At 70.7% G+C, this 57,671-nt stretch carries 46 protein-coding genes and 1 pseudogene (1 of these 47 running past the window's edge); 17 read left to right on the top strand and 30 right to left on the bottom strand.

Annotation, left to right across the window (positions count from 1 at the left end; all coding sequences use genetic code 11):
• The 3 genes from ABZU43_RS30550 to ABZU43_RS30540 form a co-directional block, all read right to left on the bottom strand.
• Positions 1-2,237 carry the 5' portion of an ABC transporter permease gene (locus tag ABZU43_RS30550; protein ID WP_355009860.1) on the bottom strand. The gene continues 238 nt to the left of window position 1, outside the view, so only the first 2,237 of its 2,475 coding nucleotides appear in the window; the start codon lies at positions 2,235-2,237; its stop codon lies off the left edge, out of view.
• Between the two features lie 147 nt (positions 2,238-2,384).
• Complete coding sequence (locus ABZU43_RS30545; RefSeq protein ID WP_355009859.1) at positions 2,385-3,050, bottom strand: response regulator transcription factor; 666 nt, start codon at positions 3,048-3,050, stop codon at positions 2,385-2,387.
• 76 nt (positions 3,051-3,126) lie between these two features.
• The gene (locus tag ABZU43_RS30540) at positions 3,127-4,329 is read right to left on the bottom strand and encodes a transposase (protein WP_355009858.1); all 1,203 of its coding nucleotides are present in this window, start codon (positions 4,327-4,329) and stop codon (positions 3,127-3,129) included.
• Positions 4,330-4,352: 23 nt separating this feature from the next.
• On the opposite strand from ABZU43_RS30540, the gene tnpA reads away from it, so the two are divergent.
• Positions 4,353-4,787 carry an IS200/IS605 family transposase gene (gene tnpA, locus ABZU43_RS30535; protein ID WP_355009857.1) on the top strand — a complete coding sequence of 145 codons (435 nt, stop codon included), beginning with the start codon at positions 4,353-4,355 and terminating at the stop codon, positions 4,785-4,787.
• A gap of 46 nt (positions 4,788-4,833) precedes the next feature.
• Here the strand turns inward: tnpA and ABZU43_RS30530 are convergent, their stop codons facing one another.
• Together ABZU43_RS30530 and ABZU43_RS30525 are read right to left on the bottom strand one after the other, a co-directional pair.
• A complete protein-coding gene (locus ABZU43_RS30530) occupies positions 4,834-6,033 on the bottom strand; it encodes a sensor histidine kinase (RefSeq protein ID WP_355009856.1) in 1,200 nt (399 codons plus the stop codon).
• Positions 6,034-6,060: 27 nt separating this feature from the next.
• Entirely contained in the window at positions 6,061-6,768 is a 708-nt protein-coding gene (locus ABZU43_RS30525; protein WP_355009855.1) for a DUF305 domain-containing protein, read from the bottom strand.
• Positions 6,769-6,906: 138 nt separating this feature from the next.
• Between ABZU43_RS30525 and ABZU43_RS30520 the strand changes: the two genes are divergently transcribed.
• Together ABZU43_RS30520 and ABZU43_RS30515 are read left to right on the top strand one after the other, a co-directional pair.
• Positions 6,907-8,352, top strand: coding sequence for a hypothetical protein (locus ABZU43_RS30520; protein ID WP_355009854.1), 1,446 nt, complete (start codon positions 6,907-6,909; stop codon positions 8,350-8,352).
• A gap of 146 nt (positions 8,353-8,498) precedes the next feature.
• Positions 8,499-9,710, top strand: a complete 1,212-nt coding sequence (locus ABZU43_RS30515) for an SLC13 family permease (RefSeq protein ID WP_355009853.1) — start codon at positions 8,499-8,501, stop codon at positions 9,708-9,710.
• 134 nt (positions 9,711-9,844) lie between these two features.
• On the opposite strand, the gene ABZU43_RS30510 is transcribed toward ABZU43_RS30515, so the two are convergent.
• Together ABZU43_RS30510 and ABZU43_RS30505 are read right to left on the bottom strand one after the other, a co-directional pair.
• Positions 9,845-10,540, bottom strand: a complete 696-nt coding sequence (locus ABZU43_RS30510) for a VOC family protein (RefSeq protein WP_355009852.1) — start codon at positions 10,538-10,540, stop codon at positions 9,845-9,847.
• Positions 10,541-10,672: 132 nt separating this feature from the next.
• Complete coding sequence (locus ABZU43_RS30505) at positions 10,673-11,449, bottom strand: GntR family transcriptional regulator (RefSeq protein ID WP_355009851.1); 777 nt, start codon at positions 11,447-11,449, stop codon at positions 10,673-10,675.
• A 500-nt stretch (positions 11,450-11,949) separates the two neighbouring features.
• Between ABZU43_RS30505 and ABZU43_RS30500 the strand changes: the two genes are divergently transcribed.
• A complete protein-coding gene (locus tag ABZU43_RS30500) occupies positions 11,950-12,282 on the top strand; it encodes a hypothetical protein (RefSeq protein ID WP_355009850.1) in 333 nt (110 codons plus the stop codon).
• Here the strand turns inward: ABZU43_RS30500 and ABZU43_RS30495 are convergent.
• The 8 genes from ABZU43_RS30495 to ABZU43_RS30460 all read right to left on the bottom strand — a co-directional run bounded on the left by ABZU43_RS30495 (position 12,248) and on the right by ABZU43_RS30460 (position 31,251).
• A complete protein-coding gene (locus ABZU43_RS30495; protein WP_355009849.1) occupies positions 12,248-13,078 on the bottom strand; it encodes a MerR family transcriptional regulator in 831 nt (276 codons plus the stop codon). The genes ABZU43_RS30500 and ABZU43_RS30495 overlap by 35 nt on opposite strands.
• A gap of 61 nt (positions 13,079-13,139) precedes the next feature.
• Entirely contained in the window at positions 13,140-14,729 is a 1,590-nt protein-coding gene (locus tag ABZU43_RS30490; protein WP_355009848.1) for an asparagine synthase-related protein, read from the bottom strand.
• A 4-nt stretch (positions 14,730-14,733) separates the two neighbouring features.
• Positions 14,734-15,702, bottom strand: a complete 969-nt coding sequence (locus ABZU43_RS30485; RefSeq protein ID WP_355009847.1) for a DUF5715 family protein — start codon at positions 15,700-15,702, stop codon at positions 14,734-14,736.
• A 153-nt stretch (positions 15,703-15,855) separates the two neighbouring features.
• Positions 15,856-16,653 (bottom strand): isocitrate lyase/phosphoenolpyruvate mutase family protein, encoded by a 798-nt coding sequence (locus ABZU43_RS30480; protein ID WP_355009846.1) that lies wholly within the window; start codon positions 16,651-16,653, stop codon positions 15,856-15,858.
• On the bottom strand, positions 16,650-17,675 hold the full coding sequence (locus ABZU43_RS30475; RefSeq protein ID WP_355009845.1) for a cytochrome P450: 1,026 nt from the start codon (positions 17,673-17,675) through the stop codon (positions 16,650-16,652). The genes ABZU43_RS30480 and ABZU43_RS30475 overlap by 4 nt, the downstream gene beginning before the upstream one ends.
• A 72-nt stretch (positions 17,676-17,747) precedes the next feature.
• A complete protein-coding gene (locus ABZU43_RS30470) occupies positions 17,748-18,491 on the bottom strand; it encodes a winged helix-turn-helix domain-containing protein (protein WP_355009844.1) in 744 nt (247 codons plus the stop codon).
• A gap of 95 nt (positions 18,492-18,586) precedes the next feature.
• Positions 18,587-20,956, bottom strand: a complete 2,370-nt coding sequence (locus tag ABZU43_RS30465; RefSeq protein ID WP_355009843.1) for a hypothetical protein — start codon at positions 20,954-20,956, stop codon at positions 18,587-18,589.
• A 368-nt stretch (positions 20,957-21,324) separates the two neighbouring features.
• Positions 21,325-31,251: a LamG-like jellyroll fold domain-containing protein gene (locus tag ABZU43_RS30460; RefSeq protein WP_355009842.1), complete on the bottom strand. Its 9,927-nt coding sequence runs from the start codon at positions 31,249-31,251 to the stop codon at positions 21,325-21,327.
• 719 nt (positions 31,252-31,970) lie between these two features.
• On the opposite strand from ABZU43_RS30460, the gene ABZU43_RS30455 reads away from it, so the two are divergent.
• Positions 31,971-33,941, top strand: a complete 1,971-nt coding sequence (locus tag ABZU43_RS30455; RefSeq protein ID WP_355009841.1) for a tachylectin-related carbohydrate-binding protein — start codon at positions 31,971-31,973, stop codon at positions 33,939-33,941.
• Positions 33,942-34,066: 125 nt separating this feature from the next.
• On the opposite strand, the gene ABZU43_RS30450 is transcribed toward ABZU43_RS30455, so the two are convergent.
• The 5 genes and pseudogenes from ABZU43_RS30450 to ABZU43_RS30430 form a co-directional block, all read right to left on the bottom strand.
• A complete protein-coding gene (locus tag ABZU43_RS30450; protein WP_355009840.1) occupies positions 34,067-34,585 on the bottom strand; it encodes a 2'-5' RNA ligase family protein in 519 nt (172 codons plus the stop codon).
• A 9-nt stretch (positions 34,586-34,594) separates the two neighbouring features.
• Positions 34,595-34,921, bottom strand: a complete 327-nt coding sequence (locus tag ABZU43_RS30445) for a hypothetical protein (protein ID WP_355009839.1) — start codon at positions 34,919-34,921, stop codon at positions 34,595-34,597.
• Between the two features lie 25 nt (positions 34,922-34,946).
• Positions 34,947-35,387, bottom strand: a pseudogene (locus ABZU43_RS30440) (low temperature requirement protein A); the annotation flags it as partial.
• 22 nt (positions 35,388-35,409) lie between these two features.
• Positions 35,410-36,015: a response regulator transcription factor gene (locus ABZU43_RS30435; protein ID WP_355009838.1), complete on the bottom strand. Its 606-nt coding sequence runs from the start codon at positions 36,013-36,015 to the stop codon at positions 35,410-35,412.
• Positions 36,012-37,166, bottom strand: coding sequence for a histidine kinase (locus ABZU43_RS30430; protein WP_355009837.1), 1,155 nt, complete (start codon positions 37,164-37,166; stop codon positions 36,012-36,014). Before ABZU43_RS30430 ends, ABZU43_RS30435 begins: the two co-directional genes overlap by 4 nt.
• 132 nt (positions 37,167-37,298) lie before the next feature.
• Here ABZU43_RS30430 and ABZU43_RS30425 point away from each other — a divergent pair, with 132 nt between their 5' ends.
• Positions 37,299-38,228, top strand: a complete 930-nt coding sequence (locus tag ABZU43_RS30425; protein WP_355009836.1) for a hypothetical protein — start codon at positions 37,299-37,301, stop codon at positions 38,226-38,228.
• A gap of 105 nt (positions 38,229-38,333) precedes the next feature.
• Positions 38,334-40,067 carry a DEAD/DEAH box helicase gene (locus tag ABZU43_RS30420; RefSeq protein ID WP_355009835.1) on the top strand — a complete coding sequence of 578 codons (1,734 nt, stop codon included), beginning with the start codon at positions 38,334-38,336 and terminating at the stop codon, positions 40,065-40,067.
• 95 nt (positions 40,068-40,162) lie between these two features.
• Here ABZU43_RS30420 and ABZU43_RS30415 read toward each other — a convergent pair whose 3' ends face one another.
• The 5 genes from ABZU43_RS30415 to ABZU43_RS30395 form a co-directional block, all read right to left on the bottom strand.
• Complete coding sequence (locus ABZU43_RS30415; RefSeq protein WP_355009834.1) at positions 40,163-41,362, bottom strand: right-handed parallel beta-helix repeat-containing protein; 1,200 nt, start codon at positions 41,360-41,362, stop codon at positions 40,163-40,165.
• 88 nt (positions 41,363-41,450) lie between these two features.
• Complete coding sequence (locus ABZU43_RS30410; protein WP_355009833.1) at positions 41,451-41,855, bottom strand: DoxX family protein; 405 nt, start codon at positions 41,853-41,855, stop codon at positions 41,451-41,453.
• A gap of 129 nt (positions 41,856-41,984) precedes the next feature.
• On the bottom strand, positions 41,985-44,315 hold the full coding sequence (gene lon, locus ABZU43_RS30405) for an endopeptidase La (RefSeq protein WP_355009832.1): 2,331 nt from the start codon (positions 44,313-44,315) through the stop codon (positions 41,985-41,987).
• A 134-nt stretch (positions 44,316-44,449) separates the two neighbouring features.
• The gene (locus tag ABZU43_RS30400) at positions 44,450-45,319 is read right to left on the bottom strand and encodes a manganese catalase family protein (protein WP_210784870.1); all 870 of its coding nucleotides are present in this window, start codon (positions 45,317-45,319) and stop codon (positions 44,450-44,452) included.
• An 83-nt stretch (positions 45,320-45,402) separates the two neighbouring features.
• Complete coding sequence (locus ABZU43_RS30395) at positions 45,403-46,134, bottom strand: HAMP domain-containing sensor histidine kinase (RefSeq protein WP_355009831.1); 732 nt, start codon at positions 46,132-46,134, stop codon at positions 45,403-45,405.
• 98 nt (positions 46,135-46,232) lie between these two features.
• On the opposite strand from ABZU43_RS30395, the gene ABZU43_RS30390 reads away from it, so the two are divergent.
• Positions 46,233-46,844 carry a response regulator transcription factor gene (locus ABZU43_RS30390; RefSeq protein ID WP_355009830.1) on the top strand — a complete coding sequence of 204 codons (612 nt, stop codon included), beginning with the start codon at positions 46,233-46,235 and terminating at the stop codon, positions 46,842-46,844.
• Between the two features lie 144 nt (positions 46,845-46,988).
• The gene (locus ABZU43_RS30385; protein WP_088989485.1) at positions 46,989-47,336 is read left to right on the top strand and encodes an Lsr2 family protein; all 348 of its coding nucleotides are present in this window, start codon (positions 46,989-46,991) and stop codon (positions 47,334-47,336) included.
• 120 nt (positions 47,337-47,456) lie between these two features.
• Here the strand turns inward: ABZU43_RS30385 and ABZU43_RS30380 are convergent, their stop codons facing one another.
• The gene (locus tag ABZU43_RS30380) at positions 47,457-48,746 is read right to left on the bottom strand and encodes a hypothetical protein (RefSeq protein WP_355009829.1); all 1,290 of its coding nucleotides are present in this window, start codon (positions 48,744-48,746) and stop codon (positions 47,457-47,459) included.
• Positions 48,747-49,041: 295 nt separating this feature from the next.
• Positions 49,042-49,917: a hypothetical protein gene (locus ABZU43_RS30375; RefSeq protein WP_355009828.1), complete on the bottom strand. Its 876-nt coding sequence runs from the start codon at positions 49,915-49,917 to the stop codon at positions 49,042-49,044.
• Positions 49,918-50,081: 164 nt separating this feature from the next.
• On the opposite strand from ABZU43_RS30375, the gene ABZU43_RS30370 reads away from it, so the two are divergent.
• The 5 genes from ABZU43_RS30370 to ABZU43_RS30350 are packed head-to-tail and all read left to right on the top strand — an operon-like array spanning position 50,082 to position 52,511.
• A complete protein-coding gene (locus ABZU43_RS30370; protein ID WP_355009827.1) occupies positions 50,082-50,273 on the top strand; it encodes a hypothetical protein in 192 nt (63 codons plus the stop codon).
• Positions 50,270-50,650, top strand: a complete 381-nt coding sequence (locus ABZU43_RS30365; protein ID WP_355009826.1) for an Asp23/Gls24 family envelope stress response protein — start codon at positions 50,270-50,272, stop codon at positions 50,648-50,650. The genes ABZU43_RS30370 and ABZU43_RS30365 overlap by 4 nt, the downstream gene beginning before the upstream one ends.
• Before the next feature lies 1 nt (position 50,651).
• Positions 50,652-51,173: a DUF6286 domain-containing protein gene (locus ABZU43_RS30360; protein ID WP_355009825.1), complete on the top strand. Its 522-nt coding sequence runs from the start codon at positions 50,652-50,654 to the stop codon at positions 51,171-51,173.
• On the top strand, positions 51,170-51,730 hold the full coding sequence (locus ABZU43_RS30355; RefSeq protein WP_355009824.1) for a hypothetical protein: 561 nt from the start codon (positions 51,170-51,172) through the stop codon (positions 51,728-51,730). The genes ABZU43_RS30360 and ABZU43_RS30355 overlap by 4 nt, the downstream gene beginning before the upstream one ends.
• Before the next feature lie 55 nt (positions 51,731-51,785).
• Entirely contained in the window at positions 51,786-52,511 is a 726-nt protein-coding gene (locus tag ABZU43_RS30350; protein ID WP_355009823.1) for a helical backbone metal receptor, read from the top strand.
• An 80-nt stretch (positions 52,512-52,591) separates the two neighbouring features.
• Here the strand turns inward: ABZU43_RS30350 and ABZU43_RS30345 are convergent, their stop codons facing one another.
• Together ABZU43_RS30345 and ABZU43_RS30340 are read right to left on the bottom strand one after the other, a co-directional pair.
• Positions 52,592-53,533 (bottom strand): TerC/Alx family metal homeostasis membrane protein, encoded by a 942-nt coding sequence (locus ABZU43_RS30345; RefSeq protein ID WP_355009822.1) that lies wholly within the window; start codon positions 53,531-53,533, stop codon positions 52,592-52,594.
• 171 nt (positions 53,534-53,704) lie between these two features.
• Positions 53,705-54,394, bottom strand: a complete 690-nt coding sequence (locus ABZU43_RS30340; RefSeq protein ID WP_355009821.1) for a CBS domain-containing protein — start codon at positions 54,392-54,394, stop codon at positions 53,705-53,707.
• Positions 54,395-54,583: 189 nt separating this feature from the next.
• On the opposite strand from ABZU43_RS30340, the gene ABZU43_RS30335 reads away from it, so the two are divergent.
• Positions 54,584-55,141, top strand: a complete 558-nt coding sequence (locus ABZU43_RS30335) for a hypothetical protein (protein ID WP_355009820.1) — start codon at positions 54,584-54,586, stop codon at positions 55,139-55,141.
• A 217-nt stretch (positions 55,142-55,358) separates the two neighbouring features.
• The gene (locus ABZU43_RS30330) at positions 55,359-55,751 is read left to right on the top strand and encodes an FKBP-type peptidyl-prolyl cis-trans isomerase (RefSeq protein WP_355009819.1); all 393 of its coding nucleotides are present in this window, start codon (positions 55,359-55,361) and stop codon (positions 55,749-55,751) included.
• Positions 55,752-55,830: 79 nt separating this feature from the next.
• Here ABZU43_RS30330 and ABZU43_RS30325 read toward each other — a convergent pair whose 3' ends face one another.
• A complete protein-coding gene (locus tag ABZU43_RS30325) occupies positions 55,831-56,217 on the bottom strand; it encodes an STAS domain-containing protein (protein ID WP_355009818.1) in 387 nt (128 codons plus the stop codon).
• A gap of 183 nt (positions 56,218-56,400) precedes the next feature.
• Here ABZU43_RS30325 and ABZU43_RS30320 point away from each other — a divergent pair, with 183 nt between their 5' ends.
• Positions 56,401-57,417, top strand: a complete 1,017-nt coding sequence (locus ABZU43_RS30320) for an SMP-30/gluconolactonase/LRE family protein (RefSeq protein WP_355009817.1) — start codon at positions 56,401-56,403, stop codon at positions 57,415-57,417.
• The last annotated feature ends 254 nt before the right edge of the window (positions 57,418-57,671 follow it).

Here is a 57,671-nt window from a genome sequence, read left to right as displayed (position 1 = left end):
ACGGCGAGCACCGCCCGCATCCGCCCTCGGGTGAGCCCGACCGCCCGCAGCACGGCGTTCTCCCTGGTCCGTTCGACCACCGACAGGCTCAGGGTGTTCGCCACGCCGACGAGGGCGATCACGACGGCCAGACCGAGCAGCGCGGTGACGAAGGCGAGCAGCATGTCCACAGTGCCGGTGAGCATCTTCTTGTAGGCGCCCTGGTCCATCAGGTTCACCGTGGGGTAGCGGCCCAGCACCGCGGTGATCGCGTCGCGGGCCCGCTCGGCGCTCACCCCCGCGGCGGGGTCGATCTCGGCCAGGTAGCCGCGTCGGGCGGGGAAGAGCGCGGCGAAGTCCTGGTCGGACAGGTCGATGACGTGACCCGCTGGCACCTCACCGTCCGGGGTGTCGTCGGTGACCACGGCGGCCACCCGGAACGGTTTCCCCCTGACGGTCACCGGGGAGCCCACCTCCCAGCCGCGGGCCCGCGCCAACTCGCGGTGCACCAGCACCTGCCCCGGCCCGACCCGCTCGGCGTCGCCGGCCAGCACCCCGCTCAGCGTCCGGCCCACCAGCGCCGGGTGGGCCGCGCGGATCTCGACGTCGTCGACGACAGTGCTGCGCTGCTCGTGCACCACACCCAGTTCGGGACGGGAGGCCAGCTCACCGACGAGCGCGGCCGGCAGGTCCTGACCGATTCCGCTGACCACGAAGTCCGTTCCGATCTGGGCGTCCACGCTGCGTTCGATGCCGTCCTTGGTGCTGCGCGCACCGACCATGAACGCCGAGACCAGTCCAATGCCGATCACCAGCGCGGTGGCGGTCGCGGCGACCCGCCGTGGATTGCGCACCGTGTTGCTGACCGCCAGTTCGCCGACGGCGCCGAGCACTCGTCGGACCGGCCAACCGAACACCCGGGCCAGCGCGGGGACGAGCACCGGCCCGAACAGCACGATCCCGAAGAAGGTGAGCACCCCACCGACGGCCACCAGGAGCAGCTGGCCGGCGCTGGCGGCGCCGGCCAGCGCGGCCACACCGACGGCGAGGACCACCGCGCCGATGCTCAGCCGCACCCGGCCGGCACCCCGGCTGGGCTGTATCGCGGCGTCGGTGAGCGCGGCCACCGGGGCGATCCGCGTCCCTCGCCAGGCCGGCAGGAGGGCGGCGCACACGGTGAGCCCGGTGCCCAGCAGCAGGCCGGTGAGCACTGTCGAACCGGTCACGGTCAGCCCACCGGTGACCGGCACGTCCAGGTGCGACAGCACCAGCCGCAGCCCGGCGGCGAGGGCCACCCCGAGCAGCACCCCGAGCGCGGAGGCCACCAACCCCAGCACCGCCGACTCCAGCAGTGTGGCCCGGAAGACCTGTCCCCGGGTGGCGCCGATCAGGCGCAGCAGCGCGGTCCGTCGGGTGCGCTGGGCCAGCACGATCGCGAAGGTGTTGGCGATCACGAAGCCGGCCACCACTATCGCGACCCCTACGAAGATCAACAGCAGCATGCGGAACTGGTCCACGCTGCGCACCGCGTCCTCCACTGCCTCGTCGAGGATCTGCTGGCGGCTCTTCACAGTGGCTTCGGCGCCGGACACGGCGCGTACCTTCTCGGTGAGCGCGGTGACGTCGGCGCCCGGTCGGGCCGCCACCATGATCCGGCCGTAGCCCCGCTCGCCGGTGAGGGTCAACGCGTCCGGCCCGACCAGGCCGACGAACGGACCGCCGATGTCGCGGGCGGTGCCGGCCACGTCGACGGTGCCCACCAGGGTGTAAGCGCGGGCCGCCCCACCGGTGGCGCCGATCCGGACCGCCGCGCCGAGCCCGAAGCCCTGCTCGGTCGCCGTCGGCGCGTCGAGCACCACCTCCCCGGCCCGGTCGGGCAACCGGCCGGCCGCCACGTCGTACGAGCGCAGAGCGTCCTCGGTGGGGATGGCGACGAGCATGGTGAAGCCGAGCACCGGCCGACCGTCGGCGCCGACGATCCCGGCGGTGTTGGTCAGCTCACCGGCGGCGGCGGCCACCCCGTCGACCGCCCGCACCCGGTCGACCAGCGCCGGGGGCAGCACCTCGCGGCCCGCCGAGTAGACCCCCAGGTCGGTGTGGCGGTCGAAGGTGCCGGCCCGCTCGTACGCCCCGGCCCGCATCCCGTCGACGAAGATCATCGTGCCGGCGACGAACGCGACGCCGAGCACGACGGCGAGCGCCGAGAGCAGCATGCGCAGCGCCTCGGCGCGCAGCGAACGCAGGGTCAGGCGGATCATGCGGGGCTCCCGGTGCAGGTGGCGGATCGGACCCCTCCGACGCTATGGCCGGCACCGGTCTGTCGATCTCCACCTGTGCGCTCGACCTGCGTGCGCCCCGGGTCGCGGTGCGAACGCCGGCCGCTACGACCCAGGTCGTACGCCGAGTCATCCGCCGGGCGTGACCAGCCCGCTTTCGTACGCCAGGACCACCGCCTGGACCCGGTCGCGCAGCTGGAGTTTGCCCAGGATCCGCCCGACGTGGGTCTTCACCGTGGCCTCGGCCACGTGCACCCGGGCGGCGATCTCCGCGTTGGACAGCCCTTGGGCGACCAGCAGCAGCACCTCCCGTTCCCGTTCGGTGAGCTGCGCGAGTCGAGGGTCGCCGCTCGGGGCGGCGCCGAGCTGCCCGGCGAACCGGTCCAGGAGGCGCCGGGTGATCGACGGAGCCACCACCGAGTCGCCCTGGGCCACCACCCGGATCGCGGCCAGCAGTTCCTCCGGCGGGACGTTCTTGAGCAGGAAGCCACTCGCCCCGGCCTGCAGGGCCGCGAACGCGTCCGCCTCGGTGTCGAAGGTGGTCAGCACCAGCACCCGGGGGCCACCCGCGGGCCGCTCGGCGCAGAGCCGACGGGTCGCCTCCACCCCGTCCATCGTGGGCATCCGGATGTCCATCACGACCACGTCGGCCTCGGTGCGGGCGAGCACCCGCAGGGCGTCCGCGCCGTCGATGGCCTCCCCTACGACCTCCAGGTCGGGCTGGGATTCCAGCACCATCCGGAACCCGGCGCGGACCAGCGCCTGGTCGTCCACGATCACTACCCGGACCGTCATGCCGCGATCACCTCCGTCCGTTGCCGGCTCTGACGTTGACGCCCTCTCCGCCCTGAAGGGCGGAGATTCCGGTCTGCTACGCCCCGGAAGGGACAAGCTCCCGGCGGGTTACCGCTTCCCTGCGCGGTGCCGGCACGGGTGCCGGTCTTACCTGCGCTCCACGGTCGTTGAGGTCCGCCCGTCCGGCGGCCCTGATGTTCCTGGCGGCGTTCACGTCCCGGTCATGCAGGCTGCCGCACGGGCAGCCCCACGTCCGGACGTCGAGCACCATCTTGTCGTTGACCCGGCCGCAGTCCGAACACATGCGCGTCGACGGAAAGAACCGATCTACCCGGGCGAAAGTACGCCCGTACCGGGCAGCCTTGTACTCCAGCATGGCCGTAAACTGCGACCACCCAGCGTCGTACACCGACTTCGCCAACCGAGTGCGGGCGAGACCACTCACGCACAGGTCCTCGACGAACACCGCTTGGTTGTCGCGAATGATCTGCGTCGAAAGCTTGTGCTGCCAGTCCCGCCGGGTGTCGGCCACCTTCGCATGCGCGCGGGCAACCTTCACCACGGCCTTCCTACGGTTGTTGCTGCCCCGCTGCTTGCGGGACAAACCCTGCTGCAACCGGCGCAGCTTGCGGGCCGCACGGCGCAGGAACCTCGGCGCGGTCACCTTCGACCCGTCCGACATCACGGCGAAGTGCGTCAACCCCAAATCGATGCCGACCTCCGACTCCAGCTCAGGCAACGGCTGGTCGGCGGTCTGCACCACGAACGAGGCGAAGTGCCGACCGGCGGCGTCCCGGACCACCGTCACCGACGTCGGCGCAGCCGGCAACTCCCGCGACCAACGGATTTCCAGATCGCCGATCTTCGGCAGCCGCAGTCGACCGTTGTCGAGGACCTTGAACCGGGCGTTGGCGGTGAACCGGACCGCCTGCCGGCTGTCCTTACGCGACCGGAACCGGGGAGCGGCGACCTTGCGACCCTTACGCTTGCCCGACAACGAGGCGAAGAAGGCGCGGTACGCGGTGTTCAGATCCGCCAGGGCCTGCTGCAACACCACCGACGACACCTCACCCAACCACACACGCTCCGGGGTGAGTTTCGCCGCCGTGACCTGCCGGGACAGTTCCGCGTCCGTCAGATACGGCAGACCAGCCTCCCGCGCCTGCTGACGCGCGCGCAGCCCATCGTTGAACACCACCCGCGCACACCCGAACGCCTTCGCCAGCGCCTCACGCTGGGCAGCATCCGGGTAGAGCCGGTAGTTGTACCGAAGCTGCACGGGGCCGAGCCTACCATTGGTCTATGGCCGATCTCGGAGACATCCGCACCGGTAGACACTGCACTTTCGCGTTACATGCCCACTTGGTCTTCGTCACCAAATACCGGCACCAAGTCTTCTCCGACCAACACCTCAAACGAATGCACGACATCATGCGGACGGTATGCGCCGACTTCGACACCGAGCTGATCGAGTTCAACGGCGAAGACAACCACGTCCACCTACTGGTGAACTTCCCACCCAAGATCGCCCTGGCGAAACTGGTCAACTCCCTCAAAGGCGTGTCCAGCCGGCGGCTACGCCAAGAGTTCCCCGACCTCGTCCGCCACTACTACCGCACCAACCGCCTGTGGTCAGCGTCATACTTCGCCGGGTCCGTTGGCGGGGCACCCCTGAGCGTCCTGCGGCAGTACATCGAACAACAGAACCGCGCGGTCCAGGGCACGCCAGGGCCTTGACGGCCCTCCCACGCGGGCTTTCACCACCGCCCTGAAGGGCGGTGCACTACCCGCATGTCGGTAGCGGCAGCCGAACTTCGACCTGCCAGCCCCCGGTCAGCCGGGGACCGGCGGTGAGGCTGCCGTCGTACACCGTCACCCGCTCCCGCATGCCGAGCAGGCCGTGACCGCCGGACGGCGCCGGGCTGACCAGCGGGCGGCCGCGACCGTCGTCGACCACCCGGACCAGGACGGCCTCGGCGGTGTACGACAGCACGACCTCGACGCCGGCGCCGACGCCGGCGTGCTTGAGGGCGTTGGTCAGCGCCTCCTGCACCACCCGGTAGACGGTCAGCTCCAGGCCTGGCGGCAGGGCCGGTGGCGCACCGGTGACGGTGCTGCGGACGTGCAGACCGGCGTCGTCGAACCGGGCCAGCAGGTCGGGCAGCTCGGCCAGCGCGAGGCGTCGGTGCTCGGGGTCGGCCGCCACCGCGAGCCCGTCGGTCCCGTCCGCGCCGGTCGGGCCGGCGTCGCGGAGAACGCCGACCAGGCGGCGCATCTCCTCGAGGGCCTGCCGGCCGGTGTCCGCGACCACCTTCACGGCGGTGCGCGCCTGGGCGGGGTCACGGTCGAGCATGAACCGGGCCCCGTCCGCCTGGACGATCATCACAGCCATGCTGTGGGCGACCACGTCGTGCAGCTCACGGGCGATCCGGGTGCGTTCCTCGGCGACCGCCGCCCGGGACTCGGCCTCCCGCTCGCGTTCCAGGGTGGTGGCCCGCTCCTCCAGGCTGAGCACGTAGAGCCGGCGGGTCCGCACGTTCAGCGCGACCAACCACACCGCGCCGGTGACCAGCGCGTACCACAGCGCGGTCACCCACCACTGGATGACGTTGGGGGTCTGCGCGGCGGCCAGCAGCACCCCGACGGCCGCGACAGCACCGGCCAACACGCCGTCGCGCAGCCGCCGGCCGTACTTCACCACGCTGTAGAGCGCGATCAGGACGGCCACGTCGTAGACGAGTGGACCCCAGCGGGCGATGACCTGGATCAGCGCGAGCGCCGCGACCGCCACCGTGACCGCGCTCGGGTGGGTGCGGCGGAACAGCAACGCCACCGCCATCCCCAGGCCGACCGCCGTGGCCGCCCAACCGCCCGGCTGGTTCACCGCCGCGGCCAGGGAGACGAGGACCACCAGCGCGGCGACGGCCACGTCGAAGGCGACGCCGCGCAGCGGGCGACCGAACAGGGTGCGTGTCACGGTCACCCAGCGTACGTGCCGGGGCGCTCGGGCTCAGCCGCCGAGGACCTCGCGCATGCGGTCGATCTCGACGGTCTGCTCGGTGGCGACGGAGTTGGCGAACTCGTTGAGCGTCAGGTCGGAGCCGACAGTGAGCAGGTTGGTGGCCATCTCGATGGCGCCCTGGTGGTGCTCGGTCATCATCCGGACGAAGAGCGTGTCGAAGTCGGCGCCACGGGCCGCGGCGAGCTGCCGCATCGACTCTGGCGACTGCATGCCGCGCATGGTGCCGTGGTCGTGCCCCTGCATCTCCGCCGGGAGGCCACGGGTCTGCAGCCAGCCGCGCATCATGCCCATCTCCGGCCCCTGGCTGGCCCGGATGCGCTCGGCGATCGCCCGGACGTCGGGGTCGGCGGCCCGGTCGGGGGCGAGCTCCGCCATCGCCAGGGCCTGCGCGTGGTGCGGGATCATCATCCGGACGAACCAGACGTCCAGCGAGTTGTGCGGGGCGGGACCGGCGTCGCGGACCTCGTGCGCCGGGCGGGTGGCCGCCGTCTCGCCCGGACGGCCGGGCGCGATGACGGTCAGGTCGGTGGGGACGGGGCTGGCCGGCGGCGACGCGGCGGACGTGGCGGGGGCGGAGACCGGCTGCGGTGCGCTCGTACCGGTGTCGCCGTCGAGGCGGATCACCATGAACACCACCAGCGGCAACACGAGAGCCAATGTGACGACGGCCAGGATGCGTGCGCGCCGGTTGGTCATGGGCCACTCCCTGCAGTCGAGGTCACCGCGATGCTATCCATTGAAGAACCCGCTTTCATGTGATCCAGCTCACATCGACGATCTTCGTCGGACGGTAACGTGTCAACCATCGTCTCCCCCTTGCGAAGGGCCCCGCCGATGATCAGATTCCACAAGCCACGGTTACGACAACTGCGTGTCGTGGCGCTCGCCACGACCGGCCTCCTCGTCGCCAGCGCCCTCGTCGCCCCGGCGAGCAGCGCCCAGACGGTGCCGCAGACGGCCCCGGCTCCCGCCCTCACCAACACGATCCCCGGCGTCGACGAGATCGTCAGCAGCCCCAACCTGCGCCAGATCGCCAACCTGCCCAAGGTCGCCCCACTGGACGCGACGAACAGCGACATCGCCTTCCAGGGCAAGTACGCGTTCGCCGGCAACTACAACGGCTTCGTCATCTACGACATCTCGCGGCCCAGCGCCCCGACCGTCAAGGCCCGGGTGCTCTGCCCGGGGTCGCAGAACGACATCTCCGTCCACGGTGACCTGCTCTTCCTCTCCACCGACTCGTCGCGCAGCGACGACTCCTGCAACAGCACCACGCAGGGAGCGGACGTGAAGGGCTCGTGGGAGGGCATCAAGGTCTTCGACATTAAGGACAAGGCCAACCCGCGCTACATCAAGTCCGTCGAGACCGCCTGTGGCTCCCACACCCACACCCTGGTGCCGGGCAAGGACCGCAAGGCCGTCTACCTGTACGTCTCGTCGTACAGCCCGCGGGCCGAATTCCCGGACTGCCAGCCGCCGCACGACTCCATCTCCATCGTCAAGGTGCCGCTGAAGAAGCCGACCGACGCGGCAGTGGTCGCGACGCCGAACCTCTTCCCGGACGGTGGCTTCCCCGGCAGCCCGACCGGCTCGGCGACCACCGGTTGCCACGACATCACCGCCTACCCGTCGAAGGACCTGGCCGCCGGCGCCTGCATGGGTGACGGCATCCTGCTCGACATCAAGAACCGCGAGGCCCCCCGGGTCATCAACAGGGTCCGGGACGAGACCAACTTCGCGTTCTGGCACTCGGCCACCTTCAACAACTCCGGCACCAAGGTGATCTTCACCGACGAGCTGGGTGGCGGCGGGGCGGCGACCTGCAACGAGGCCGTCGGCCCGAACCGCGGCGCGGACGCCATCTACGACATCGCCGGCCGCGGCAACGCCCGGACGATGACCTTCCGCAGCTACTACAAGATCCCCCGGGCGAACGCCGACACCGAGAACTGCGTGGCGCACAACGGCTCGCTGATCCCGGTGCTCGGCAAGGACATCATGGTCCAGGCGTGGTACCAGGGTGGCATCTCGGTGTTCGACTTCACCGACTCGGCCAACCCGAAGGAGATCGCCTTCTGGGAGCGCGGCCCGCTGTCGGCCGACACCTTCGTCGGCGGTGGCACCTGGTCCGCGTACTACTACAACGGCCACATCTACTCGAACGACATGGTGAAGGGCCTGGACGTCCTGGAGCTGAACGACTGGCGTACCTGGTCGGCCAAGCTGACCCGTTACCAGGAGCTCAACGTGCAGACCCAGCCCAGCTACCTGGGCTGGTAGGCACCGCGCACCACACCGGGCCCGGTCCCCGATCGTCGGGGGCCGGGCCCGGCCCGTGTCCGGCGGCAGGTCGGCACGGTGGGGCTGGTCACCAGGGCGTGGGGTTGCCGGGCACCTGGTCAGACCCTGTGTCAACGTGAACAGTTGTGACAGTCGCAGCCCCGCCCGAACCGACCACGCGCTGGCGGCCCCACCCGCTGGACCTGGTGGCGGCCGTCCTCGCCGTGGTCGGGGCGGCCTGCGCGCTGAGCGGGCTACTCCCCCGGGCGGAGACCACCGCCACCCTGCACCGGATCCTGCCGCTGCTGCTGTTCCTCGGCACCGTGATCGTGCTCGCCGAGCTGACCGCGGTGGCCGGTGTCTTCGACGTGCTGGCCAGCCGACTGGCCATCGCCTCCCGGGGCAGGTGGGCCGCGCTGTTCCTGCTCTGCGGCGGTCTCGCCACGCTGACCACCCTCGTACTCAACCTCGACACCACAGCCGTGCTGCTCACCCCGGTGCTGCTGGCGCTGGCCCGGAACCTGCGGGTCCCCGCCGCGCCGCTCGCCGTCACCACGGTCTGGCTGGCGAACACCGCGAGCCTGCTGCTGCCGGTGTCGAACCTGACCAACCTGCTCGCCGCCGACCGGGTCGGGCTGGCACCGCTGACGTACGCGGCTCGGATGGCGTTGCCACAGCTCGCCGCCGTGGTGGTCACCATGGCGCTGCTCTGGTTCGGGTGGTGGCGGCGGGAGCGGCCCGCCGGTGGGCGCTTCGTCCCGCCGACCCGGCACGTGCCGGCCGACCCGGTGCTGCACCGTACGGCGCTCGCCGGTTGCCTGATCTTCGTCGCCGGCATCCTCGCCGGCGTGGAGATCGAGATCGCCTCCACCGTCGGGCTCGCGCTGGTGCTGGTCGGGTTCCTGGTCCGCTCCCCCGCCACGCTGCGCCCGGGGCTGGTCCCGGTGCGCCTGCTGTTCTTCGTCACCGGCCTGTTCCTGGTGGTGCAGACCCTCGGCCGGCACGGGCTGGACGACCTGGTCGGCACCCTGGTGGGCACCGACGGTGGTGCCCTGGGCGCGCTGCGCGCCGGTGGCACCGGAGCGCTGCTCGCCAACGCGGTGAACAACCTGCCCGCCTACCTGGCCGGCGAGTCGGTGCTGCCGGCCGGTGACCACACCCGCCTGCTGGCCCTGCTGATCGGCACCAACGTCGGCCCGCTGGCCGCCCCCTGGGCGTCACTGGCCACCCTGCTGTGGTTCGAGCGCTGCCGGGCGGCCCGGGTCGCGGTGCCGGTGACCCGCTTCGTGCTGACCAGCACCCTGCTCGCGGTCACCGCGACGCTCGCCGCGGTCGGCGCGCTGCTGCTGGTGAGCTGAGCATCCGGGAGCGGGAGCGGCGTCAGTCGGGAGGGCTGGCGGTGATCGGACCTGACGGTGATCGGCCGATCGCCCTGGAGCGCGTTTCGCGATCCGTTGCCAGGTCCCGCCTTTGACTGGCCGGTCAGCCCGGTCTACGAATCGTCTCGGCCCTGCCAGGTCGTCACACAAGCCTCATTACCCTCGATATCGGTGAGAACCCAGAAGGCGGGAGCATAGGACGCGGATACAAGTCGGCCACCGGCCGTCAGCGCGGCTTCGATCCGCCTTGGTGCCTCGTCGTGCGGGACACAGATGTCGAAGTGGATGCGATTCCGGTCAGTGCGTAGCTGATCCATCTGCTGAAACCAGATCGCCGGCCCCTGCCCGACCGGGTCGACGATCGGATCCTTGGGACCGTCGGCTCCCGCCTCGTCCGTGTAGCCCAGCACGGCCTTCCAGAACGGCCGGACCGCTGCGATGTCGAGCGCGTCGATAGCGATCTCCACGAGCTGGACCGACCGCGGCGCTCCCGTACCGATCTCAGGCTCTGTCCGTAGCCCGATGTTCCGCGTGGCGGCGGAAATCCAATGCGCAAGGTCGACATCGCAAGCGGTAAGCGCCGCCTGATCCGACGACTGCAGGGTCAAGACGACCCGGTCTGGCCGGATATCAGCGCGTAGGTGCCCATCGGCGTCACTACCGCACGCCGTCACCACGCGCGCCGCCACCTCGGTTGCCTGGACCAGTGAGCCGACGGGAACCGACGTGCGCAACGCGCCCAGCAGATACCGCCATCCCTGGTCGCTGACCGCGTCCGAGGCCGCCCGCCGACCCAGCGTCTGGTCCATGTAGGCATCCTCACATGCGCCCGTAATGAGTTCCGCACGCTGGCAAGGTTCCAAAACGCGGTCGAGCTGCGTTTGCTCTTTCTGGTTGTGCTGTCTGGCTAAGGACCGATCGATCGACTGAGCAGCGCTAGCTCAAGTGAGATCAATCCAGTAGTCCAGGTTTACCAGGTCGGCACGTCTCACGATCTCTGCGACCTCAACCACCTGCTCACCGACGTACGTCTGGCGAGTAATCACGACTACGTGAACACCCCCAGGGACGCGCAGAGCTTCAGCCTCGTCCGGCGTCGGCATCCTCCATCTCGGGCGCTCACGGATGCCAGTGATGGTGTGCCCGAGGCTGTAAAGCTGAGATGTGTTGCCACCTGGCCATGGTTCGTTCTCAGGGTCGGCTACAGGGGTGCCGGCGACCATATCGAGCAGCAGGCATGAGACGGACATCTGCTGAGGTGCGCCGTGGGTACGGAAGAGGAAATGACGTTCCAGAAGCAACGTTCCTGGCTCCACTCCGAACAACTCAGCCACCGCCTCGGTGGCTGCCACCTCACGGAATTCTTTGTCCAGGCGGTAGGCAGACCAGCCGACTTGTTGATCAGCGGTGAAGGACGTGCCAAGCTCACCGCTGCGAACCTGCTCAAGCTCCTTGCGATACCTCTCGGAGGCAAGTCTCCGCACCGGTACGACGGGTCTGGCGTAGGTGCCGCGTCCAACCTCGGTCATGACCAAGCCCTCTGAGCGGAGCAGCGCCAGGGCTTCACGAACGGTCCCGCGTGCGACTGAGAACTCAGCCATCAAGGTCGATTCGCTGGGCAGCAGAGAGCCAGGCGGAATGACGCCAGCCTCTATCCGATGGCGTAGCTCGTCAGCAACCTGTCGGTAGCGCCGTGGCTGTGGGTGCGGGGTAGGCACGTTCGTCACCGTACTCCCGATCTTCCCAACTGCTTGCTCACCATGACACGAACGTTACCTGTCTGGACAGGTTGCATAGACAGGCTTACCGTTGCAGCGTGGCCGGCACACAGAGTGATCTAGGGGTAGGCGCTCCGTGCCGGCCACCCAAGGGCTCTCGGGAGGCAACCGTGCGGTGGAAATGGTTCCAGAGATCTGACGAACCGCTCGACGTTGTCGAGCGCTCCGCTTACCAGCCCGTCGATTGCGCCCCTCCTGCTTCGTCACAGAAGCCAGACGACCACACCGGCAAGCGGAAAGCCGTGAAGCCCTCTAACCAGCGGAGCGAGCGTCCCGATGCTTGAGGAGATCCGACCCGAACCACCATTCCCCGTGATCATGGCTGGGTTCATAGTCGACCTCCACATCCGTGGGAGATGCCCCGGTTGCCGCCCCGACGGCTGTCCAAGGCTCAGGGCAGCAGGTCTGACGCTGAAGCTCTGGCGGGCAAGGAAGCCGCGGTGAGGGCCGGTGACGTCCTCCGGCTAGATCGGGCCTGCAGCGTTCAATTCATCCACCCGATCACTGTGCGGGTAATCAGAAAGCTCGACTGGATCACCTACGACGGCTGGTGCTGGATCGACTGCTACCAGCTCGGCAGCAACGGTGAAGCTCTTGCACGACGGTCCCTGTTCCTGATGCCAGAGTACGTTCAGTACGTACCTCAGCCACCACCGAGGCCACCTGCCACCGGGCGGAAGCCAGTAGCTAAGCGCAGAGGCGCTCCGGCAGCGCCCCTCGGATCGACAGAGACAGCACCTAGTCGCGATACACGACGAGCTGGAGTTCGGTGACCCCCTTCTCCGGGGCGTCCGGGCAGTAGTCGAGGTACACCTCACGGGCGAAGCCGTCGGTGCAGTAGCCGTTGTCCTCGATCCACCGGGCGAGGACCTGCATGCTCTGCTCCACGTCGTCCATCGGACCGTGGTGGATGATCGTCGCGGCTGTGCGTACCGCGGGCAGGTCCACCACCGCGATGTCGGACGCAGCCTCCGCCCCGACCCCCACGGTCACCCCGGCATGCACCACCACCGCTTCGCCGTCGTCGCCAGGCGCCGGCTCGTACCAGGCGATGCTCGGCCCCGTCGGGGTGATCCCGGCGGCGGTCAGCCGACGGAACAACTCCGGGTAGAGCGGCTGGATCACCGGGCTGATGTCCTCACCCTGGTAACTGGGCGCGACGGCGGTCAGCTCCGCCACGCGGACCGGCGCGATCTCCTTGAGGACGACGTCCTGGGTGGTCATCCGACCCTCCGACTCGATCATTCGAAGCCTCGCCTCGACGGCCGTGAGCCGGGCCGTGTCGGCGGCCAACTGTTCCGCCAGCTGGCTCCGGCGCAGCCGCAGCATGCCGCGCAGCTCGGCCACGTCGACGGCGTCGTCGACGATGGAGCGCACCTGTTCGAGGGTGAGGCCCAGCTCCTTGAGGGCGATCACCCGGTTGAGCCGGCGCAGCTGGTCGGCGCGGTAGAAGCGGTAGCCGGTGTGCGGGTCGACGCTGGCGGGGGGCAGCAGGCCGATGCTGTCGTAGTGGCGCAGCATCCGCACCGACACCCGGCCGAGTCTGGCGAAGTCTCCGATGGTGAACATGGCCCCCTCACACTCGTCCCTGACACCGTGTCAGAGTCAAGCGTGGCGTGCGGGGCAGCGGTCAGTGGCGGGCGGGGCGCGGGCCGACCAGCCGACGGACCATCGGAGCGGCGTTCCACTTGGCCGCGCCGACCAGGTCGCGGGCGTGCTCCAGGACCGTGTAGTCGGGTCGGGTCAGCCCGTCGGCGATGGCCAGGTCCAGGTCGTTGCCACAGCGGCTCAGCACAGTGTCGAAGTCCCGACGGACCGGCTCCTGCAGGTCGTAGCCGAAGGAGCGGTGCAGCCGGGCGAAGAGCGGCTTGTACAGCCGGACCCGCTCGTGCAACCCCGACGAGTACGACATGGGGTTCTTCGGACGGCGGAGGATGTAGTCCGGCAGCACGTCGGCGAACGCCCGCCGGACGATCCACTTCTCCTGCCCGTGGCGCAGCTTCAGATCCACCGGCAACCGCATCGCCAGCTCCACCACGCTGAGGTCGAGGAACGGCACCCGGGCCTCCACGCCGTACGCCATCGCGGCCCGGTCGACGCGCTGCAACTCGGTGCGGCACAGGTTGCGGATCCGGTGCAGGAACAGTCGGCGGGCCGCCGCCGGGGCGACCTGGTGATACATCGCGTACCCGCCGAACAGCTCGTCGGAGCCGTCGCCGGTCAGCACCACCTTGATGCCCAGATCGCGGAGCCGCCGGAAGATCGGCACCGAGACGACCGCGTTGATGATGTCGCCGTACTCGGTCAGCTCGGAGATCCGGACGGCCTCGCGGACGTCGGCGAGCCGGATGTCGCGCGGGCGCAGCTCGACCACCACATGTGGCACGTCGAGGTCGGCGGCGAGCCGCCGGGCGTACGCCACGTCGGGGCTGTCCGCGACGCCTACTGTCACCGCGACGCAGTCCGGGTGAATGTCGCGGACCTGCCGCAGGGTCAACGAGCTGTCCAGGCCACCGGAGAGCACCACCCCGACGGTCAGGTCGGTCTCCACCCGCATCCGGATCGAGCCGCTGAGCGCGGCGCGGACGAGCAGCGCGGCCTCGTCCGGGTCGTCGATGACCGGCAGGCCGTCGGCGATGGTGAGCAGGTCGACGTACGGACTCAGTCGCACGTGCCCGTCCGCCTCCGCCCAGCCGTGGTGCCCGGGCGGCACCTCGGCGATCGGGGCACCGTGCCCGACGAGCGCCTTGACCTCGGAGGCGAGGTGCAGGCAGCCGGGTCGACGGGACCAGTACAGCGGCTTGACCCCGAGCGGGTCGCGGGCCAGGTACGCGCGGCCGGTGGCCCGTTCGACGACCGCGAAGGCGTACTCGCCGCGCAGTCGGGTCGCCGCCGCCTCGCCCCACTGCTGGAACGCGGCGAGCAGCACCTCGGTGTCGCTCTCGGTGCGGAAGGTCTGCCCCAGGCGGGTCAGCTGCGCCCGCAACTCCCGGTGGTTGAAGATTTCGCCGTTGAAGCAGAGCAGCCACCGCTCGTCGGTCGACGTCCACGGCTGCACCGCCCGGTCCCGGTCGACGATCCGCAGCCGCCGGGTGCCGGCGAGCAGTCCGTTCTCGGACCGGGTCTCGGTGACCTCACCACGCGGGGCCAGGGCGGCGAGCATCCGCCGGAAGGTCGCCGGGTCGGCCTCGGGGCCGATGCTCAACGCGATGCCGCACACCGGCTCAGACCCCCATCTCAGCCTCGTAGGACCGGCGTAGGCGACGCCGGGCGGTGGGCGCGAGACACAGGTGCCAGGCCTGCCCCTCGTCGATCACGTTCAGCTCACCGGCCTCCTGCCTGCTCAGCAGCAGTTCCGCCAGGGCCTCGCGCGCGCCGAAACGCTCGAACCAGGCCAACTCGACGTCGGCCGAGTAGCCGAGGCAGTGCCCGCTGGGCAGCATCGCCGCGTAGCCCAGACGGCGCAGCCGGTACTGGTGTTCGGCGCTGCGGACCAGGCTGGTCACCCAGAGCGGAGGGGTGGCCGGCGGCGCGACGGCGGAGAACTCCCGTCCGATGTCGTTGAGCAGCGCCACCACCTCGCGCCGGGCGCGGCGGAACAGCAGCCCCGCGGTGCGCGGGGTGGCGTCGGGTCGCAGCCGGCGACGCAGCCCGCGCGCGGCCCGGCCCAGCATCGTCGCGGGCTGCTCCTGGTAGCGGAAGCGCAGCAGGTCGCGGCGGCGCAGCCATTCCAGGTCGACCAGTTCGGGGCTGCCGTTGACCTGCTCGTCGGTGACGAAGGTCGGTGCGTCCTGCCACCACAGCACGTCGATGCGGGAGAGCAGGTAGATCCGGACCAGCGCGCTGAGGTCGGTCGCGGACGTGCGCTCGTTCGGTTGGTAGCGGGCCATCTCCAGCAGCAACGTCTCGCGCGCGCCGATCAGCCCCTGCGGGGTGGCGTCGAGGACGGCGGCGAGCGCCGGTTCCCGCAGCCGCTCGTCGATGAGCACCTGCCGGGCCCGGGTGCTCGCCGCGTCGGCCAGCGCGCCGACCTCGACCAGCAGTTCGGCGACGGCGGCCCGGTAAGCGGGCAGGTCGGGGGCGGGGGCGGAAACGCGGCGGGGGGTCGCACCGGAGGGTCGGCGGTGGGCCGGAGCGGTGGGCGACGGAGGCGAACCGGGCTGCTGTCCCGGGCTACGGCTGGGCACTCGCATGACGGGTCCCTCTCTCCGGTCACGGCACTGGGTAGGTTCGCCCTGAAACACACCGTAATCATCGGGACCGGAACGGACCGAACATTCCTCCTATCTCCCCTCGAAGGGTGCGCCCAGCCCACCACGCACCGTCGAGTGCCCAGGCCGCCGCTGTCAGTCGCCGCCCGCGGGCACCAGGGCCTGCACTTCGGCGTACGACGGCAGTCCCCCCGCAGCGGTCGACCCGCCGTCACGGACGGCGTCGGCGGCGGCGAGCGCGGCGCCCAGCGCGGCCCGGAACAGCAGCGAGCCGGTGCTGACCCGGGCCACCCCGGCCCCGCCCAACTCAGCCAGCCCTGGGCCGCCCGGCTGGTACAGCGCGTTCACCGGAGCGTCGATCCGCTCGGTGAGGACGCGCAGGGTGGCCAGGTCGACGGTCCCGGGCACGAAGATCCCGTCGGCACCGGCCATCCGGTAGGCACGTGCACGGGCGAGGGTGTGCGGCAGTGGTTCGTCCACCCCGAGCCACCAGGTGTCGGTGCGGGCGTTGACGAACAGCTCCGGCACCGCTGCCTTCACCGCCACAATCTTGGCAGCGGCGACCTCGGTGTCGGCGAGGGTGCCATCGGCGCGCCCGTCCTCCAGGTTGATCCCGACCACACCGAGCCCGGCCAACTCCCTGACATACTCGGCGACCTCGGCCGGGTCGTCGCTGAATCCGGCCTCCACGTCCACGCTGAGCAGCACCGGCAACCGAGCCAGCCGGCGGGCCAGGGCGAGGGTCTCCGCTGCGGTGGCAGCGACGCCGTCGGGAAGGCCGGCTGTCGCGGCGACCCCGAGGCTGGTGGTGCCGATGGCCGGATGTCCACGCGCGGCGAGCGCCGCCGCCGAGGCGTGGTCCCACGCGTTGGGCAACAGCAGGGGGCGGCCGGCGCGGTGCAGGGCGTGGAACGCGGCCCGACGTTCGATCATCTGCCGCTCACCTCCAGGGTTGTCGGCACCCGCAGTGTCGGGTGCGGCTCGTAACTCATCGGGGTGGGGCCGCGCCGGCAGCGTTCCCGCAGCACGTCGAGCACACCGGTGGCCAGCGCCAGGGCGTGCCGGTCGCCGGGGCAACCCCGCTCCCCCGTCCCGAAGGTCAACTGCCCGGCATCGGGCCGACCGGGCCGGAACGTCGCGGGTTCGGTGAACGCTTGCGGGTCACGGTTGGCCGCGTCGAAGCGCAGCAGCACCGGGCTTCCGGCCGGCAGTTCCCGCCCGCCCAGCCGTACCTCGTCGACGGTGACCCGTCGGGTGGCTCGGACCGGTGGGTCGAGGCGCAGCACCTCGGCCAGCAGGTCGGCGGTCCGTGCCGTGGTCGGCACACCCGGGGGCAGCAGATGATGGGCGGCGGCGCCGATCAGGCCGGCGGTGGCATCGCACGCCTGGACCAGCAGACCGATCAGGTTCGCCCGTACCTCCGGCGGACCCTGCGGCGCGAGCGCCAGCAGCGCCGTCACCGCCCGGTCGGCCCGCGCGGTCAGGGCCGGGTCCACCCCCGGGTGGTACGCCGCCGCGACGACCGCGACCGCCGTCCCGGCGGCTGCCGGATCAGCGAAACCGAGGCGACCAGCCAACGTCCGCAGCGGCACCGGCCGGGCCAGTTCCCGCATCACGTCGACGCGGTCGCCGGCGCGGTCGAGAACGGCCACGGTCAGCCGCACCGCATCCAGTCGCAGGTCGTCCGGGCCCAGCGGGGCCAGCGCGCGCACTGCGACCGCCCGACGGTCGGCGTGCCGTGGCGGTGGACTGAAGCGGCTGACCGTGGCGCGCAGCCAGGCGAGGGTGCCGGGCGGACCGGTGTCGACGGGCGGCACCTGGAACGCCGGGTCGGTCAGCGCGGCCCGCACGTCGGCGTGCCGGGTCACCCACCACCCGCGTTCCGGGTCGAACGAGGGCGGCCCACACGCCGGTGTTCCCGGGGCGGGCGCAATGTGCGGCCAGTTGTCAGTCACCGCCCGACCGTAGGGCGCGAACCGTTCGCCCCACACCGAACGATCCCGCCACTGTCACCCGTTGCTCGCCGGTCAGGCGCGACCGCTCGTGGGCGGCGGGACCACCGGCAGGTCGAGGGTGTGTTCGGGGATGGCCAGGGCCGCGGCCAGGCCGGGGCGGCCGGTGGGAGTGAGACGGACGGCGCGGCCGATGCCCTGGCTGATCCAGCCCAGCTCGCTGAAGCGGCGGCAGAGCGCCGCGCCGAGCGACCCGGCCAGGTGCGGGCGGCGTTCGGTCCAGTCAAGGCAGTCGCGGACCACCGGGCGGCGGGCGACGCGCAGCACGTCCACTGGTACGCCCAAGCCGGCCGCCCAGGCCCACCCGTCGGGCGTGAGCGCCAGCCCGCTGGCCCGGTCAAGTCGGCGCTCGCTGAGCAGCGCGTCGTACATCAGCACGCCCAGCCGCCCGGCGAGGTGGTCGTAGCAGGTCCTGGCGTACGCCAGGGAAGCGCTCGCGGTCGCCGCGCGCAGCGACCCGGTCGGTGTGGGCGTGGCCGGGGCGTGCCCGGCCAGGTCCTCGATGAGCTGGGCCACTGACGGCCCGGCCAGCCGCAGGTAACGGTGGCGGCCCTGCCGTTCCTCGACGAGGAGCCCACCGCGGACGAGTCGGGTGAGGTGGTCGCTGGCCGTCGACGGGGCGACGCCGGCGCGCCGGGCCAGCTCACCGGCGGTCCATGCCCGCCCGTCGAGCAGCGCCAGACACATCCCGGCGCGGGTGCCGTCGGCCAGCAGGGCCGCCAGCTCGGCCATCCCCCGACCGTCGGTGCCAACGCTCATCGCCCCAGTCTAGGAAGCAGGCGCCGAGCCGGTGAACAACGACCCGGGGGCCTCCGTCGCGTGGACGAAGGCCCCCGAGCTGGTGGTGCCGAAGCTCAGGACTTCGGCGTCGGGATCAGGTGTGCGGTGAAGCTGACCGCCGACGGGCCGGCCTTCGCTGCCGCCATCCCACCGGGGGCGGCGAACCGCCGGTCCAGCGCGATGGTGGTGTTGTTCCGGTTGCGGTAGACCACCACGAAGCCGGTTCCGCCGGAGTTCTGGATCGGCGCGATGGTGGGATCGGTGGCGGCGGTGGCGGCGGTCGGGTCGCTCGGGTTCTCGTACAGGCGCAGCCACTCACCAAAGGTGCTGGAGCCCTGCTCGGTCTCGTACACCCGGTACATCTCGTTGTCGGGCCCGCGGGCGACGACAGCGATCCGGCCCAACGCCGGGTCGAGGATCGCGGCCGGAGAACCGGCTGCGGTGAACGTACCCACCGTCTGCCAGGTCGTCGGCCAGGCCCCACCCAGTTCCTGCTTCTTCATGATCAGCGAACCGTCGGCGGCACGGGCCACCACGGCGGTGCGGTAGCCCTGGTTGATGAAGGCGGCCGGCACACCGGTCACGTTTCCGCCGAGGTCTACCCACGCACTGAGGGTGCCGTCGGTGGAGTAGAGCGCGGTCTTAATGGTGCCGGTCATGGTGGTGGCGACCAGTCGGACACCGGCGTCGACCTTCACCAGGGTGACGCCGCCGGTGAGGTCGACGTCACCGAGGCTCTTCCACGACGCAGCCGTCCCGGTCTGTCGGTAGTGCCAGAGGCGACCATCGACGTCCACGGCGAAGATCACGCTGGTGCCGTCGGCGAGGGTGACCGAGGCGGGCCGGCCCACCATGGTGCCGCCGAGGTTCCCGGTCGTCGCCCAGGTCGCCGCGTTCGCCGCCGTCTGCGCACCGGTCCACACGGTGCCGGCGGTGTGCAAGGCGCTGATCTGCACCTGCTTGGTACCACCCTGCACGTTCAAGGCGGGCTGCCCGGTGAACGCCTCCGCACCGAACTGGGGAATGTGCTGGACGCTGCTGAAATCGTCCGGGTTCTGCTGGTGGACGACCCGCACCTGCCCGGTGTTGTCGGTGTGCGCGTAGACGATGACCCCGAGCGAGCTGCCGTCGCTCGGCTCGCCCTGCAACGCCGCCGAGCGGGAGAAGGACTCAGTCGGCAGGAACGGCATCGGGTCGGCGTACCAGCCCTGCAGGTCGACCACGATGTGCACGGTCCCGCTGCTGGCGTTCCTGATTTGGACCTTCCCCTCGGTGCCCAGCTTGGTCACCACGATGCTGGACCGGGCGACGTGCGCGGCGGGGAAGTTCGTCGTCGACGCAACGTTCAAGGCGCTGCCCAGGGGCGTGACGTTGAAGAACCCGTCAACCGTCGGGGCAACCGCGTGCACATTGAGGACGGCTGCGGCGATGCCGCGGGTCGGCAGGCCGTTGGTGCCCGCGACCGCGACATCGACGGTGCCGTAGGCGGGCACCGGCTGGGCGCCACTGGGGAAGCGGCTGTCGTACAGGGTGGTCGCAGGAACCATGCGCAGGCCGGCACCGGTGGTCGGGCTGCCGGTCCAGTAGCCCTGGACGGTGATGGCGACGTGCACGGCCTGCCCGCGATTCTCCAACACCACTGCGCCGCCGGCGCCGGGGTTCAGTTTGACGACCATCCCCATCGAGGTGGCGCCCTTGGCGTAGTCGATGCCGGTCTCCGCGGCCGTGCTCGACCCGACGGTCATCCAACCGTTACCGGTCGCGCCGATCACCACGACGTCCAGCATGACAGCCGTCGCGGAACTGGGCACGAGCCCACCACCGGAGATGTTGGCGGTACGTGTGCCACGGGTGGGCATCGTGCCGGCGGTGATCCCCTGGCCGGTCCGGGTGTCGACCACCCGGGTGTGGTCCACCGGCACGAACCCGGAGCCGAGGCTGCCGGTGGCGGTGGTGAAGTAGCCCACCACGTCCACTCTGATGTGGACGTTGCCGCCCGCGTTGCGCACCGCGAGCCTGCCGTTCGTACCGGGCTTGACCACCGCCGAATTGGTCATCACCTCGCCGATCGAGGCGTTCATGGCCGAGGCCTTTGGGTCGGTCAAGTCCGGGTAGATGGTCAGGAACGTGTTGGCGGTCGGGTAGATCGCCGTCACGTCGACCATCAACGCGCTGACCCCGCTGGTCGGGATGCCGGCGATGCCGACGGCGTTGAACGTGGTGACGGACTTGGCGCCCCGAACACCGGTGGTGCCGCCGGTGCCGTCCCGGGTGTCCAGCAGGGGGACGCTGTCGATCGGTACGAAGTCACCGCCCCTGCCAGCTGCGTCCGCGTGTGCCGATGAATCCATTTTGACCAGCGACGTTCCGGTCGATAGAAGTGCAAGCAGCATTACCATGAAGGCCCGAACCATCGGCCGTTCAGTCAGTTTCAGCGAGAGCACGTCATTCCTCATTAACAAGCTAGTGCCTACATTATGTTTTTAAAGCGTCTTTGCGTCGTGCCGACAGGTCTCGAAAATCCAGGTGATAACACCCGCAGAGCTTCCTCGATCGATTGCCCATATACGCATTCAAGGTGCGTCATCGGGCAACTCCGCCGATGGTAAGTATTCCGTCGGACTATCTCCTTCTTCCCAGAAAACCCACAGCCTCTTGCACGTCGGACAATTTAGAACGATTCTCGCCAACCCGAACAGGTCTGCAGCGTCGGAATCCACATTGAATTCACGACGAGACAGCAAGAGTAAGCCGCTATCAGGATCATCGTCCCTGAGCGCCGTCCCGCACACGCAAATCATCTTAGACATTTCTACCCGCCTATGAATTCCAAACCACCAATGGGCTGCTTGCCCCAGCTGTTAATCATCCCATTGACTCGCCCTAACGCGTTGCCGAACTCGCTCATAGCAAGCCCTGTGCCTCCGAGGTCAACAACCACGCCGCCGCCATTTACCTGGGAGTGCTTCTTGGCAACGCTGGTCAGGATGTGTTTGACGGAATCACTTGTTGGTGAGTACACATCCCAAGCAACTCCATCCACCAACAAGTCGCTCGTCATTCCTCCGGACCTTCTGCCAATGGGATCACGAAGAAGAACCTTCGCCCCGCGAGCCGCCATATGCTGCGCCGCTGCAATCTCGGATGCGGATGGTTTCGCCGCCGAGACTCGGAGAGACCCCAAAATTGGACCAGCAATGAACTCCTCGCAGTTGTGCACCAACACGGAGGTGTCGCCTGTCGCGACAAAGTACGTATGGAGCGCGTCGACGGTAAGGTTGTGGACCTGGCGATATTCCGTCCACTTTCGGATGGCCACGACGGACGCCGGTCGGTGATCCGCAGTCTCGAAGACGTAGCCGTTCGCCAGGTCCTTCGCCTCGACCCAACGGCTCTGATCAGCAATCCAGAACGGGTGGCCGGCCGTAGCGGTCAGCTTCTCCGTCCGGTCGCCCTGCTTACCGTCACTGTCGACAGTAATCTCGACAAGGTCCTTGCTGCCCGCGCCCACGATGAGCGCGGTGACCGTGCGTTCCTCGGTGCGCCCAGTCGTCGGATCGGTGGCGAGCACCTTCTCGCCGACCTGCACCTCGTCGATTCGCTTGGAGCTGCCATCCGCCATCAGCACGCGGGTCTCGCCCGTGAAGCTATTGGGGCACCCTCCAAGGAGCTTCTTGCCGATGTTCTGCATACCGCTGCCGATCGCGCGGGCCTCGCCTATGCCCGCGCTCAGCGCCTTGCTGCCGGCCGACCGGAGTCCGCCGCTCAGCCCGCGAATTCCCGCACCCAGAGCCTGGCCGCCGATGGATCCAAGCGCGCCACCGAGGGCACCGGTAAGGCCGCCCATCGCGGTGGCTCCCGCGAGGTCCCAGCCGCGCTTGCCGTCCATGTAGCCGGTGACCGCCGAGCCGACCGCTCCCGCGAGCGCCCCGCAGGCCACCGCTCCGACACCGGTCCAGCCGATCGCCGCGCCGCAGCCCAGGCCGACGATGGCACCGACGGCGAAGCCGGCGATCTCGGCGGCGTGATCCTCGACGAACTGGGTCGCCTTGTCCCACATCTTCTCGGCGCCCTCGACGAGCGGCGTCAGCTTCTGCGCGGCCGCCAGCCATAGGTTCTGGCTGTACTTCTGTGGGTCCTGGATGGCCATTGTGGTGACCGCGACGACGCTCGCGGCCATCTTGAAGCCGGTGGAGACCACCTTGCCGAGCGAGATGAGTGGCTTCGTCAGGGCCTGGATTACTGGCAGCTTGGTGAACTTGACCGCTTGTTGGATGGCCGACTTCGCGGCGGCGGTCACCGCGACCTTGGCCTGATGGATGCGTTGGGCGACGAGTTGCTTCTGTTGCTTCGCCCAGTCGGCAACGCGGGAGAGCTGGAGTCCGGAAACGATTTTCGAGTTGACGTACCGAACCGCGTTAATCGTCTTCTCGCCGATCCACTTCGCCGTGCTGGAGATCACTCGGCCGACCGCTTTGATCCCGGACCAGGCGTAGTGAGCAACGGTGGACACGAAGTTCCTGGCGTAGTTGTACGCCATCGAAGCGCCACTGACGACGTTGGAGACGGTGTTGCTCACGACGCTCGCCGCGCGCTTCATCCAACGCGGCCAGTGGCCGTCCGGGTCGTCGAAGTCGAGCGGGGCGCCAGCACCGTAGGTGTAGCGGTTGGCCAGGATCGAGTCGCCGGTGGTGTAGTTGACGCTGTCCCGCGAGGTGAACGTGCCGGTGCCGGGCTGGTACCAGCGGGCGCCCATGTCGACCTGCCCGGTGGCCGGGTCGGTCCAGTCCCCCTGGAAGCCCAGCCGGCCGGTGCTGCCGGTGCTGGTCACCTTCTTGCCGAACGGGTCGTACGCGGTGGAGTCGTTCAGCGTGGACAGTTGGGTGTCGGCCGGGTTGATGGCCGCCACCACGTCACCGTGGGCGTCGGTCAACGACAGCCGCTTGTCGGCACCCTGGACGGTGGCGAGCAGCTCGTCGTTAGGGCCGCGACCGTAGTACTCGTAACCGTCGTGCACCACCTCGTCGCCCAGCCCGGCGTAGACGAAGGAGTTGCCGGTGCGAGACGCGACCCGGTCCAGACCGTCGTAGGTGTAGTTCTGGTTCTGCGCCCCGGTGAGCCGGTCGAAGGCGTCGAACGAGAACTGTTCGGCCAGACCCGAGCTGGTGCGGGTCCGCAGGGTGCCCCGCGGGGTGTACGCGTAGGTGTAGTCGCCGTCGGAGAGCAGCCGGTTACGTTCGTCGAAGGTCGCGGTCTTGGACCCGGCCCGGACCCGGTTGCCGCTGGCGTCCCAGGCGTACGTGACGGTCCCGGCCGGGCTGGTCCAGGAGATCAGCCGGCCGGCCTTGTCGTAGTCGTAGGTGTTGGCGCCGGCCCCGGCGGTGCCGGTGGTGTTCTTGCTGGTGAGGTGGCCGTTCAGGTCGAAACCGTAGGTGATTGAGGCCACCGTCTGGCCGCCCGCGTTGCGCAGCACGTCGCTGGCGACCCGCCCGTAGTCGTCGTACCCGAAGGTGCGGACGCGGCCGGCGCCGTAGTCGACGGTCTTGACGTCACCGGCGGCGTCGTAGCCAAGCTTCTGCTGCTGGCCGGTGATGCTGTCGGTGAGTGTGTCGAGGCGACCCTTGACGTAGCCGAAGCTGGCCGTGCCGGTCAGGTCCGTGCGGCTGGTCACCCGACCGTCGTCGTTGTAGTCGAAGCTCGCCGTGCCGGACGGGCCGGCGGTGGACAGCAGCCCACCCCTGTCGTTCCAGTTGTACGTGTTGCTGCCACCGGGAGCGTTGACGCTCTTCAGCCGACCGTCCTGGTCGTAGTCCAGGGTCCGGGTCGCGGTCGGGGTGTCACCCCCGGAACCGGTCTCCTGTGTCAGGCGGCCGGCCGCATCGTAGGTGCGCATGCGGCTCACCCCACCCGGGGCGCTGAGCCGCACCGCGTTGCCGTCGGCGTCGTACGCGACCGTCCACGTCCGGTCCGCGGCTGTCGGGTGGGTAGCCGTGGACGGCTCGATCGCCGACTCCGGCAGACCCAACGTGTTGTACGTGTAGATGGTGGAGTTGTTGCGGCCGTCGGTGTAGCGGGTCCGGTTGCCGGCGGCGTCGTACCCGAAGGTGGTGGTGATCGGGTCGGCGTCGGTCGGCTCGATCTGCTTGACGAGCTGGTCCGCCGCGTCGTACTCGTAGGTGGTGACGGTGTTGTAGGGGTCCTTCGACGAGGTCATGTTGCCGGCCACGTCGTAGCCGTAGCTCTGGGTGCGCAGGACCGTGCCGTCGGCCTTGAGGTTCACGGTGCTCGTCCGGTTACCCAACTGGTCGTACCCGACCCGGGTGGTGCGGCCGAGGCCGTCGGAGACCCGGACCTGGCGGCCGGCGAAGTCGTACCCGAAGATCATGGCCTCGCCGGTCGGGGCGGTACTGCGGGTGATGTCGCCGGCCCCGTTGAAGGTGTTGACAGTCGTCGCCCCGGTGGGGGACGACGACGAGGTCAGATTGCCCGCGTCGTCGTAGGCGAGCTTGCTGACCAGGTTGCGGGTGGTCGGCCGTCGCTCGACGACAGTCTGCGTGACCTGCCGGTCGAGATCGTCGTAGGTCGACTCGACCCGGGCGCCGGTCGGGCCGGTGACCGACAGGACCTCGCCCGTGCGGGTGTAGGTGTAGCGGGTGAGCGCCCTGTCGTCGTTGGTCTTCGACGGTTCGTCCCGGATGGTCAACCGGTTGAGCTGGTCGTACGTGTAGTTGGTGATGCCGGCCGGGTCGGTCTCCTCCAGCACGTTGCCCAGGGCGTCGTAGCGGCGCTTGTGCTCCGGGGTGACCGGCTGGGTCACACCGGGCGCGAGGTACATCGGCGCGAGGCTGCGCACCACCCGGCCGAGCTTGTCGTACTCCGAGGTGGAGACTCGCCCGAGCGGGTCCTTGACGGCGACCTGCTCGCCGAAGGTGTTGTAGCCGACCGAACTGGTCGGGTTGGTGGAGACGGCGGCGTTGCCGTCGCTCTCGGCCAGGACGGTCGGGCCGCTCTGCCCGACCTGGCGACCCAACTCGTCGTAGCGGAAGGTGCTGGTGAACTTCGCCTTGTCGGCGCCGCTCACATTGCCACGCGGGTCGGTGACGGAGGTGCGAAGGCCGCGCCTGTCGTACGTGTAGCTGGTCACCCGGGTGCTGCTGCCGGCGGTGACCTTCTCGGTGAGCACGTTGCCGGCATCGTCGTAGGTGTAGTCGACGACCTCGGAGGTGGCCAGTACCTCCCAGTTCAGGTTCGACGGATTTCCGGTCCGGACGGTCTGCTTGACGTTGCCGTTGTAGTCGTAGGTGAAGGTGTTGGTCCGACGCACCCCCGTCGGATCCAGCACGGTGCTCTTCACCTTGCCGGCCTCGTCCGGCGTGTGGTCGGTGATCTGGGTGCCGTTGGCCCCGACCTTGCGGGTCACGTTGCCGGCCCCGTCGTAGGTGTTCTCCTCCACGACGTAGTCCCGCTTGGAGCCGTCAGGGTTGCGGAAGTCCTTGAGGGTGATCTTCTCCAACAGGTCGTCGCGGTAGTACTTGTACTCCAGTCGCCGACCCATGGCGTCGGTGTCGCTGGCCAGCCGCCCGGCGAAGTCGTACGAGTAGGAGTGCAGGACCAGGTAGTCGCCGGTGCCGGTGCCGGGGGTGCCGGCCGGGTCGCTGCGCCAGTCCCGCAGCCGTACCTCGGCCACCTTGTTCTGGGCGGTGTACGCCCAGTCGTAGCGGTTTCCGTTGGCGTCGGTCATGGTCGTCTTGTTGCCGAACCTGTCGTACCCGTAGCTGGTTTCGTTGCCCTCCGGGTCGACGACCCGGACCGGCCGTCCCTCGTCGTCGTACTCGGTGCTGGTGACCCGCTCGGGGTCACCACCAAGCAGGTCGCTGACGGTGACCTTGGTGGGGTTGCCGTCGGCGTCGTACTCGTTGACGGTTCGGCTCTGGTGCTGCTTGCCGGTGACGGCGTCGGTGGTGACCGGGCCGGTGACGGTGGCGACCCGCGAGTGCCCGTCGTAGGTGATCGTAGTGGTGACGCCCGCGGGATAGGTGTCGGAGATTTCCTTCTCGGTGATCCGTCGGCCGAGCGCGTCGTAGGTGTACTCGGTCACCAGCCCGGACGGCTCGGTCACCCTGTACAGGTCACCGTTGGCGTAGTACGCGTAGGTGGTGGGCTTGGTCTGCCCGTTGGTGGTGCTGCTGGCCAGCAACCCGGGCGGGGGGATGCCGTTGACACCGGCCTCGCCGCCGCTGGTGTAGGTGTGGGTGACCAGGCTGCCGTCCGGGTTGGTCTGGGTGAGGGGCTGACCGGTGCGGTCCCGGTACGTGAAGGTGGTCCGGAACTTGTTGTCGGTCGGGCCGCTGGAACGGCCGTCGCGCTGCTCCACCGCCAGGTCGATGCGGGGGTCGAACGGGTCGGTGATCGAGGCCGGGTAGGTGTAGTAGTTCGTGAAGCACTGGGTGGACGTACGGCAGCTCTTGCGGGTGGCGAGGCGACCCCGGCTGTCGTACGTCATCTCCACCGTGTCACCGTTCTCGTTGGTGACCTTGCTCTGCTGGCCGTCCGCGTTGTAGGAGAACGAGCGGATGGCCATGCCGTCCAACGGGTGCCGCACGAAGATCGGCCCACCGGCGTCGCCGGGGATCACCGTGCAGAAGGCCGGGTCGTTCGGGTCGGGCTGGGTGCAGACCTCGGTGGGCGGCGGGCTCGGCGTCGGGCTGGTCTGCCCGGGGCGGTCCTCCTCGCGGGTCTCCAGTCCGAGCGGGGTGCCGGAGCGCAGCAGTCGACCGGCGAGCGCGTCGTACTCGTACAGGTAGGGGCGGTTGGCCGGGTCGAGGACCTGGACGCTGCGCCGCAGGTCGGTGTCGCCGCCGTAGACGGTGGGCTGACCCACCTTCCAGGTGCCACCGTTGTCGTCGGTGTACTCCTTGACCCGGTCGGTGGCCGTGTCGTACTCGACCTCGGTGGCGACCCGGCCGCTGGGCAGGGTGACCCGGGTCAGCTGCTGGGCGGCCGGCTTCGCGTACCGGTAGTGCGCCTTGGCCGTGTCCAGGCCAATGGGGTGGGAGTAGACGGCGACCTCGTCGATCGTGCCGGCAAAGTAGCGCTGGGCGGTGCTGCCCCAGCCGGACCACGACGTGGGTGAGGTCGCCGAGGCGAGGCCGACCTGGTTGAAGGTCAGCAGCGAGTGCTCGATCGGCTGCCCCGTCTGCCCGAGCGGGGTGGAGACCGGCTCACCGTCGAGGTACATGGTCTGGGTGTTGGCCATCGCGGACAGCACCACGTGGTGCCACTTGTTGTCGTTGACGGTGCCAGCCGAGGTGAACGGTGCGATCGTGCCGTTGGCGAACTGGCCGCGCAGCTTTCCGTCGGTGCCGGTGTAGAGCAGCGGGACGCCGCTGGTCGCCGTGGTGCCGACGGCCTTGTCCTGGTAGCCGATGAGCGGGCCACCGGTCTGCGTCAGACCGATCTTGAACCACAGCTCGACGGAGACGTCGCGGCTCTTCTTGACCAGCCCCTTGGGCAGTTCGAGGTAGGCCGAGGTGCCGTTGAAGGCGGCGGCGGTGCCGTTGGTGCCCTCCAGCACACCGGGCTGGCCCAGTGTGACGTTGTTGCGGTACGTGCCGGCGTCCTTGCCCAGGTTGATCGCCACGTCGCTGGCCGCGCCGGTGCCCTCGGTCTCGCCGAGGTGGTAGTACGAGTCGGGCTTGGCGTCGAGAACGGCGGTGCGGTAGTGCGAACCGGCCGCGTAGGCGTAGTTGGTGCAGGCCGACTCCGGGCCGCAGACCTTGGTCAGCAGGTCACCCTCGTAGGTGTAGTTCCAGACCAGCTTCGCGCCGTTGACCTGGTCGGTGCTGACCGTGGCGATGCGGTTGCCGTTCCAGGTGAAGGTCAGCGAACGGCCGGCGGTGTTGCTCTGGCTGTTGGAGACCTGGGCCCGGGCGAGCTTGCCGGTCATCGGGTCGAGGGTCAGGTTGACCGAGTGCCCGGAGTTGTCGGTGATCTTCTGGAGTTTGTAGAGCAGGGAGAACTGGTAGGTGCTGCCGGTACGGTCGACAAGCTTCCAGTTGCTGCTGTCGACGGTGAGCTTCGCGACCCGGCCCGGCGGCGGCGCGTACGTGCCGTCCGGGTTCTTGCCGAACCGCACCTCCTGGCCGTCCGGGTAGCGGACCACCACGTTGCCGGAGCCGTCGTTGTCGGGAACCAACGTCATGTCGTACCGGCTGGACCAGCCGGCGCCGAAGACGCCGGTCGTGCGGGGGTCGAGGCTGTTGTAGGTGCGGACCAGGTTCAGCTCCGGACCGACGGTCACCACAGTGGCGTCCACGGCGGAGGTGGCGAAGTTTCCGGTCTGGGCGTCGAACTCGCGACCCTGCTCGGCGTTGGGCGAGGTGGCGATCCGGGACAGCAGGTCCGGTTGTGGCACCGAACTGAGCATTGTCGAGTACGGCGAGATGACCTCGTTGGCGCTGTCCTTGACGAAGGAGCGCCACAGGTAGCTCTTGCCCCAGACCATCCGGCCGGCGGGCACCACCCAGGACTGCTTGGCCTGGTAGCCGGAGTTGGTGCAGTTGGTCGCCGCACCGGCGTCGGTCTGGTCGCAGATCTCGAACTTGAAGGACAAGGTGGCGCCGGGTGCGGCGTCGGTGTCCACGGCCCGCGCCCAGAGCAACGGGGTGAGCGTCGGGGCCTGGTACCCGTTCTCCGGGTAGAGCTCCTGCACGACTGGCGGAACGTCGAACACCTGGAGCACGATCCGACCGGGTGGCACCTGGTGGTCGGTGAAGACCGCTCCACCGGTACGCACCATGGTGAAGTCGAGGAAGTAGGAGCCGGGCTCCAACCGCTTGACTGTCGCGTCGAGGGTGACCTTCGCGCCACGGGCCAGGGTGGCGGGTAGGTTCGCCGCCCGCTGCTGGGTCACCGCGGCGCCGGTCTGCGCGTTGTAGACCCGGTACGCGAGGTAGTAGTTGGCCGGCGTCCACGCCTCGGCACCGAGGTTGGTGACCGTCACCTTCACCTTGCCGTCCTGGTTACGCAGGACGGCCGGCTCCGGAGTGGGCTTCGGGATCGCGTACCCGGCGTTGTACGGGCTGTGCGTGACGTAGAGCGCCGGCGGGTTCGCGGTGCCGGTGCCGGCGAACTTCTTCCACGCCGAGGTGTCCGTGGTGGACGCGCGCAGCGAGAGACCGTTGTTGGCCTGCTGGCCGTTGGCCCAGCGCTGCACGAGGTTACGGCCGCCGACGCCGAGGTCGAACATCTCCCCGGCTGCCGGGCAGGCGGACTGGGACTGGCCGAGAGCGACGTACCCGTGGGCGAACGAGCGGCTGACCAGCGCGCCACCCACCGCCGGCCCCGGGTACGAGTAGCCGGTGCCGGCCGACCACGACCCGGTGACCGGGTGGACGCTGACCGCGCGCGCCTTGCAGGAAGCGGCGTCGAAGTTGACAGCGGAGAGCGCCGCCCCGTGGATGGTGTGGTTCTGGAGTCGGCTGACCAGGTTGCCGAACTTGAGGTAGGCCGCCGCGTTGGACCCGCCGGAGCGACCGACGAGCAACTCGCTGCTGCCGGACGTGGAGCTGTCTCCGTGCACGTACATGCTGCTGTCGGCGTTGATCGCAGCGACCGGCGGGCCGACGGTCGGGTCGACCTCGACCGGGTACCGCCGGGCCGGGTCGGTCAGCCAGGCCCGGTCGGGGGTGACCTTCAGCGCCGTCTGCCCACCCGTGGTGACCAGTTCGTACGCCACCTTGGTGGAGGTGGCGGGACCGGCCGCGCCGGTGCCGGCGTCCACCATGTAACCCGCCGGGATCACGCCGCGTTCACGCCCGTCGCGGTCACTGAGGACGACCTGACCGTCGACCAGCTTCGCGGTGAGGTTGCGCAGGTTCAACGGGAACACGAACGAGGCGGGCGCCTTGGCCGAGCGCAGGACCAGGGTCTCCTTCACGCCGCCCGCCCGGGGCTCCAGACGCAGGTCGACGTCGGGGCGTACGCCGGGGTAGGTGACGGCGTTCCCGTTCACCCGGCCCGGCGCGTTGGCCGCCTCGGCCATACCGAAGCCGAACTCCGTGTCACCGTCGAAGCTCACCCGGGCCACCTGACTCGCGGCGCCGTTGCCGGCGAGGCGCAGACCGACCGAGTCGGCCGCGATCCCCCACCCGTCGGCGGTCGGCACCAGGGCGTGGTCGATGGGCGCCCAGGTGCCGTCCGGCTTGCGGTAGTTGATCGGGGAGGAGGAGAACTCGGTGGTCTGGGTGCCGTCGGCGTTGTCGAAGACCCGCTGGTTGACGTCGCGCTCGGCCGGTCGTTCCCGGCTGGTTCGCTTGTCGAAGCCTGGGGTGTCCTCGACGGGTGCCGTCGCGACGGACGCCTTGTTGCGCCCCGGGGCGGGCTTGTCGGCGAGCTTGTGCAACGGGTACTGCCCGCGCATGGACTTCGGCAGGTCACGGTTGGGGCGTCCGGGTGTCACGTGACCCTTGCCGGCCGCCGAACCCCATGCCTGGTTCGGCTTCGCGCCGCCGCCACCCCGACCGGCGGAGGCCACACCGTCCCGGTCGCGGGCACCGCCCGCCGGCAGCGCCGTCACCCCGCTGCCGCCCAGGTTGAGCATCAGCACGCCGGCCAGAGCGGCGGCCAGGACCGACCGGGTGGTGCCGGAGCCGAACATCGAACGTTGCCGGGGTAGCCGACCACGCAGATCGGTCAGCCGACCGCGCGGGTCGGGCAGACGGCGAATGCTGAAGGACATGGTCACCCCTGGATCGAGGACGGGCTAAGAGGCGGAGACAGGCACGTGCCGGCCGCGAGACCTGCTAAGGCCCCACGAAGCCGGGTGTCGATCGCCGCTACCTCTTCACGGGCACGGCGTTACGACGTCGACTCATCGGTCGACGAGAATGTCAGAAAAGAGAAAGAGACAACTTGGGTGGACGGAATTCACGCGGGAGCGGAGCGCCCAACAATATTCGTGTCGCCTCGGCACGGCAGAATGCCGCCAAGTCAGCGGTCACAGCTTCACACCCCCGTGTGCTGCTACTCATCGATATGCCGCTGTAGGTTGCAGCACGCTCGATCGGCTGTCAAGCCACAGTGGCGGCAACCTTCCTCATTTGCGCTACGACCTGGGGAGACTACTTTCCGTTAAGACTTCGACCATTTGGAGCCTTTAGTCCCTTTACTCCCTGCTCCGACCCGCCCCGAATGTCCATCGTGGATGTTTCCGGAGCCCACGAACCGGGCGGAGCTTCCGCCTTGGCAGGCGACCCACGGTCGTGCATGATGGGCCGCGACCGTGGCGGATGGATCACTCACCGCGCACAGTGGAGCGTCTGTGAATGTGGCGATCACCACAGACTTATCAATTCACTACGGTCATTCTTATTCTTCTCGGGGGAGGATCACACAAACGTGTCCCAGTCAACCAGAGAGTCCAAACCACGGACGTCTTCCCGGCGTCGGTCGCTGGCGTTGACCGCCGCAGCGCTCATCGGCGCCGCCGGCCTCGTGGCACCGCTGCCGGCGTCTCCCGCCCAGGCGGCCACCGACGCCTTCAGCTGCACCGGGGCCGCGGCGTTCTTCAACTCGACAACGGCCGGCACGCTCTCCCGCCGCCAGTACAGCACCCCGGGCCGCGACGGCGGCGTGTTCACCGCCGCCACCCCCATCGGCCCCAGTGGCTGGCAGACGTTCGGCCGCCTGCTGGGCGGGCCGGACGGCCGGGTCTACGGCATCAACTCGACCGGGCTGAACCGCTACCGATGGACAGGCAGCAACTGGGAGACCATCGATGGCAAGCAGAACCTGATCATCAGTTCGAGCTTCACGAACTATGCGACAGCCGCCTACCGCAACAAGATCACTGTGGACCAGATCGGCGACTTCTACGCCGTCGACGCCCAGGGCAAACTGCGCTGGTACCGGTTCGACGAGCCGACGCGGAAATGGACCATCGACGCACGCGTCATCGATTCCGGCTGGGACCGGTACAACCTGATCGTCGCCGGTGCCCCCGGAGTCCTCTACGGCCGCACGTCCGACGGCAAGCTCTACCGACACCGGTTCGACCCGGCGAGTCAGCGGTGGCTCCTGCGGGACCGTCAGGTCGGTTCGAGCGACTGGCAGGGGTTCACCAAGGGGCTCTTCTCCGCCGGCGGAGACACGCTCTTCGGCATTCAGGCCGACGGTGATCTGTTCCAGTACCGCTTCCGCGAGGACAACCTGTCCTGGGCACTGACCGCGGACCAGATCGGCAACGGCTGGGAGGGCTTCCCGAACGTCTTCACCACCACCAACACCTGCCGGCAGGGGGCGATCACCAGCCCCGCGCTGCCCGCCACCCCGGCACGGCAGAACGCCCCGTTGGCGGTCGTGCAGGCCCCGCCCGCCGGCACCGCGCTCGGCAGCCTGGAGATCGCCTACACCGACAACATCGGTCAACTGCGGCACGGACGCGCGAACCCGGACTCGCTGTATTCGATCCAGTGGTCACCGGCGCCCGGCACCGAGGCGTACACGGGCAAGCCGTCGCTGGTCTCGGACGCCCAGAACCGGGTCACCATCGTTGCCCACGAGACCACCAGCAACGTGGGTTCGTTGACCCAGAAGACGCCGGCCATGCCGGACTGGAACCCGTGGCTCGCCCTCGGTGGGGCGATGCGCTCGGAGCCGACCGCCGTCCGGCTCTCCGACGACACCCGCGTGGTCTTCGCCCTGGACGCCGAGGGCGCTCTGTGGCACCGGCGGCAGGACGGCACGGCCGGCGATCTGTTTCCGTGGACGCCGCTCGGTGGCACCGGCCTGACCGGGACGCCGGTCGCCGTGCCGGGCGCTGACGGCACCGCCACACTTCTGGTGGCCAACGCTGCCGGCACCCTGCAGGCCGCCACGTACAAGGGTGGCGCGCTGACCTCCGCCTGGACGGGGCTGGGTGGCACGGGCTTCGTGGACACGCCGAGCGTGGTGACACTGCCTGGCCGTCGCCTGATGGTGTTCGCCCGCCACACGGACGGAGTGGTCAAGAGCCAGTTGCAGAACATCGACGGCACCTGGCCCGGCACCTGGACCGCGGTGGGAGCCAGCGGGATCACGCCGGTCGGCTCCCCGACCGCCGTCCTGAGCCCCAACACCGGCCGCGTCTCGGTGTTCACCCGGACGACCGACGACACCATCCAGCACAGCCGACAGACCGCCGCAGGCTCCACCGCCTGGGGCGACTGGGCCACGGCGACGGTACCGGACGAGACCTATCCGACCGACCCGACGGCATTCGTCTTCCAGAACTCCAACGGCATCCGACTCGGTTTCGTGAGCCGGACCGCCAACGGCTCGGTTCGGCTCTACGACACCGACGAGTCGGCTGCGTCGCTCGCCACCCGGGCCGCCCCGGCGGCGGGCATCTCGTTCACCCGGCAGGAGATCCCGCAGCCGCGCGACAACTGACCAGGATGGGGCCGGCGGCCGTCGGGGCGACACGCTCCGACGGCCGCCTCGGCCTGACTGCTGCCCCTCCTTCAAAGCGGCCACGATGCCACTTCGGCACGTCGGGGCCTCAGCGGACGGCTGCCTCAGCGGAGCCGGGTCAGCGCGGTCACCGAGCGGTCCGTGCCGTCGTAACTGCGGGCGGCGTCGAAGTCGCCCGTCGGGCGCTGCCCACCGGCCACGGCACGCGCCAACCGCAGGTCGGCGTCGCGGAACCGCAGGGCCAGGCTCAGGTGCGGCACCCACGCGTCGGGCGAGTGCCACGGGCGGTGTCCGTCGGCATCGGCGAGAACCTCCCAGACGGCGGCGTGCAGCGCGGTCAGCGCCCGCGTGGGTCGGACGAGCCAGACCAGTGGCGCGCTGCCGTCCAGGACGACGACCCGGTCGAGCGTCACCGGCACCGGCAGGGCGGCGTCGAACAGCTCGGCCAGGCGGTGCTCGACCCCCGGCGGGAACTCGTCGACGGCGGCGAGAGTGAGGTGCGGCCGGTTGGTGGGGTGGATGTTGCGGGCCAGGCTGGGTAGCCCGGCGGCGGCCAGGCGGCCCCAGACCGCCCGGACCGCAACCTCCAGGCCGGGCGAGCAGACCAGTTCCACCGTACGCACGCGCCCACGCTAGCCGGACGGTTCGCGCCACCCCCACAGATTGGAACCGAGCCACACCCGTAAGGCAGGGTGACGGCGGGGAGCGTCCCCGGCCGACACCGGGTTGACCTCACCCGCGACCCGGGCACGGTGGGTCAGGTCGAAGATGGCGACGACGGTGATGGTGGCCGCGCCCAACAAGCCCACCGACAGCGGCGGGAGTCGCGCCGCGACCGGGCTCAGGATCAGGCGTGCCACCACGGCCGCGAGGCAGTGCCGCGTCAGGCGGCCGAACACCCAGATCTCGAAGATCATCTGCCCGATGAGGAAGGTCAGCGGCCCGACCAGGATCGCCACTGCGTTGCCGGCGCCGGTACCGCTCGTTGAGGTGTTCGCCCGAGAGGTGCCACTCGTTGGCCCGCGCCCGGCCGAGCCACGGCACCGGCCATCCCAGGAGCGGCGCCGAGTAGTCGATCGCCAGCGCGAATGCCCACAGCAGGACTCGTGCTTCGCCGCCGCTGACCGCCGCCCCGGCGAACCAGACCGTCGCGGACATCGAATACCAGACGAGTCCCCGTACCGGCCGACGCCAGGCCGGAGTGCCGCGCAGGTAGAGGGCCATGACCAGGGTCCGGCCGAGGTGGATCCCGAGGTACGCGCCCACGAAGACGAAGCCCTGGTCACCGAAGGCGTCCGGAACGTTGATGGACATCAGCAGACTGCCGAGCATCACGCAGATGATCAGAATCTGCACTGTGGGTCGTTCGCAGTCGAGGCTGTCGGTGGCCAGGTTGGTGTTGTACCAGATCCACCAGAAGGCCAGCGCACGCCGCCGGTGTCGCCGGTCAGAGCCAGCCGTTGTCCCGGGCGGTGCGGACGGCCTCGGCCCGGTCGGCGGCGCCGAGCTTCTGCACGGCGGCGGAGAGGTGGTTGCGCACGGTGCCAGTGGACAGGTGCACCCGACGGGCGATCACCGCGACCGGGGCGCCGACCTCCACCAGCCGCAGCGTCTCCAGTTCCCGAGGGGTCAGCGGGCACGGGGGCAGGGTCAACGCGTCGGCGGCCAGCGTCGGGTCGACGTAGCGCCCTCCGGCGTGCACCCGGCGGATCACGTCGGCGAGCGCCCCACCCGGCGAGCCCTTGGGCAGGAACCCACGGGCGCCGGCGGTCAGCGCCTGGCGCAGGTGCCCGGGACGACCGTGCCCGGTCAGCACGACCACCGCGCACTCCGGTCGGACCCGGGTCAGCTCGGCGGCTACCGCGATGCCGTCCAGGCCCGGCATCTCCAGGTCCACCACTGCCACGTCCGGGCGGTGCGCCAGCGCCGCGGTGACGGCTGTCTTCCCGTCGGCGGCGTGTGCCACCACCTCGATGTCCGGTTCCAGGGCGAGCAGCGCGGCGACGGCGACCCGGATCAGATCCTCGTCGTCGGCGAGCAGGACGCGGATCACGACGGCGCCGGCACTGTGGCTTCGAGGGTGAAGATCGCGTCCTCCCGGCGTACCCGCAACTCGCCCCCGGCGGCGGCGAGCCGGTCGGCCAGCCCGCGCAGGCCGTGGCTGTGCGCGTCCGGGCCGCGGTCGTCGGCGCCGTCGTTGGCCACCGTCATCCTGGCCACGTCATCCTCCCGATCGATGCGGATCCGGCACCAGTCGGCCCGGCTGTGCCGCAGCACGTTGGTGCTCGCCTCGCGCAGCACCGCCGCCAGCTCGATGGCGGCGGGCTGCGGCAGGTCCGCCGGCAGTGGCGCAACCGTGCACCGCACCCCGCAGGAACGCAGCACCCCCACCACCGCGGCGAGCTGTTCGTCGAGGTCGACGGCCCGATAGCCGTGCACGGTCTCGCGTACCTCGCCCAGCGCGGAGGCGGCCAACCGTTGCACCTCGGCGGCCTCCCGCCCGGCCCGTTCCGGGTCGACCGGTGCGAGCCGGGCGGCGAGTTCGGCCTTCAACGCGATCACCGTGAGGTGGTGCCCCAGGACGTCGTGCACGTCGCGGGCGAAGCGCAGCCGTTCCTCGGCGGCGGCAAGCCGGGCCTGGGCGGCCTGGCCCTGCCGGGCCTCCACGAGCAGGTCCCAGAACCAGACCTGGAACCCGTTGACGGCGGCGACCGCCGCGCCGATTGCGCCGGTCACGGCGAGGTGACGCGCAACGGACCCGCCGGTCCACCAGGCCACCGCGACCGACACCGCCAGGACGCCGACCGCGACCGCCAGCGCGGCCCGCCACCGCACCAGCAGCGGCGTCATGCCGATCAGCGCCGCGCCGAGCCAGGCCCAGGTCGGCCACCTGCCGGCCGCCACCGGGCCCACCAGCGGAACGGTCAGCACCGCCACCCCGATCAGGCTCAGCTCGGCCCGACGCCGCCAGCGCGGGTCGAGCCACGGCGTCACGGCCGCGTACAGGACGACGGTCTGGGCGATCACGAAGGCGAGGATGCCGACCGCGCCGAGCGTCACCCGGCCCCGGTCGGGCTCGCGGGTCAGGCCGACCGCCGGCAGCAGGACGCTCGCCCACACGCCGGTGGCCAGCGACACCAGCGTCGCCCGTCGGGCGCGACGCAGCCGCCGGTCCGCCCGGGTAGTCACCGCCTCGCTCGCCACGCACCGATCCTAGGACCGCCCGGCGCATGGTCCACCCATGCGAACTGTCACGGTCGGGCCGTGCGGTCCGCACGGTTTTTCCGTGACGAAGAGGTCTGCCGGCCGCACCGGGGACACCGGCAGGGTCGAGACATGGAAAACACCAGGATGTACGCGGACAGCGTCACCGCCGTACCGTCGCCCACGCCCCTGCCCACCGCCGACCCGGCGCCCTCGGACCCGACGCCGACCACCGCCGCCCCGACTACCTCGGCCCCGACCAGCAGCACGCGGCGGCTGCTGTGGCACCTGGGCGAGATGGCGCTGGCGATGGTCGCCGGGATGCTGCTGCTCGGGCCGTTGTGGGAGCTGCCCGGCGCCGCCCTGGGAGTCTCCGATGCGCTGGCCCGGCCGGACGTCGCCGCACTGGTGATGGCCACGAACATGACCGTCGGAATGACGGTGTGGATGCGCTACCGGGCGCACCACTGGCGTGGGGTCGCCGAGATGGCCGCCGCGATGTACGTGCCGTTCCTGCTGCTGCTCGTGCCGTGGTGGGCGGGCCTGCTGGATGCCGATGCCCTGATGCTCGGCGGTCACCTGCTGATGGTGCCGGCCATGGTTCTGGTGGCGGTGCGTCATCGGCACGAGGCGCCGGTGCCGATCCGCCGGCATCCGGCCGTGGTGGCGCTCGCCCGCCACTGGCCGAGCGGGCTGGCGCTGCTGCTGACGGTGGACATGTGGGTCGATCCGACCGTGCTCAGCCCGTGGACGATGCTGGTGCTGCCCGGCGGCTACCTGCTGATCGGCGCGGCCCGCCGCACGCTGGGCGGACGGGGCGTGCTCGCCACCCAACTCGCCGGTCTGGCCATCTGGGTCGCCCTGACGCTGGTCGCGGTGCTGGCCGGTGGGCGGACTGCCGCCTGGCTGGTGGCGCTCGGATGGTTGGCGCACGCCGGCTGGGACATCGTGCACCACCGCAACCGCCGGGTGGTGCCGCGCGGCTACGCCGAGTTCTGCGTGGTGCTCGACGTGGCCCTCGCCGCGGTGATGGTGCTGGCCATCCTGACCACCGACGCCTGATCGAGGCCGCCGGTGGGTTCGTGGAACAGCCGCAGCACGAGCCCTGAGACAGCTCTTGTGGCGGTCGCCGCAACGGCCCGGACGGCGTGATGAAAAGCTTGGCGCATGAGTTCCGCACCTGCACAGCACGAAGCACCGATCGACGCCACCCTCGACGGCACCGACGAGGTGAGCGCCTTCACCGACCTCGGCCTGCGCCCCGAACTGCTGGGCGCGCTCGCCGCCCTCGGGTACGAGGAGCCGACCCCCATCCAGCGGGAGGCTATCCCACCGCTGCTGGAGGGTCGGGACCTGCTCGGCCAGGCAGCCACCGGCACCGGCAAGACGGCCGCCTTCGCGCTGCCGCTGCTGAACCTCATGACGGCGCACCGCCAGGGCGGCGACCCGGTGGCGCTGGTGCTGGTGCCGACCCGGGAGCTGGCGGTGCAGGTCTCCGAGGCGTTCCACCGCTACGGCAAGGACCTCGGCGCGCGGGTGCTGCCGATCTACGGTGGGCAGCCGATCGGGCGGCAGCTGCGGGCCCTGGACATGGGGGTCGACGTGGTGGTGGCCACCCCGGGGCGGGCCCTCGACCACATCGCCCGGGGCACCCTGCGCCTCGGTGGCTTGGCCACGGTGGTGCTCGACGAGGCCGACGAGATGCTCGACATGGGCTTCGCCGAGGACATCGAGGCGATCCTGGAGCACGCTCCGGCGCAGCGTCAGACGGTGCTCTTCTCGGCCACCATGCCGTCGCGCATCGACGGGATGGCCCGCCAGCACCTGCGCGAACCGGTGCGGATCGAGATCGGCCGGGAGCAGCAGATCGCCGGTGAGGCGCCCCGGGTGCGGCAGAGCGCGTACATCGTGACCCGGGCGCACAAGCCGGCCGCGCTGGGTCGGGTGTTGGACGTGGAGTCCCCGACGGCGGCGATCGTGTTCTGCCGCAGCCGGGAAGAGGTCGACCGGTTGACCGAGACGATGAACGGCCGGGGCTACCGCTCCGAGGCGCTGCACGGTGGCATGAGCCAGGAGCAGCGCGACCGGGTCATGGGCCGGCTGCGGGCGGGCACCGCGGACCTGCTGGTGGCCACCGACGTGGCGGCGCGTGGGCTGGACGTCGAGCAGTTGACCCACGTGGTCAACTACGACGTGCCGTCCGCCCCGGAGTCGTACGTGCACCGGATCGGTCGGGTGGGTCGGGCTGGCCGCGAGGGCGTGGCGATCACCCTCGCCGAGCCACGTGAGCACCGGATGCTCAAGACCATCGAGCGGGTGACCGGCCAGCGGATCACCATCGACAAGATTCCCACCGTGGCCGACATGCGTACCCGGCGGCTGGAGCTGACCCAGGCGGCCATGCGGGAGAGCCTGCTGGAGGACGACCTCGACCCGTTCCGGGTGATCGTGGAGACGCTGACCGACGAGTTCGACCTGATGGAGGTCGCCCTCGCCGCCGTGAAGCTGGCCCACGAGGTGACGTCGCCGGGCTCCGACGACGAGGAGGAGATCCCGCAGGCTCCGGTCCGTGGGTCGCGCGAGGGCCGACCGGAGGCCGGCGGCCGGGGCGGCGACCGGCGCGGCGGGGGCCGGCCCCGCTCCGGCGGCGGCAACACCGTGCAGGTCTTCGTCGGCCTGGGTCGACGCGCCGGGGTGCGCCCGCAGGATCTGGTCGGCGCGATCACCGGGGAGACCGGCATCCGCGGCCGGGACATCGGCTCGATCGAGATCGCCGACCGCTTCTCACTGGTGGAGGTGCCGCAGGGGGTGGCCGACGAGGTCATCTCCGGCTTGCGCTCCAGCACGATCAAGGGCCGCAAGGCCACAGTGCGCCGCGACCGCGGCGGCGACGAGCGCTGAGAACGCGGTCGGCGACCGCCGGAGTACGACGGTCGCCGACGACCCGGCCCGGCGAGGCGGCGGGAGAAACATGGGCACCCGCCGCCCCGCCGCTGTCAGCCGATGTTGCCGTTTACGACGTTGTTGGCCCCGACCAGCGACGCGCCACCGGAGCGGTGGTCGTACGCCCGCATCACGTTGTTGGTGACGATCCAGTTGTTGCTGGTGCCGACCGTCACGATCGGTCGGTCCTGGCGGCGGGGCGTCGCGTCGTCGTAGAACTGGTTGCCGATCACCTGGCACAGGTCGGCGTCGCGGCCGAGAATCCCGTTCGCGCCGTTGTCGTGGATGTCGAGCCCCATGATCCGGGTACGTCCGGATGAGGAGACCTCGATGCCGTTGGTGGCGTTGCGCCACAACCGGCCGCCGATGAACTGGGTCCCCCAGACCTGCCGCAGGTCGGCGCCGCTGCCGGTGCCACTCGTGCCGTTCGACTCCAGGTAGACGTTCTGGAAGATGTTCCGGTGGGCGGGTTCGCGCAGTTCCACTCCGTTGCCCCGGCAACCCCACACATGCAGGTTGTCGAAGAAGCAGGCGCTGTCCAGCAGCCGTATCCCGGTCTGGCACTCACCGACCCAGACGTTGAGGAACTCGTTGTCGTACGCGACCTTGTTCACGAGGATGCCGACGCCGAGGCAGTCCTCGATGTTGATATCGGTGATCTTGTTGGCGTGGGCGCTGGTGTCCGCGTCCTTGCCGAGGAACTCGATCGCGTGGCTGCCCGAGTTGCCGAGGTGCAGGTGGTGGAAGGTCGACCGGGGGCCGCGGACGGTCAACAGCACGTTGGAGGTCCGCATGCCGTAGAAGTGCACGTTGGAGATCTGGTTGTACTTACCGCTCGAGACCAGACGACCGGTGTAGCCCGGGGCCGGCTGGATGATCGCGGCGCCGATGTTCTCGCCGGTCCAGGTCACACTCGTCGGAAAGCGGACCTCCGATCCGAGACCGAGCGCGCCCACCGGTTGGAAGATCTCCCCGCCACCGGCCGGCAGCAGGTTCAGCGCCGTGGTGACCTTGTCCGACTCGTCACTGCCGTCGAGCCGGCAACCGACCCGGGGGTCCCGGAGGCTGAGCGGGGCCTCCCGCACGGTCGTGACGGGCGGCGATCCCGCCTGTTCGGCACCGGCGAGGGTGGCCACCGTGGTCGCCACCGCGGCGCCCGCGCCCCCGGCGAAGAGCACCCGCCGTCCCAACCGTCGGCTCGGTGGATCTGACCGTTGTGGCGCTGCCGGCGGCACCGCACCAGGTGCGCTCACGATCGGTTCCATGCCTCTCCCCCGTTGAGTGCCACCTCGAGCGGCGGGCAGACTCTACTGTGCATTGTCGCGTGCTCGCCGACGCGGATCAGAGGGCGTACGGGCCGAAACGGCCCCAGGCCACCACGGCGGCGAGGACGAGCAGCACCGCGCAGGTGACCGCGCCCTGGATCTCGGTGCGACGCCCCTGCTGGGTGGTCTCCTGCTTGCCGGCGCGCAGGTGCACCAGGAGGCCGCCGATCATGACGATGACCAGCCCGACGGCGGCGAGCGGGGTGAGCACTGTGGCGATGCCGGTGGCAGCGGGCAGCACGAGCCCGACGGCGGCCAGCAGCTCGACCGCGCCGAGCGACTTGACCTGCGACGGTGGGACGGGGTCCACCCACCGCATCACGTCGCGCAACTTCTCCTTGGGCTGGCTCAGCTTGGCCAGCCCGGCGCCGGCGAAGACAGCGGCGAGCAGGAACTGAATGATCCAGAGCACCACGTTCACGGGGGGTTCCTCCAGGGGCCGCCTCGCGGCGGAGAGGTGGTTGACGGTGCAGACGAGACAGTAGACCTCCCCGCGTACCGAAAGGGCCCCCGCCGTCGCAAGACGGCGGGGGCCCGGATCGTCGGAGCGTCAGACCGCGAAGAGCGCCGGCCCGTCAAGCGTCTTCACGTCGGCCGGGCGCAGCGCCAGGGCGAGCACGTCGGCCACGTCGGCCAGGGTGTGCACGGTCAGCGCCTCGCGCACCTCGGTCGGCAGGTCGTCCAGGTCGGGCTCGTTGCGCGCCGGGATGATCACCTCGGTGAGGCCGGCCCGGTGCGCGGCGAGCAGCTTCTGCTTCACCCCACCGATCGGAAGCACCCGACCGGAGAGCGTCACCTCACCGGTCATCCCGAACTCGGGACGGACCGGGCGGCCGGTAACCAGCGACGCCAGGGCCGTGACCATGGTGATGCCGGCGCTCGGACCGTCCTTGGGCACCGCGCCCGCCGGGAAGTGGACGTGGATCCGGCGTCCCGCGAGAGCGTTCGGGTCGATGCCGAACCGCCGCCCGTTGGAGCGCAGGTAGGAGAGCGCGATCTGCGCCGACTCCTTCATCACGTCACCGAGCTGGCCGGTCAGGGTCAGCCCCGGCTCGCCCTCCATGCTGGTCGCCTCGATGAAGAGCACGTCCCCGCCGGCGCCGGTGACGGCGAGGCCGGTTGCCACGCCGGGCACCGCGGTGCGCTCGGCCGACTCCGGGGTGAACTTCGGCCGCCCCAGGTAGCGGGTGAGGTTGTCGGTGTCGACGCGTACCGGCGACGGGTCGGTCGCCAGCGTCACCGCCACCTTGCGCAGGATCTTGGCGAGGCCACGTTCGAGCTGCCGGACCCCGGCCTCTCGGGTGTACTCCCCCGCGATCAGCGCCAACGCCTCGTCGGCGATCTCCACCTCGTCGGCGGTCAGCCCGGCCCGCTCCCGCTGCCGGGGCAGCAGGTGGTCACGGGCGATGGAGACCTTCTCGTCCTCGGTGTACCCGTCCAGGGTGACCAGCTCCATCCGGTCCAGCAGGGGGCCGGGGATGGACTCCACCACGTTGGCGGTGGCCAGGAAGAGCACGTCGGACAGGTCGAGGTCGACCTCCAGGTAGTGGTCCCGGAAGGTGTGGTTCTGGGCCGGGTCGAGCACCTCCAGCAGGGCGGCGGCCGGGTCACCGGCGTAGCCGGCGGCCAGCTTGTCCACCTCGTCGAGGAGCACGACGGGGTTCATCGAACCAGCCTCGCGCAGCGCGCGGACGATCCGACCGGGCAGCGCCCCCACGTAGGTGCGCCGGTGCCCGCGGATCTCCGCCTCGTCGCGGACGCCACCGAGCGAGACCCGGACGAAGTTACGCCCGAGCGCCCGCGCCACGGACTCGCCGAGGCTGGTCTTACCCACTCCAGGAGGACCGGCGAGGGCGAGCACCGCGCCGGAGCCGCGACCGCCCACCACACCGAGGTTGCGCTCGGCGCGCCGGTTGCGCACGGCCAGGTACTCCAGGATGCGGTCCTTGACGTCGGCCAGGCCGGCGTGGTCGGCGTCGAGCACCGCGCGGGCCGCGGTCAGGTCGGTGTTGTCGTCGGTACGCGTTCCCCAGGGCATCTCGAGCACGGTGTCCAGCCAGGTACGGATCCAGCCTGCCTCCGGGGAGGCGTCGCTGGCCCGCTCCAGCTTGCCGACCTCGCGCATGGCCGCCTCGCGGACCTTCTCCGGCAGCTCGGCGGACTCGACGCGGGACCGGTAGTCGGCGGAGCCGTCCGGCTCGTCCTCGCCCAGCTCCTTGCGGATCGCGGCGAGCTGCTGGCGCAGCAGGAACTCGCGCTGGGACTTCTCCAGCCCCTCGCGGACGTCACTGTTGATCTGCTCGGTGACCTCCTGCTCGGCCAGGTAGTCCTTCACCCAGCCGACCAGCAGCTCCAGCCGGGCGGTGACGTCCGGCGCGGCGAGCAGCTCGGTCTTCTGCTCCAGCGTCAGCCAGGGCGCGTAACCGGCCGAGTCGGCCAGCTCGGAGAGGTCGGTCATCCGCTCCACCGCGTCGATGACCTGCCAGGCGCCCCGCTGCTGAAGCACGGAGGTCACCAGGGCGCGGTACTCACGGGCGAGTTCGCGGGCCCGACCGGCGTGGGCGGGTTCGTCGAGTTCGGTCGCCTCGACCCAGAGGGCGGCGCCGGGGCCGGGCACGCCGGAACCGATCCGGGCCCGGGACAGGCCACGGATGACGGCGGCGGGCTCGCCCTCGGGCAGGCGGCCGACCTTCTCGATGGTGGCGACCACGCCCACCGGGCCGTACTCGCCGTCGATGCGTGGCACGGCCAGCAGCTTGCGGTCGCCGGTCGCCCGCGCCGCGTCGATCGCGGCCTGGGTGGTGGGGTCGAGGGTCACCGGGATGACCATGCCGGGCAGCAGCACGGCGTCGGTCAGGGGCAGTACCGGAAGAGTTGCCATCGAACACCTCGCGTTAGTTGAGCGTGTCTCACTCAAGTAACAAAGCGTGCCCCTTGTTCCGACCTGTGACCCAGGCCACTTTCGTGCCCGGTCCGTCGAGTCGCCCGGGACCGGTGGGCGACCCGACGGGCACCTCAGGTGAGCTTGCTCTTCACAGTGTTCACCACCGAGCCGGCCACCCCCGGGTTGGTGCCGTACAGACGAGGGTCACCCGGGGGCAGCACCGGTTCCGGCGCGTTCGCCCGCGGGTTGTCGTCGTACCGGAACTCGCCCTTGCCGTCCGGCGAGGGCCCGGACGCCCAGCGCCCCTGGGCGGCGTCGGTGCCCGAGGAGAATCCCAGGTAGGTGTAGCCGTACTCCTCGGTGAACTCGCCCGAGTCAGGAAACGCCTCCGGCACCGGCATCTCCTCCAGGCCGTCCTCCTTGAGCTGCTCGATGGCCGCCAGCCACATGTTCTGGTGCATCGTGTCGCGGGCCAGCAGAAAGCGCAGCATCTGCTTGACGCCCGGATCGTCGGTCATGTGGAACAACCGGGCGACCTGGAGCCGACCCTGCGCCTCGGCGGTGACGTTGAGCTGGAAATCGGCCAACAGGTTGCCGCTGGCGGTGATGAACGCGCCGTTCCATGGCACCCCGTTGGAGTCGGTGGGCAGGGCGCCACCTCCGCCGTGGATGAAGTGCGCCGGATTCTCACCGGCGTAGGTCGCGGCACCTCCGGGATCCTCCGCGATCCCCTCGGTCAGTGACAGCGGCGCGTTGTCCAACAGCCGGGTGATCATCGTCACGATCATCTCGACGTGGCCCATCTCCTCCGTGCCGACGTCGAGCAGCAGGTCCTTGTACTTGCCGGGCAGTCGGCAGTTCCAACCCTGGAAGAGATACTGGTTGGCGACCGTCATCTCGCCCCACTTGCCGCCCAGCACCTCCTGCAACCGGCGGGCGAACGCCGCATCCGGGCCGTCCGGCTTGGCTTCGAACTGCAGATCCTTGACGTGGCTGAACATCCAACCTCCTCGGTACCGGAAACAGGTAGCGAGGCCGTTCCCGCCCCGATGACCCGAGCGGGCCAACCGGTGTCCCGGCCGGGTCAGCGCACCGGGCGGGCCATCGGCAGCAGCACCTCCAACGCCACTCCACGCGGCCGTAGCCGGTGCGCCCGCAACGCTCCCCCGTCCGTCGCGACGAGCTGCCGCGCGATCCACAGGCCCAGGCCGGACATCCCGACGGCCGGTGCCGGACGCCGCAGCGCGACCAGCAGCGCGTCGTCGACCCGACCCTCGTCGGTGACCAGGATGCTCAGGCTGGGGCCGCGCACCGTGGCGTAGAGCCCGACCTGCCCGTCCGGCGGCCCGTGCCGCAACGCGTTCTGCACCAGGTTGACCAGTACCTGTCGGGTTCGTCCGGCCGGCACCGGGCAGGAGGCCGCCTCCCGGGTGGCTCGCGCCCGCCGACGGGCGAGCGGCACCAGCGCCGCGGCCTCCCGCAGGATGCCCGCCAGCGCGACGGCCGGCTCCGGCTGCGGAGTCGGCGTCAGCACACCGGTCCCGGCGGTCGCGTCTCGCAGCAGGCTCTGCAGGTGGGCGGCCTGGTCGCGGGCCAGCGCAGTGAGTGCCCGCCGGTCGTCCCCGGTCAGCTCCCGACGCTCGTCGGCCAACGCGCGGGTCAGCGAGGTCAGGGTGCTGATCGGCGTCCGGAACTCGTGGCACAGCACCCGCAGCAGCAGCTCCGAATCGGCCGCCGTCGGTCGTTTCTCGCCCGGTGTCGGCGCAATGGGGCGCAACCCTCGCAGCAGGTCCCGCAAACCGTGCCGTACGCGCATCCACCCGAGTCCTCTCGTTCGGTGCGAACCCGCATGATCGGTACCCGCTGGGGAACGGCGCAGACATGCCGGGAGCCTCCACCTTGCGACTCGTCGTCGTGGACGATCACCCCCTTTTCGTCCGCGGCCTGGAGTTGCTGCTCCCGATCACCACCGACGGCCGCGTCGAGGTGGCCGCCTCGACCGGCGACGCCGCCGCGGCGGCGGCCCTGGTCAGCAGGTGCCGCCCCGACCTGGCCCTGGTCGACCTGCACATGCCACCGCCCGGCGGCATCCGGGCGGTGGCCGCGATCCGGCGGACCACCCCACGGGTACGGGTGGTCGCGATGTCCGGTTCAGCCGACGCCGGGCCAGCGGTGGAGGCCCTGCGGGCAGGTGCCGAGGGGTTCCTGCCCAAGACCAGCGAACCGGAGGAGCTGCTGCCCCCACTGCTGGCGATCCTCGACGGCTGGGCGGTGCTGCCGGCCGAACTGCTGCGGGCCATGCTGCTGGGGCCCACCCGCCCCGCGCCCGTCGACCTGGACGGCGAGGAACGGCGGCTGCTGCGGGCGATCGCCGCCGGCCGCAACACCGTCGACATCGCCGAAGAACTGCACGTCTCCGAACGGACGGTGAAACGGATGACCGCCGCGCTGCTGCGCAAGTTGCGGGTCTCGAACCGGGCCGAGGCGGCTGCCATCGCCGGTCACAGCGGCATCCTCGGGGAATGAAGCCTCGCGACCGAAGCGATTCATGGTTTTGCTCGGTAACGGAATCGCGACGCGCCGAATGAATGGAAGGCATATTGTTGCGGATTACCGGGGTGATAGGTCAGACTTTGGACACATCCCGCCGCACACAGGGAGTAATCGGCAATGGCGAGAAAAGTAATCACGGTCCTGACCGACGACCTCGACGGTGGGAAGGCCGACCGGACGGTTGAGTTCAGTCTCGACGGCGTGGCCTACACGATCGACGTCTCCGACGAGAATGCCGGCGTCCTGCGCAAGGCGCTCGATCCGTACATCAATGCGGGTCGGCGGATCGGGCGCGGCCCGGTGGAGAGCGCCCGTTCGGTCCGGCGGCCGGGGCGACCCGCCGGCGCGGGAATGGATCGGGAGCAGAACCGGGCCATCCGGGAATGGGCCGTCAAGAACGGCTACAAGATTTCCGAGCGCGGCCGGATCCCGGTTGAGGTCGTCGAGGCGTACAAGAGCCGCTGACGCGACTCGACGGGGCCCCGCCGGAAACGGCGGGGCCCCGTCGTTTGTCCGGGCACTCGAAGCGGCGGCCGGCCACCCGGGTCGTCGCCCCGGGTGGCCGGCCGCCGCCGGTACATCAGGTCAGTTGACGTCGATGCGCACCGAGTCGAAGGCGGGGGTCTGGTTGGCCCGCTCCATCATCGGCAGGCGGTGCGAGCCGTCACCGGCCCAGACGGAGCACTGGGCGGTACCGGACTCCGGCAGGCCCGGAATCTGGATCGTCACCTCGTCGGGCTGGGCGCCGCCGCGGCCGTCCTCGGTCGCGACGAAGAACGCGGGCACCTCCTGCGGCTCCGGCGGAGCGGTCAGGCTGTCCAGCATCCGGCACGCGGTGTGGAAGTGACCGCGGACCAGGCCCTGGTCGTTGAGGAGCGAGCTCTCCACGTAGTAACCACCCTGACCGGCGGCCAGGAAGCGGTCCCGGACCAGGTTGCGGGTGCTGACCCGCAGGGTGAAGGGCTGGTTCTGGCCGACCTGGTCGGGGAACTGGGTGATCAGCAGCGACGGGTTGTTGGCCGCCGCGCCGACCTCACCGAATTCGGTGCTCACGCAGCGGTTGCCGTTCTGGAAACCGTCGTGCGGCTGGAGCCGGCTCTCGTCGCAGTCGTTGGCGAGCACGCCGAGCCCGGCGCCGGGCTCGGTGCCACCGCCGTTGTTCCCGCCGCCGTTGTTGCCACCGCCGTTGTTCCCGCCACCGTTGTTGCCACCGCCGGGGGTGGTGGTGGGAGTGGTGCCGCCGCCGTTGTTGCCGCCCGTTCCACCGGTGGGCTGCACCTGGCACTCGGCGAGCTGCGCGAGGCCCTGCGGCCGGGGTCCGGCCCGGTCGATGGCGGTCGTGATCCGGTCCAGCACGGCGCGGCGCTTGCCGGCCAACGGCTGGAGGATCGCGTTGCGGATGAACGCCTCACCCTTGTTGCCCTCGGCGGCGAGCCGCCGGTCCGCCTCGGCGATCTGGGCCTGCAACTGGGCGAGGTTGCGGTCCACCTCGGCCCGAGCCCGGTTCGGGACCTGCGGCAGTTTCGCCGCCACGTCCGGACAGGCGATGGCCGTGCCGGTGCCCACGGTGCCGTCCTTGCCGTCCTCGCACTCGGGGACCGACTGCTGTCCGTCACCCCAGTGATTACGCACCCACCGACCGTTCTGCCAGGTTCGGCTGGTCGAGCCGCCACCGGTCGGCGCGGTCGCGCCAGGGCTCGGCTCCACGCACTGCCCGGAAGCCGGACGCGGCTTATTTGTCCGCCGGTCCTGGGCCGACGAAATCTGAGTCACGGCGACAACTCCGCCGAAGACCGCGAGCGTGCCGACAACTGCCAGCAGACGCTTGCTCCGTGCGTTGCCGGAAGGCCGGCGCGCCCGAGTGGACCTGCGCATCGAATTGCTCTCCTTCTCGATCCGGTAGTGGATTTCTGCCCTCGGCGGACCGACGGATGTGAGGTGGCACGCCGCGGTGGCGACCCACCGTGACCTACCCGGTAATGCGTCGATGGCCGACGATGCCCTTTCCGCACCGTCTCCCGCGCCCGGTGGACGCGGATGGGGAGATCCTGTTCATTCGCGCAGGAGTACGGGGCGGCGGCCGGGAAGGTTCAACAGACGCACAGGAAATTGCCGCGACCCGACACGGAGCCGGTGCGGAGCAGGGATCAGCAGGTGAAACGGGCGCTGGTCAGTCGGCGCAGAGGTGGTCGAAGGCGAACCCGCCGACCAGTTCGTGGCGGCGCTGGCTCAGCGCGGCGATCTGGGCGGTCCACTCGGCGCGCGACAGCAGGTCGGCGACGGCGTTCTCTCGCAGTCGTTCCCCCACGGCGACGGCGGCGAGATCCTCGGCCAGCCGGGCTGCGTCGATGCCGCAGGAGAAACGGTGTTCGGTCACCGAGACCTGCTCGATGAGGCACGCGTCGGGGCGTACCTGCACCCAACTCCACCCCTGTGCCGGCCCGTCCACCCAGCGGACGTGCAGCCCTCGCACGATCGGGTCGGCCACCTGCCCGGCCACGTACGCCTCGACCGCCGCCACACGGGTCAGCGCGCCGAGGTCGTTCACGGGCCCCGTACGCCCGTCCGGCAGCCGGCCCAGGATGTCCCGGAAGCCCACCGGCGCCGGTTCGGTCCCGGCGGCGGTGGCCCCGCCCGCGGCGTAGGCGCGCGCGTCGATCACGTACTCGACCAGGCGGCGGCCATGCTCGACGGCGCTCAAGGTGGGCGACCCGATCCGCAGAGTGGGCAGGCCGGCGGCCGCGCCCACCGCGTCCGTGAGGCGCTCCACGCGCTGCTGCGCCGAGCCGGGAGACGGAACGGGGCCGATCTGTACGGCGACGACCAGATGGCCGGTGTCGGCGGCGTAGACCACGAAGTCGAGGCTGGCGCGGCTCGCCGAGGTCCACTGGCTGCCCGTGACGCCGGGCGGGCGGCCCTGGAGCAGGTCAGTGAGCCGGCGTGCCGCCAGGACCCGATGGCCGGCGCGACTGGGCAGCGCGTCGCGCCCCGCCTCGGCGGGCATCGCCCGCAGCCAACCGCGGTCGTCGCTCCCGATGCTCGTCATCTGCCTGATCCATCCGCCGGTCGGTCGAGCCGGGCCGAGTCTAGGTGGTCGATCATGGACCACCGACTTCTCATGTGACGCGGATCACAGCAGCGTTGACGTTCCAGGGATGGCCGCCGGGTGTATCCAGCGACCGCCGGTACCGGACCGGCCCGGAGGTGAGCATGTCGCGACAGCAGTTCGGCTTCCTCGCCGGGTTCCTCGCCGTGGCGGTCTGGGCGCTCGCCGGCATCGGCGTGACCGCCCTCGCCGTGCTCGCCGGTCTACTCGGCTGGCTGGTCGTCCGGGTGCTCGACGGCGACCTCGCGATGACCGGTCTCGGCGACCGCCGCGCCGACACTCGGCGGCGGCGATGACCACCCGCCCGTCCGCGGGGACGAACCCCAACACCGGACTGGCCGCCGGGACGGCCGGTCCGGAACGCCGCCCTGGCGACACGGCGGACGTCGCACGGATCGCGGTGCAGGCGGCCAGCCTCGTGCCGGGCGTGTCCGTCGTCCGCCCGGCGGCGGTCCGTCTGGATGACCGGTCCGTCGGACTCGACCTGCACCTGATCACCTGGTACGGGCACAGCGTGCCGACGATCGCCGAAACGGTCCGGGCGGTGGTCACCGACCGGGTGACCGCCCAGACCGGGCTCAGCGTGGCGGTGGTGACAGTCACCGTTGACGACCTGCTCGTCCCCGGCGTCGACTCCTCCGGCGTCGGCACCGCCACACCGGAGGACGGCTGAGATGCGCACCGCCAACCGGGTCGCCTCGTTGCTGCTGGCCACCGCGCTGCTTCTCGGTGGCGCGGCGGCGGCCGTCCAGGCGTTGCTGCTCACCCTGCACCGACCGACACCGCTCGACACCAGCGGCTGGCTCGACGCGCTGAGCGGCACCCGGTGGCGCGACCCCACCGTCCGGGCCGTGGCCGGCGGGGCTCTCCTGCTGGGCCTGGCCATTCTCGTCGCCCAACTGCGCCGCTGGACACCGGCCCGCCTGCGCGCCGACGAGCACGACTGCTGGTACCTGCACCGGCGCTGCGTGGAACGGCGGCTCGCTGACGCCGCCAGCGCGGTGCCGGGCGTCCGCCGTGCCCGCGTCCGGGTCCGACGGCGCGGCGGTCAGTGGCGCCCCCGGGTCCGCGCGACCGGCGACCCGGCGGCCCGGGCGGAGATCGAGTTCGCCGTGCACCAGGAGTTGCGTCACCTCACCGCACCCCGCCCCGCCCGGATCGACGTCCGGCTGCTGCCCCGGCGACGGCCGGCGTGACCAACGCCGGGCACCGGCTGCTGTGGACCATCATCGCGCTGCTGCTGGTCGCGGGCGGCGCGGCGGCGCTGACGGCCAGCCTCGGCACGTTGCCCGGCGCCGACCCGGCGGCGGCGCTGCTCAGCGCCGAGCTGGTCGAGCGGTTGCGGAGGGCCGCGCCGTGGAGCGGCCTGGCCGCGGCCGCCGCCGCAGCCCTGCTCGCACTGGCCGGGCAGCGCCTGCTGACCCGTGAGTTGCGGGGCCCGGACGGCACGCTGCGCGGCACCCTGAGCCACCCTGGACGCCGGCCGGGCCGGACCCGGCTGGCCACCGACGTCCTCGCCGACGCGCTGGTACGCGACCTGACCGGCAACCCCGGCGTACGCCGGGCCCGGGTGGTGCTCACCGGCGCGCCACCGCACCCCGACGTGTGGATCCGGGTGGACCTCACCGCCGACGCGCCGACCGCCGGCGTACGCGAGCACGTTCGCGCGGCGGTCCGCCGATTCGCGGCGACGACCGACTGCCAGCCCGCGCACCTCGACGTGACCGCCCGCATCGAGCCCGGCCACCCCTAACCCGACGTCGGCCGAGGGGGCATGATCGGTGTCGGCGGCGAACGGAGGTACGCGGGTGCGGGTGGTGTCGCTGGTGCCGTCCCTGACCGAGGCGGTGGCGCTGACCCTGCCGGGAGCACTGGTCGGGGCCACCGACTGGTGCAGCCACCCGGTCGGGCTCGACGTGGCCCGGGTCGGTGGCAGCAAGTACCCCGATCTGGACCGGGTGCGCGCGCTGCGGCCGGACCTGGTGCTGCTCAACGTCGAGGAGAACCGCCGGGCCGACGCGGAGGCGCTACGGGCGGCCGGCGTGCCGGTACGGGTCACCTATCCACGGACCGTTCCTGGCGCGTTGACGGAGCTGGGCGACCTGCTGACCGAGCTGGGTGCGCCGACGGAGCCGGACTGGCTGCGGGCCGCCCGGCGGGCGTGGGCCACTCCACCCCCGCTGACGGCGACCCGCAGCGCTGTGGTGCCGGTCTGGCGTCGACCGTGGGTGGTGCTCGGCGGCGACACGTTCGCCGGTGACGTGCTGCGCCGCCTCGGCGTGTCGAACGCCTACGAGGAGCACCCCGAGCGCTATCCCCGCCCGACCCTCACCGAGCTACGCGAGCGGGAGCCCGACCTGGTGGTGCTGCCCGACGAGCCGTACCGGTTCACCGCCGACGACGGGCCCGAGGCGTTCCCCGGCGTACCGTGCGCTCTGCTCTCCGGGCGGCACCTCACCTGGTACGGCCCGTCCCTGGCCGAGGCGCCCGCGCTGCTCGCCGACCAGCTGTCCCGGCCGGTGCTGGCCGGCTGACCTCCGCCGCCACCGGGCGGTCGGGGCACTACCCGTCGGCTCAGCCAGCGGCCCGGCGGCTCAGGCGTCGGTTCGGCGGCTCAGGCGTCGGTTCGGCGGCGGGCGGCCAGGGTGCTGGCGCCGATGGAAACCGCCAGGGTCAGCAGCACCACGGCGAGGGTCAACCAGACCGGCAGCTTGCCCACCGGCGTCTCGGCGAGGATCAGCTTCAGCCCGGCGAAGGCCAGTAGCAGCGCCAACCCGTACCGCAGGTAGCCGAAGTGTCGCAGCAGGCCGGCGAGGCAGAAGTAGAGGCTGCGCAGCCCCAGTACGGCGAACGCGGTGGCCGTCCAGACCAGGAAGGTGTTCGTGGTGATGGCAAGGATCGCCGCCACCGAGTCGATGGCGAAGACCACGTCGGTGGCCTCGATGGCGACGAGCGCGACCAGCAGCAACGTCGCCACCCGTCGGCCGGCAACCCGGGCGGTGAACCGGTCGCCGTGGTAGTGGGCGTCGGTGGGCACCAGCCGCCGGAACAGCCGGACCACCACGTTGCGTTCCGGGTTGACGTCCGGCTTTCCGCGTACGGCCAGCCGCCAGCCGGTCCAGATCAGGAACGCGCCCAGCACGAACCCGGCCCAGGCGAGCCGGTCCAGCAACTCGGCACCGGCGAAGATGAACAGCAGCCGGAAGACGAGCGCCCCCACGACACCCCAGAACAGCACCTTGTGCTGGTAGCCCGACGGCACCTGGAAGTAGCCGAAGAGCAGCGCGAAGACGAACACGTTGTCCACCGAGAGCGCCTTCTCCAGCAGGTAGCCGGAGAAGTACGCGATGGCCGGGTCGCCGCCGAGGCCCCACCACACGACCAACCCGAACAGCAGACCCGCGCCGATCCAGACTGCGCTCCACAGCAACGCCTCGCGGAGCTCGATGACGTGGTTGTCCCGGTGCAGGAACACATCCACGGCGAGCAGCACCGCGATCACCGTGCCGACCGCCGCCCAGGCCCACAGCGGGACCGCGACCGTCGCCTCAGCCACCGACGCCCTCCGCATCGACCACCGCGCACCGCCCGTCGACCAGGCCGGCCGGCCCTTTTCGAGCCTAGGTGAACGCCCGACCCGGCATCGGGCGGTCGAACGAAGTCGGGTCGGGCCCATACGATGCAGTGCGGGCGGCGGCTGAGGCTCCGGGCGGTCGGGGAGCCGCCCTCAGGCGACCGGCATCACCTGGCCAGGGTCGGTGACCGTGTCGTCGGCGTCGTAGGCGATCGCGTTTGTCACGCGCACCACGCCACTGACCTGCGCCGCGAGCCGACCGGCGAGGTCGACGGCGGAGCGGCGGTCCAGCCGACCGGCAAGCGTCACGTCACCGTGGCGGACCTCGACCGTGACCAGTCCGTCCCGCACGGCGAGCACCCGGCGAAGCACCTCCTGCACCACGTCCTCACGAATCTCGGCGTCCGACCGCAGGTGCACCCGCAGCAGGTCGGCACGACCGACGATGCCGATCAACCGGCCGAGGTCGTCCACCACGGGCAGCCGCTTGATCTGCTCTCGGTCCATCACGCGGGCTGCGGCGGACAGCGGCGCATCCGGATCGGTGGTGACCGCCGGCGCGGTCATCAGGTCGCCGGCCAGCAGGGCCGCACCCTTGCTCCGCGCGCCACGCCGACGGCGGCTCTCGAAGACCCGTCGCAGCGCCGGCTCACCGGCGCGTTCGACCCGGTGCAGCAGATCGGCCTCGGACACCACCCCCAGCACTCGGCGGAAATCGTCGATCACCGGCACCGCGCTGACCCCGCGGCGCAACAGCACATCGACGATCTCCCGGTACGGGGTCTCGGCCACCACGGTCTCGACCTCCCGGGTCATCACGTCCCCCACCTGCCAGGTCCTCATCACGGCCTCCCTCTCGTGGTCCATCTCGGACGCTACGACCGAGCGCCGATGGTCGTCAGGGCCGCCGGACCGGACCGGAGGGGGTCGAACGTCCCGAGCAGGTGCGGTCTGTCGGCCCTGCCGCCGGGAACGCCGTGGGCGTCCACTGGAGATGCCACCGGGAAGCGCGGTGCGAAGCTGAGAAGGGACGTGGAGACCATGGTCGCGACGACCGAGCGGGTCACCGCCGAGAACACCGTTGCGAAGGCCGGCACCGCTCACGAGCGGGCCGTCCGGTACATCCTGGCCGGCACCCGGCTGGCACTGGGCTGGATCTTCCTCTGGGCCTTCATCGACAAGGTGTTCGGTTTCGGGATGGCCACCGAGTCGAAGAACGCCTGGATCAACGGGGGCAGCCCCACCAAGGGATTCCTGACCTTCGGCGTGACCGGCCCGTTCAAGGATCTCTACACCGGGATCGCCGGTGCCGCCTGGGCGGACTGGCTCTTCATGATCGGCCTGGCCGGGATCGGTGTCGCGCTGCTGCTCGGCATCGGCATGCGGGTCGCCGCCGTGGCCGGTGGGCTGCTGCTCGTCATGATGTGGACCGCCGTCCTGCCTCCGGAGAACAACCCCTTCATGGATGACCACCTGATCTACGCGGCGGTGCTGGCGGTCCTGGCGCTGGTCAACGCCGGCGACACCTGGGGCCTGGGCCGGGTGTGGGCGACGCTGCCGATCGTCCAGCGGACACCCTGGCTGCGGTGAACTCCGCACACCCCCCTCAGCGGGCGTCACCAGCATCGGTGACGCCCGCCACGGCGTCGTTCCACCGGCCGTGCCCGCAGCGCCAGCGGGACGACGGTGCTCGACCGACGGACGGGGCTGCGGAGCAGGTTGCGGGTCCGCCGCACATCGGTGAGGGGTGATCCGGCAGGATCGACGGTGACCGGACACATCACCCAACACGGCAGGAGATCCCCGCATGACCCAGGCAGCAGGTGCCCAGTCGGGCAAGCCCGAGGTTGGTCCGATCGAGGGTGCACCGCCGGCCGACCTCGTGATCGAGGACATCGCCGTTGGCGACGGCCCGCAGGCCGAGCCGGGCCAACTGGTCAGCGTGCACTACGTGGGCGTGTCGCACTCCACGGGCGGCGAGTTCGACTCGTCCTGGAACCGGGGCGAGGCGTTCGACTTTCCGCTCGGCGGCGGTCAGGTCATCGCCGGCTGGGACCAGGGCGTCGCCGGCATGCGCGTCGGCGGTCGCCGCCGCCTGACCATTCCGCCGCACCTGGGGTACGGCGACCGGGGTGCCGGCGGCGTCATCAAGCCGGGCGAGACGCTGGTCTTCGTCGTCGACCTGCTCGGCGTGAGCTGACCGACTGTCGGGGTCGCCGGCAAGCGCCGGCGGCCCCGTGCCCGGCTGAGACAGTGACGGCCGACCTCGTCGATCGGGATCAGGCGGCCAGTTGCAGGTCCGTGGTGGCGATCACCGGGCGACGCGCGGCCTCGATCGGCGAGGTCAGCTCCAGAATCGGCATCACGCGGTGCAGCCCGCTGACGCGCAGCACCCGCGCCACCACCGGGCTCGGGTCGACCAGGACCAGCTCGCCACCGCAGGCCCGCACGCGCAGATGCGCCGCGAGCAGCGTGCGAACGCCGGTGGCGGAGAGCAGCCGCAGCCCGGACAGGTCCAGTTGAAGGACCGGGCGGGGCGGCGCGGACCACAGCGCGGACCGGAACGCGGCCACGGTGGCGATGTCGATCTCGCCGGCCACCCGCACGAGGACCATCCGGTCACCCACGCTGACCTGCACGTCCAGCCGGTCGCTGTGCTCTTCCATGCCCAGAAATCTAGCCCCCACCACCGACACTTTCGCCCCTCGGCGGAGTGATTCCGGGTACGCCCAGGGGCATACCCCGAGGTACCCCACCTCCTCCTCGGGGTGGAGTCAGGGGCCTCTCGCGGCGCGCCGCGCGGGCTCGGAACCCGGGGGCCGGCCGGCATCCGGGTGGAGAATAGGTCGATGCTGATCCCCCGGCCCCGGCCGCCCCGGCTGATCCGCCCCGTCCGCGAGCCGGCGACCAGCCCTCCGGCGCTGGCCGGGGCATGGGCCCCCATCGACCGCCGGCTGGACGAGGCCGAGTTACTCCCCCTCCCCGCGGGCGCCGTCGGCCCCGAGGACGTGCTGGTCGACGGCGCCGGGCGGGTGATCAGTGGCGACGAGGACGGTCGGCTCTGGTGGTGGCCGGTCGACGCGCGGGCCGGCACCACACCCCACCTGCTGGCCGAGACCGGGGGCCGTCCGCTCGGCATCGAGCTGGACCCGTCCGGTGAGGCCCTGGTGGTCTGCGACGCGTACCGCGGGTTGCTGCGGGTCACCCCGGACGGCGGGGTACGCGAACTGACCGGAACGGCACCCCCGGTGCACCTGGCCAACAACGCGACGGTGAGCCGTGACGGCACCATCTACTTCACCGACAGCTCCGACCGGTTTCCGGTCTCGCACTGGAAGCGGGACCTGCTGGAGCACCGTCCCAACGGGCGGGTGCTGGCCCACCATCCGGGCACCGGCCGCACCGAGGTGGTGACCGATGGGCTGTACTTTCCCAACGGGATCGCGCTGACCCCGGACGAGTCGGCGCTGATGCTGGTGGAGACCAGCACCCACCGTCTGCTGCGGGTCGAGCTCGGCGGCGGTGTGCGGGTCCTCGCCGACCTGCCCGCGTACCCGGACAATCTCGCCTCGGTGGGTGATGGGACGTACTGGATCGCGCTGCCCAGCCCTCGGGTGCCGATCGCCGAACGGCTGCTGCCCCATCCGCGCCTGCGCCAGATCGCCGCCCTGCTGCCCGACGCGATGCAGCCGCAGCCACGCCGCTACGGGCTGGTCGCGCTGGTCGACGACGCGGGAACCGTCCGCCGGACGCTGCACGGCCCGAACGGGCACTACTCGATGATCACCGGAGTACGCCAACACGGCGACCACCTCTGGCTGGGCAGCCTGACCGGTCCCGGAGTGGCCCGCGTACCCCTGACCTGACCTGACCCCACCCTGCCCTGCACCACACCACCGCGCCGATCTTGCGTTTCCTGTCGCCGGGATGCGTGAAATGTCCCCTGTGTCGGCGCATTAAGCGCAAGATCGGCGCGGTGGGTGTCCCGTCGCCCGGCTACGGGCGAGGGGGCGGGGCCGCGCCGGGGGGGCCGGCCCGGGGGGCCCCCCCCGCCGCCCCGCCGCCCACGCAGCCCCCCAGGTAGCGGGCTGGCCAAACCCCCCGGGTCACCCCGTTGCCG

Origin of the sequence: Micromonospora sp. NPDC005205 (assembly GCF_040608275.1) — a bacterium.
Lineage (GTDB): Bacteria > Actinomycetota > Actinomycetes > Mycobacteriales > Micromonosporaceae > Micromonospora.
This window is presented reverse-complemented; position numbering and strand designations above follow the sequence as displayed.

Bases quoted from the DNA above. Each gene is read 5' to 3' on its own strand.
- ABZU43_RS30545 (WP_355009859.1), bottom strand. From the start codon at position 3,050: ATGACGGTCCGGGTAGTGATCGTGGACGACCAGGCGCTGGTCCGCGCC.
- tnpA (WP_355009857.1), top strand. From the start codon at position 4,353: ATGGCCGATCTCGGAGACATCCGCACCGGTAGACACTGCACTTTCGCG.
- ABZU43_RS30525 (WP_355009855.1), bottom strand. From the start codon at position 6,768: ATGACCAACCGGCGCGCACGCATCCTGGCCGTCGTCACATTGGCTCTC.
- ABZU43_RS30520 (WP_355009854.1), top strand. From the start codon at position 6,907: ATGATCAGATTCCACAAGCCACGGTTACGACAACTGCGTGTCGTGGCG.
- ABZU43_RS30510 (WP_355009852.1), bottom strand. From the start codon at position 10,540: ATGGACCAGACGCTGGGTCGGCGGGCGGCCTCGGACGCGGTCAGCGAC.
- ABZU43_RS30495 (WP_355009849.1), bottom strand. From the start codon at position 13,078: ATGTTCACCATCGGAGACTTCGCCAGACTCGGCCGGGTGTCGGTGCGG.
- ABZU43_RS30485 (WP_355009847.1), bottom strand. From the start codon at position 15,702: ATGCGAGTGCCCAGCCGTAGCCCGGGACAGCAGCCCGGTTCGCCTCCG.
- ABZU43_RS30480 (WP_355009846.1), bottom strand. From the start codon at position 16,653: ATGATCGAACGTCGGGCCGCGTTCCACGCCCTGCACCGCGCCGGCCGC.
- ABZU43_RS30470 (WP_355009844.1), bottom strand. From the start codon at position 18,491: ATGAGCGTTGGCACCGACGGTCGGGGGATGGCCGAGCTGGCGGCCCTG.
- ABZU43_RS30460 (WP_355009842.1), bottom strand. From the start codon at position 31,251: ATGTCCTTCAGCATTCGCCGTCTGCCCGACCCGCGCGGTCGGCTGACC.
- ABZU43_RS30425 (WP_355009836.1), top strand. From the start codon at position 37,299: ATGGAAAACACCAGGATGTACGCGGACAGCGTCACCGCCGTACCGTCG.
- ABZU43_RS30420 (WP_355009835.1), top strand. From the start codon at position 38,334: ATGAGTTCCGCACCTGCACAGCACGAAGCACCGATCGACGCCACCCTC.
- lon (WP_355009832.1), bottom strand. From the start codon at position 44,315: ATGGCAACTCTTCCGGTACTGCCCCTGACCGACGCCGTGCTGCTGCCC.
- ABZU43_RS30400 (WP_210784870.1), bottom strand. From the start codon at position 45,319: ATGTTCAGCCACGTCAAGGATCTGCAGTTCGAAGCCAAGCCGGACGGC.
- ABZU43_RS30395 (WP_355009831.1), bottom strand. From the start codon at position 46,134: ATGCGCGTACGGCACGGTTTGCGGGACCTGCTGCGAGGGTTGCGCCCC.
- ABZU43_RS30385 (WP_088989485.1), top strand. From the start codon at position 46,989: ATGGCGAGAAAAGTAATCACGGTCCTGACCGACGACCTCGACGGTGGG.
- ABZU43_RS30380 (WP_355009829.1), bottom strand. From the start codon at position 48,746: ATGCGCAGGTCCACTCGGGCGCGCCGGCCTTCCGGCAACGCACGGAGC.
- ABZU43_RS30375 (WP_355009828.1), bottom strand. From the start codon at position 49,917: ATGACGAGCATCGGGAGCGACGACCGCGGTTGGCTGCGGGCGATGCCC.
- ABZU43_RS30370 (WP_355009827.1), top strand. From the start codon at position 50,082: ATGTCGCGACAGCAGTTCGGCTTCCTCGCCGGGTTCCTCGCCGTGGCG.
- ABZU43_RS30365 (WP_355009826.1), top strand. From the start codon at position 50,270: ATGACCACCCGCCCGTCCGCGGGGACGAACCCCAACACCGGACTGGCC.
- ABZU43_RS30360 (WP_355009825.1), top strand. From the start codon at position 50,652: ATGCGCACCGCCAACCGGGTCGCCTCGTTGCTGCTGGCCACCGCGCTG.
- ABZU43_RS30340 (WP_355009821.1), bottom strand. From the start codon at position 54,394: ATGAGGACCTGGCAGGTGGGGGACGTGATGACCCGGGAGGTCGAGACC.
- ABZU43_RS30330 (WP_355009819.1), top strand. From the start codon at position 55,359: ATGACCCAGGCAGCAGGTGCCCAGTCGGGCAAGCCCGAGGTTGGTCCG.
- ABZU43_RS30325 (WP_355009818.1), bottom strand. From the start codon at position 56,217: ATGGAAGAGCACAGCGACCGGCTGGACGTGCAGGTCAGCGTGGGTGAC.
- ABZU43_RS30320 (WP_355009817.1), top strand. From the start codon at position 56,401: ATGCTGATCCCCCGGCCCCGGCCGCCCCGGCTGATCCGCCCCGTCCGC.